This window comes from uncultured Kocuria sp. (assembly GCF_947500125.1).
GTDB lineage: Bacteria > Actinomycetota > Actinomycetes > Actinomycetales > Micrococcaceae > Kocuria.
The window spans coordinates 114,634-165,970 of record NZ_CANMRA010000007.1; the positions used below are offsets into that span (position 1 = coordinate 114,634).

Sequence of the window (51,337 nt, forward strand, 5' to 3'; positions counted from 1 at the left end):
TTGCGCCACCACATTTCCGACCTGCGACTGGAGCCCGTCCGATGACCTCTCCCGCCCCCGCCGAGCGCGCCACTGCCCAGCGCGCCACTGCCGAGCGCGCCACCGCACTGCTGATCGCGCACCGGACCCACCACCTCGCCGACGGGCGGGAGGCCGTGTTCTTCTCCGACCGCGGCACCCTGCCCGTGGAGCACGTCGTGGACCGCCGGCCCCTGGACGCCCGCTCCGGCGGCGGCGAGGTGCGCTTCGACCGGCTGACGGGGGAGTGGGTGGCGGTGGCCGCCCACCGCCAGGCGCGGACCTATCTGCCCCCGGCCGACCAGTGCCCGCTGTGCCCGTCCGTGGGCGGGCGGGAGTCGGAGATCCCGGCGGAGGACTTCGACGTCGTCGTCTTCGAGAACCGCTTCCCCTCCCTGGGCCCGGAGCTCGGCGAGCTCCCGGCACCCGGGCCCACGGAGGAACGGGAGCTGTGGGGCGCACCCGCCCCCGCGTACGGGCGGTGCGAGGTGGTGGTGTTCACGCCCGAGCACCAGGGCTCCTTCGCGTCCCTGCCCCCCGAGCGGGCGCGCACCGTGGTGGAGGCCTGGGCCCAGCGCACCGAAGCGCTCTCGGCGATGCGGGGCGTCCGGCACGTGTTCCCCTTCGAGAACCGGGGCGAGCAGATCGGGGTGACCCTGCACCACCCGCACGGGCAGATCTACGCCTACCCCTACCCCGCTCCGCACGCCGCCCGGCTGGCCGCCCGCTCCAGGGTCCACCTGGCCGCCACGGGGCGGGCCCTGATGGGCGAGGTCCTGGCCGACGAGACCGCCTCCGGGGACCGGATGGTGCTGGCGGGCGAGCACTTCTCCGCCTACGTGCCCTACGCCGCGCGCTGGCCCCTGGAGGTCCACCTCGTCCCGCACCGGCAGGTCCCGGACCTCGCCGCGCTCACGGGGGAGGAGCGGGACGAGCTGGCGGTCCTCTACCGCGATCTGGTGCAACGGGTGGACCGGCTCTACGACACGCCGACCCCCTACATCGCCGCCTGGCACCAGACCCCCGTCACGCCCGCGGACCGGGAGGCCGGCTGGTTGCACCTGCAGCTCACCAGCCCGCGCCGGGCGGAGGACAAGCTGAAGTTCCTGGCCGGCTCCGAGGCCGCCATGGGGGCGTTCATCAACGACGTCACCGCCGAGCAGACCGCCGCACGCCTGAGGGAGGCCGCACGATGACGCGCCGACAGACCGCTCCGCCGCCCGCGCACGACGACGCCGTCCGAGCCGGGCAGCTCGCCCGGCGCTTCGCGGAGGTGTACGGCCACGCCCCCGACGGCGTGTGGCGGGCCCCGGGCCGGGTGAACCTCATCGGGGAGCACACCGACTACAACGACGGCTTCGTGCTCCCGTTCGCCATCGACCGCTCCGCCATGGTCGCCGTCCGGCTGCGCCGCGGCCCCGGGTCGGCGCAGGAGCACGAGCAGGAGCGCGGGCAGGAGCTCGGAGGGGAGAAGGAGCACGCGCAGGAGCCCGGACCGGAGCACGGAGAGGGACAGGAGCCGGCCGCACACGACGTCGTCGACCTGGCGTCCACCTGGGCCCCGGACGGCTCCGGGCTGTCCCGGGCCCGGTTCCGGGTCCCCGACCTGGCCCCGGGGACGGTGCCCGGGTGGGGGGCCTATCCGGCCGGGGTCGTGCACGTGCTCGCCGGCCTCGACGGGGTGCAGGTGCCCGGCTTCGAGCTGCTGCTGGACTCGACCGTCCCGGTGGGTGCGGGCCTGTCCTCCTCCCACGCCGTGGAGGTCGCCACGATCGTGGCGCTCGACGACCTGCTGGGGTTGGGCCTGGACCGCCCTGCGATGGCGCGGCTGACGCAGCGGGCGGAGAACGAGTTCGTCGGGGCCCCGACCGGGATCATGGACCAGTCGGCCTCTCTGCGGGCCCGGGCCGGTGCCGCGCTGTTCCTGGACTGCCGCAGCCAGGAGGCCGAGCTCGTGCCGCTGCCGGTGGCCGAGCACGGGCTCGCGGTGCTGGTGCTCGACACGGGAGTCGCCCACTCCCACGCCGACGGCGGCTACGCCGCGCGCCGCGCCGCCTGCGAACGCGGGGCCGCCGCCCTCGGCGCGGCCTCCCTGCGCGACGTCCCGGAACAGGCCGACCTGACCGGGCTCGACGAGGAGACCGCCCGCCGGGTCCGGCACGTGCTGAGCGAGAACCGCCGGGTGCTGGAGACCGTCGAGCGGCTGCGGGCCGGGGACGTCACCGGCATCGGGGAGCTGCTGACCGCCTCCCACGCCTCGCTGCGGGACGACTACGAGGTGTCCTGCCCGGAGCTGGACCTCGCCGTGGACACCGCGCTGGCCGCGGGGGCCGTGGGCGCGCGGATGACCGGCGGCGGCTTCGGCGGCTCGGCGATCGCCCTCGTCCCCGGGGCGCGGGCGGAGCAGGTCCGGAGCGCCGTCGCGGAGGCCTTCGCGGACGAGGGCCTCCGGGCGCCGGACGTCTTCGCCGTCGTGCCGGGGGAGGGCGCCGGCCGGGTGCGGTGACGGGCTCCGCCCGGAGCCGCCGGTCACGAACATGACACGGGTCACGTCCGCGGAGGCCGCGTGCCAGAATGACCGCATGAGCAACCCCATGAACATCTCCGGGCACAACCCCGACAAGGAGGCCCGGGCGCACCGGCCCCCGGTCACGGAGCTGTCCCCGGAGCAGTGCTGGGAGCACCTCTACAGCGCGCGCTTCGGCCGGATCGCCACCATGGACGGCGACGAGATCGAGATCACCCCGATCAACCTCGTGGCCGACGACGAGAAGATCTACTTCCGCACGGCCAGGGGCACCAAGCTGCTGCACCTGATGCTCAACGAGCACGTCGCCGTGCAGGTCGACCAGGCGCAGGGCGGGGAGGCGTGGTCCGTGATCGTGCGCGGCACGGCCCGTCAGCTGACCGACCCGGAGGAGACCGCCCGGGTGGACGAGCTGCCGCTGCGGCCGTGGGTCGAGACCACCAAGCTCGAGTACGTCGAGGTGGTCCCCCGGAAGGTCACCGGCCGCGTGTTCCATCTGGGCCACTGACCCGGCGCCCCGTGCCGGGGGCCGCACTGGGGCCCGGCGCCGGGGGCCCCGCCGCGCTTGTAGCCTTGACCCGTGGCACAGCACCGGATCGTCCTGCACTACGTCTTCACCCTGCTTCCCGACCCCACGGCCGTGATGCTCTGGCAGCGCGCCCTGTGCGAGGGCCTGGGCCTGCGCGGTCGGATCATCGTCTCCCCGGACGGTCTCAACGCCACCGTGGGCGGTGAGGTCGGGGCGCTCAAGCGCTACGTCCGGAGCACCCGCTCCTACCCCGGTTTCCGGGACACGGTGTTCAAGTGGTCCGACGGCTCGGCCGAGGACTTCCCGCGGCTGTCGGTCAAGGTCCGGGACGAGCTCGTCTCCTTCGGCGCGCCCGGCGAGCTCGAGGTCGACGAGCACGGCGTCGTCGGCGGCGGCACCCGACTGTCCCCCGCCGAGGTGGACGAGCTCGTGGCCCGCCGCGGCGAGGACGTCGTGTTCTTCGACGGCCGCAACGCCCACGAGGCGCGGATCGGGCGCTTCCGCGGGGCCGTGGTCCCGGACGTGGCGCACACCCGCGACTTCGTGGCCGAGCTGGACTCCGGGAAGTACGACCACCTCAGGAGCCGGCCCGTGGTCACCTACTGCACCGGCGGGATCCGCTGCGAGGTGCTCTCCGCTCTGATGCGCAACCGGGGCTTCGAGGAGGTCTACCAGCTCGACGGCGGCATCGCCGAGTACGGCCGCGAGCGCGGGGACCGGGGGCTGTGGGAGGGATCCCTCTACGTCTTCGACCGGCGCATGCACGTGCGGTTCACCCCGGCCGCGGTCACGATCGGGCGCTGCGACCGGTGCGCCGGCCCCGCGAACCGCTTCGTGAACTGCGCGGACGCGTCCTGCCGCGCCCTCGTCCTCGCGTGCCCCGCCTGCCAGGCGGAGCACCCGCAGCTCACGTGTCCCGCGGGGTGCGGGACCGCCCCGGCGTCCGACGACGACGCCCCGGTCGCCTCCCTGCCCGCCCCGGGCCTCATGCCCACGCCGGGGGGCGCAGCGTGAGCCCGCACGGCACCGGTCCCTCCGCGGTCCCGGCCTTCTCCCGGGTCCCGGGAACCCCGGTCTCCGACGACCCGCGGGCGCCGGCGGAGCTGCACGACGCCCTCCGCCGGACGGGCTTCACCCACGACCGCGTGGCGGAGCTGCTGGGCGAGGCCGCGATGGACGCGCTCGCACGGGACCAGGCGGTGCCGGCCCTGCGGGTGCTCGAGCCGGCCCTCCGCACGCCCGGGCACCCGGACCGGGGTCTCGCCGGGATCGTCGCCCTCTTCCTGCTGGGGCGCACCGTCCCCGCGGAGGCGCTCGCCCCCGCCCCGGTGCGCCCGGAGCAGCTCCTGGCCCTGGGCCTCGCCGAGGAGACGGCCGGCGGCCTGCGCTCCACCGTGGACCTGCGCCCCCACGCCTCCGACGACGGGACGGAGCTGTACGTCGCGAGCGACCTCGGCGAGTCCCAGCGGCCCGGCGTGCTGCGCCGCGACCACGTGCTGGGCATCGGGCAGGCGTCCCTGACGCTGGCGCAGACGACCGACCGCCGCCGGGTGGGCCGCGCCCTGGACCTGGGGACCGGCTGCGGCATCCAGACGTTCCACCTGCTCGCCCACGCGGGGCACGTGACCGCGACCGACGTCTCGGACCGGGCGCTGGGCTTCACCCGGTTCAACCTGCTGCTCAACGCCCGGGCCCTGGGCGTCGACCCCGGCCGGCTCGAGGACCGGGTGAGCCTGCGGGCGGGCTCCCTGCTGGACCCCGTGCGCGGCGAGCAGTTCGACCTCGTGGTGTCCAACCCGCCGTTCGTCATCACCCCGCGCCCCGCCGGGGAGAGCCCGCAGGACCGCTACACCTACCGGGACGGCGGACTGGCGGGGGACCGGATCGTGGCCGACCTCGTGCGCGAGCTGCCCGGGGTCATGGCCCCCGGGGCCACCGCCCACCTGCTCGGCAACTGGGAGGTGCTCGCCCCGCGGTCCGGGGACGCGCGGCCGGCCGCCGAGCGCTGGTCGCTGCGGCCCGAGCAGTGGGTCCCCGAGGGCATCGACGCGTGGTTCGTCCAGCGGGAGCTGGCCACTCCGGAGGAGTACGCCGAGACGTGGCTGCGGGACGCGGCAGAGTCCCGCGACCTCGACCGCTACGAACGCGCCTACCGCGCCTATCTCGACGACTTCGCCGCCCGCGGCGTCGAGGCCGTGGGCTTCGGGATGATCCGCCTCCGCCGCCCCGGCCGGACCCGTCCCGGGGACGTGCTCCGCCGCTTCGAGCACGTCCCCCACCCGGTCCAGCAGCCGCTCGCCCCCGCGCTCGCGGCGACGTGGGAGCGGGCCGACTGGCTCGCGGCGCACCCGCAGGACTGGCCGGACACCCGGCTCGTGGCCGCCGAGGACGTCACCGAGGAACGCCACCAGCGCCCCGGTGCGGAGCACCCCGGCGTGATCCTGCTCCGGCAGGGGGCCGGGCTGCGCCGGACCGTGGTGCTCTCGAGCGAGGCCGCGGGCTTCGCCGGGGCCTGCGACGGCGAGCTGAGCGCCCGGCAGATCCTCGGGGCGCTCGCCGCCCTGCTGGACTGGTCGGGCGACGAGCGGCAGCGGCTGACCGAGGAGGTCCGCCACCTCGTGCTCGACGGCTTCCTCGTGCCGCAGGAGCCGGTGCCGTCCCCGGCGTGAGCACCGTCCTGCGCGCAGGACGGGTGCGCAGGACGGGTGCGCGGGACGGGTGCGCAGGACGGCGCGCGGAGGGAGTCGCGCCGTGCGGGGGCGTGGGCCGGGAAGCCCCGGGCCGAGCCGTTGTGGGCGGATGAGCAGGCGGCGCCGCGGCGCCGGGGGTGGAAGGATGGGGGCATGAGCATCGGAGACAACCTGAACCCCATCAAGACCCTGGACAAGGACACCGTCTGGGAGCTCCTCGAGAAGCACCCGTTCGGCCGGCTCGCCGTGGAGGCCGCCGGACTGGTGGACATCTTCCCGGTGAACTACGTGGCCCACCAGCACAAGCTGTACTTCCGCACCGCGCAGGGGTCCAAGCTCTCGAGCCTCATCGTCAACGACCAGGTGGCGTTCGAGATCGACGAGGTCTCGGAGGACGACGTCGTGCGCTCCGTGGTGGTCCACGGGCGGGCCCGCCGGCTCGAGACGCGCGCGGAGGTGGACGCCGCGGAGGAGCTGCCGCTGAAGCCGTGGGCGCCCACGCTCAAGTACAACTTCGTGGTCATCGACGTGGAGACCGCCACCGGCCGCGAGTTCACGATCGGCGAGGAGCCCGAGCGCTACCCCTCCTGAGCCCGGCACCGGCCGCCCGGACCCGCCCGCGCGCCGGGCGACCGGGCGCCCCGCCCGGGGCCGCCGTCGTCCCCGGGGGCACCGCCGCGCGGGGGTTGACGGCGGTGAGGCGTTATGGTGGAGCGCAACGGCGGGCCGACGTCCGCCCGTTCGACCCGACGTCCAGCAGCGCCGCGGCCCGCGGCACCGCGGACCGCAGCAAGGAGTACCGTGCCAACGAAGGCCACCCAGAGCCCGGGAACGGGCAAGAGCCTGCTCATCGTGGAGTCCCCCTCCAAGGTCAAGACCATCGCCGGGTACCTCGGCGACGCCTACGAGGTCGAGTCCTCGATGGGGCACATCCGTGACCTCCCGCAGCCCTCGGAGCTGCCGGCGGAGCTCAAGAAGGGGCCCTACGGCAAGTTCGCGGTGGACGTGGAGCACGGCTTCGAGCCGTACTACGTGGTCAACCCGGACAAGAAGAAGAAGGTCACCGAGCTCCGGCGCAAGCTCAAGGACGCCGACGCCCTCTACCTCGCCACCGACGGCGACCGCGAGGGGGAGGCCATCGCGTGGCACCTCCTGGAGGTGCTCAAGCCCAAGATCCCCGTCTACCGGCTGACCTTCTCCGAGATCACCCGCGAGGCCATCGAGCGGGCCTTCGGGGAGCTGCGCGAGCTGGACCAGGACCTGGTCGACGCGCAGGAGACCCGGCGCATCCTGGACCGGCTCTACGGCTACGAGATCTCCCCGGTGCTGTGGCGCAAGATCGCCTCGGGCCTGTCCGCCGGGCGCGTGCAGTCCGTGGCCACGCGCCTGGTCGTGGAGCGGGAGCGCCAGCGCATGGCGTTCGTGCCCGCCGACTACTGGGACCTCAGCGGGACGTTCGCCCGCACCGACGGCGAGGACGCCGGCACCGCCTTCAGCGCCCGGCTCTCCTCCGTGGACGGCAAGCGGGTGGCCGGGGGCCGCGACTTCGGGGACGACGGCGTGCTCAAGGGCGCCGCCGACAAGCTCGCGCACCTGGACGAGCAGGCGGCCCGCGAGCTGGCCGTCGGCCTCGAGGACGCGGCGTTCGCGGTCCGGTCGCTGGAGACCAAGCCGTACACCCGCCGCCCGGCCGCGCCGTTCACGACCTCCACGCTGCAGCAGGAGGCCGCGCGCAAGCTGCGCTTCACCTCCCGCACCACCATGCAGGTGGCGCAGAAGCTGTACGAGAACGGCTACATCACCTACATGCGCACCGACTCCGTGGCGCTGTCCGACCAGGCGGTCACGGCCGCCCGGCGCCAGGCCACGGAGCTCTACGGCGCCGACTTCGTGCCCGGCTCCCCGCGGCTCTACAGCTCCAAGTCGAAGAACGCCCAGGAGGCGCACGAGGCCGTGCGCCCCGCGGGGGACTCCTTCCGCACCCCGAACCAGGTCCGCGGCGAGCTCTCCGCGGACGCCTACCGGCTCTACGAGCTGATCTGGAAGCGCACCGTGGCCTCCCAGATGGCCGACGCCAAGGGGTCGACGGCGACCGTGCGGCTCGGGGCGACCTCGTCCACGGGCCGGGACGCCGAGTTCTCCGCGTCCGGCACCGTCATCACGTTCCGCGGCTTCCTGGCCGCCTACGAGGAGGGCCGGGACGAGGACCCCGCCACCGACAAGGACGGCGGCAAGGACGGCAAGGACGGCGACAAGCGGCTCCCGCGGATGGCGGAGGGCGACCGCCTGGACGCCACCGACGTCGAGGCCGACGGGCACCGCACCTCGCCCCCGCCGCGCTACACCGAGGCGTCCCTCGTCAAGGTCCTCGACGAGCTCGGCATCGGCCGGCCCTCGACCTACGCGGCCGTCATCTCCACGATCATGGACCGCGGCTACGTCCGGGTGCGCGGCTCCGCGCTGATCCCCTCGTGGACCGCGTTCTCCGTGGTGCGCCTGCTCGAGGAGCACTTCTCCGACTACGTGGACTACGACTTCACGGCGGAGATGGAGGAGGGCCTCGACCGGATCGCCCGCGGTGAGGAGGACAGCACCGACTGGCTGCAGGACTTCTACTTCGGCTCCCAGGGCCACGAGAACGGGCTCAAGCCCATCGTGGACGACCTCGGCGAGATCGACGCCCGCGCCGTGAACTCGATCCCCGTGACCGAGGACATCACCCTGCGGGTCGGCAAGTTCGGCCCCTACCTCGAGATCGCCGGGGCCCTGGACCCGGAGACCGGGGAGCTCACCGACCCGATCCGGGCGAACGTGCCGGAGGACCTCGCCCCCGACGAGCTCACGCCCGACAAGGCCCGCGAGCTCATCGAGACCGGCAAGGCGGACGGCCGGGAGCTCGGCCGCGACCCCGTGACCGGGCGCGCCATCGTGGCCAAGGACGGCCGCTACGGGCCCTACGTCACCGAGGTGATCCCCGAGCCCACCGCCGAGGAGCTCGCGGCCCAGCCCGTCGAGTACTACAAGAACGGCAAGCCCAAGCCCCCGAAGAAGCCGGTCAAGGAGAAGCCCCGCACGGGCTCCCTGCTGTCCACGATGACCCTGCAGGACGTGACCCTCGAGGACGCCCTCAAGATCCTGTCCCTGCCGCGCACGCTGGGCACGGACGCCGAGGGCAACGAGATCACGGTGCAGAACGGCCGGTTCGGCCCCTATCTCAAGAAGGGCAGCGACTCGCGCTCGCTGCAGTCCGAGGAGCAGCTGTTCACGGTCACCCTCGACGAGGCCCTCGCGATCTACGCCCAGCCCAAGCAGCGCGGCCGCGGCAGCGCCAAGCCGCCGCTCGCGGACCTGGGTGCCGACCAGATCACGGAGCGGCCCATGGTGATCAAGGACGGGCGCTTCGGCCCGTACATCACCGACGGGGAGACCAACGTGACGGTCCCGCGCGGTGAGACCGTGGAGCAGATCACCCCGGCGCGCGCCAGCCAGCTGCTCGCGGAGAAGCGGGCCCAGGGCCCGGCGCCGAAGAAGACGGCACGCTCCTCGGCGAGGTCGTCGGCCAAGGGGACGACGAAGAGCAGCACGACGAAGACCAGCACGAAGAAGAGCACGGCCAAGAAGCCCGCGGCGGCCAAGTCCGCCCGCGCCGGGTCCAAGGGCTGAGCCGCCCCGCACGCGCGGGACGGACACGGAACTCGAAGGAGCACCACGGCATGCGTCTCGGAGTCCTCGACGTGGGGTCGAACACCGTCCACCTCCTCCTGCTCGACGTCTACCCGGGCTCCCGGCCCGAGCCGTACGCGTCCCACAAGCTCGCCCTGCGGCTGGTGCAGTACCTCGACGCGGACGGCAACATCTCCGACGCCGGCCGGGACGCCCTCACGGCTTTCGTGGTCGAGGCCCGGGACTTCGCCGTGGACAACCGGGCCGAGGACTTCCTGGCGTTCGCGACCTCCGCGATCCGCGAGGCCGGCAACGGGGCGGAGGTGCTGGACCACGTGCAGTCGCGCTCCGGCGTCACCCTCACGGAGCTGGCCGGGGACCAGGAGGCGGCCGTCACCTTCTTCGCGGTGCGCCGCTGGTTCGGCTGGGGCGCGGGGACCGTCCTGGACCTCGACATCGGCGGCGGGTCCTTCGAGATGGCCCTGGGCGACAACGCGCTGCCCACCGTGGCGACCTCCGTGCCGCTGGGCGCGGGGCGGCTCACCCGCACGTTCATCGCCGGTGACCTCGCGACCCCCAAGGAGATGAAGGCGCTGCGCAAGCACGTGCGCCAGGAGCTCAAGCCCGCGGTCGCCCGGGTCCGGGCTGCGGGGGAGCCCACCTGCGTGGCCGGGACCTCGAAGACCTTCCGCTCCCTGGCCCGGATCTGCGGGGCCGCGCCCTACGCCATGGGGCCCTACGTCCCGCGGACCCTGCACCTGGAGGACCTGCGGCTGTGGACCCGCCGGATGGAGGCGATGACCCCGGACGAGCGCGCCGAGCTGCCCGGGGTCTCGCCCGCCCGGGCCCAGCAGATCCTCGCCGGGGCCGTGGTGGCCGAGTCCGCCATGGACGCCTACGGCGTCGAGTCGATCCGGATCTGCCCGTGGGCGCTGCGCGAGGGACTGATCCTGCGCCGCCTGGACCAGCTGAACAGCCACTCCGACGTCCGCACCGTGGACCCCCGGCACCTGGTGGGTGCGGCATGAGCGAGCAGCCGGGCGCCGCCGCGGAGCCCTACCGACCCCACGTGGCGCTGTCCACCAGCTCCCTCTACCCGCTCGGGGTCCCGGAGACCTTCGAGGCGGCCGTGGAGCTGGGCTACGACAGCGTGGAGGTGCTCGTCACGCACGAGCGGATGAGCCAGCTCACCCACCAGCTGCAGGACCTCGTGCAGCGCCACCAGCTCCCCATTTCGACCATCCACGCCCCCACCCTGCTGCTGACCCAGCAGGTGTGGGGCAAGTCGTGGACCAAGATCCAGATGGCGGCCGCGCTCACCGAGCAGGTGGGGGCGGAGGTCGTCGTGGTCCATCCGCCGTTCCGCTGGCAGCGCCGGTACGCCGCGAACTTCGTGGAGGGCGTGCGGGTGGTCTCCCAGGCCACGGGCGTGAAGATCTCCGTGGAGAACATGTACCCCTGGCGGGTCCGTGGCCGCGACACCGTGGTCTACGCCCCGCACTACAGCCCGCTGGGCTTGGACTACGACTGGGTGACGTGGGACTTCTCCCACGCCGCGACCGCCCGCATGGACTCCCTGGCCGCCATCAAGGAGCTGGGCTCCCGGCTCGGCCACGTGCACCTGACCGACGGCTCGGGCGAGACCACCGCGGACGAGCACCTGCTCCCCGGCCACGGCGTGCAGCCGGTCGCCGAGTCCCTCCAGCACCTCGCCGCCACCCGGTGGCAGGGCATCATCGGGGTCGAGGTCTCAACCCGCCGCTCGAAGAACGCCGAGGAGCGCACCCAGTGGCTCGCGGAGTCCCTCGAGTTCGCCCGCCGGCACACGAGCCGGTCCGCCGGGACCGCCGGCACCGACGACCCCGGCGGCAGCGCCGGGTCCGACGGGACTGCCGGGTCCGACAGCACGACCGGATCCGACAGGACTGCCGGGTCCGACGGCACCGACGATTCCGGCGGCTGACGTCCGCGGGCAGCCGGCCGTCCGGGCCGTGCCCACGCCTCCACGCGCACCACCCCGATCCGCCCGATGCACACCCACCGATCCCTCTGCGCCGATCCATCCGCGCCGATCCATCTGCACCGATCCACTTCCACCGATCCACTTCCACCGATGAGAGGACCTCACCGACCATGACTTCTGTGCTCGCCTTCCTGGGCTGCGGCTCCATGAACGGATCCATCCTGCGGGGGGTGCTGGCCTCCGGCGTGCCCGTCGACCGGGTCCGGGCCACCGTCCGCTCCGAGGAGAGCGCCCGCCGGCTCGAGGACGAGACGGGCGTGCGGCCCTACGTCACCGGGGAGGACCCCGAGGCCAACCGGCGGGCCGCGCGGGAGGCGGACGTCGTGCTGCTCGGCGTGAAGCCCGTCGGCATCCTCGAGCTCGCCCGCGAGATCGCCCCCGCCCTGCGCCCCGGCACGGTCGTGGCGTCGGTGGCCGCGGGGATCTCCGTCGGCGCCCTCGAGCGCGCCCTCCCCGCCGGCCAGCCGGTGGTGCGCACGATGCCGAACACGCCCTCCAGCGTGGGCCGCGGGGTGGTCTCGGTGACCCCGGGGAGCGCCACCACCCCTGAGCAGACGGAGGCCGTGCGCCGGGTCCTCGAGGCCGTGGGCACCGTGGTCGAGGTCCCTGAGGAGCAGGTCGACGCCGTGACCGGCGTCTCCGGCTCCGGACCCGCCTACGTGTTCCTGCTGGCCGAGGCCATGCAGCAGGCGGGGGAGCGGATGGGGCTGTCGGCGGACGTCGCGCGGGTCCTCGCGAAGGAGACCGTCTCCGGCGCCGGGGAGCTGCTGCGCCCGGCGGAGGCCGACCCCGCGGCCCTGCGCAAGGCGGTCACGAGCCCGAAGGGCACCACGGACCGGGCCATCACGACCTTCCAGGAGAACGGTTTCGAGGACCTCGTCGCGTCCGCGGCCCGGGCCTCCGCGGACCGCTCGGCGGAGCTCACCCGCGAGTTCAGCGACTGAGCCGCCGTCGAGGAGGCCCCCCGGGTCAGGGGCGGGCCGCGAAGCGCTCGAGCAGGTCCACGTGCCCCGAGACGATCAGCAGGTCGCGCGAGGTGACCTTGGTGTCGGGGCGGGCGTACGTGAAGTCCTCGCCCGGGGACTTCACGCCCACCACGGTCACGCCGTACTTCGAGCGGACGTTGGAGTCGCCCAGCGTGAAGCCCTGCACCTCCCGCGGCGGGTACATCTTGACGATCGCGAAGTCGTCGTCGAACTCGATGTAGTCCAGCAGCCGGCCGGAGACCAGGTGCGCCGTGCGCCGCCCCGCGTCCGCCTCGGGGAAGATCACGTGGTGGGCCCCGATGCGGGAGAGGATCTTGCCGTGCGAGGGCGTGATGGCCTTCGCCCAGATCCGGCTCACGCCGAGGTCCACGAGGTTCGCCGTGATGAGCACGCTCGACTCTATGGACGTGCCGACGCCCACCACGGCCGAGTCGAACTCGGCCGCCCCCAGCTGGCGCAGGGCGTCGATGTCGGTGGCCTCCGCCTCGACCACGTGGGTGAGCTGCCCGGAGAGCTTCTGGACGAGCTGGGCGTCCCGCTCCACCCCCAGGACCTCCCGGCCCTGGCGGGCCAGCTGGAGCGCGGTGGCCGTGCCGAAGCGGCCGAGGCCGATGACGAGCACGGGGACGCTGTGGGACGAACGGTCAGCCAATGATGGGCCTTTCCTCGGGGTACTTGTACAGGCGCCGGCGCGAGCGCAGCGCCAGGGCGGCGGCCACGGTGGTGATGCCGATGCGTCCGACGAACATGGTCGCCGCGAGCACGTACTTGCCCTCCGGCGGCAGCTCCGCGGACAGGCCCACGCTCAGCCCGCACGTGGCGTAGGCCGAGATCACCTCGAAGAGCACCCGGTCCAGGGGCGCGTCGGAGACGGCCAGCAGGATCCCGCAGCCCACCAGCACGATGGTCGCCCCCATCATGATGACCGAGATCGCGATCCGCAACGCCTCCTCGGGGATGGTCCGGTAGAACGCGATCACGGACCGGTCGCCGCGGGCCTCGGCCAGGACCGCGAGGAACACGACGGCGAGCGTGGTGACCTTGATGCCGCCGGCCGTGGACGCCGAGCCGCCGCCCGCGAACATCATGGCGTCCGTCATCAGCAGGGTCTGCGGCAGCTCGCTGTTGGTGTCCACGAGGGCGAAGCCCCCGGAGCGCATGTTGACCGAGGAGAAGAACCCGTTGAAGATCTTCTCGCCCACGGAGAGGTCCCGCAGCGTCCCCGGGTTGGACCACTCGAACGCGGTGTACATGATCCACGCCAGCACGAGCAGCGCGGTCGTGGTGGTCACGGTGAGCTTGGTGTTGAGGTTCCACCGGGTGAACCTCAGCCCGACCTGCCGCACCACCAGGATGACGGGGAAGCCGAGGGAGCCGATGAACACCCCGAGGGCGATCGGCACGACGATCAGCCACGACGTCGTGTAGGGCCCGAGACCGGCCTCGTTGGGCACGAGTCCGCCGTTGTTGAACGCCGAGATCGCGTAGAACACGCCGTGCCACAGCGACGTCGGGATCGACTCGCCCTCGAGGAGGAACCCCGCGGTGAGGACCACGGCGAGCACCGCCTCGATGCTCACGGACGTCAGCACGATGATCTGCAGCAGCGAGCCGACCTCGCCGAGCCGCCCGATGTTGAGCGCCTCCTGCGTCAGGAGCCGCGACCGGAGGCCGAGCTTGCGGCCCACGGCGAGCGCGAGGATCGACGTCATCGTCAGGGTGCCCAGCCCGCCGATCTGCATCGCGACCATGATGACGAACTGCCCGAAGAACGACCAGTTGGTGCCCGTGGGGACCGTGGTCAGGCCGGTCACGGTGACGGCGGACGTCGCCGTGAACACCGCGTCCTCCAGCGAGGTCTCGACGCCGGGGGCGGAGGAGACGGGCAGCCACAGCAGGAGGGAGAACACGGTGAGCACCACGGCGAAGACGATGAGCGCCAGGCGCGCCGGGGAGGACGCCGCGATCCGGTCCACGAGGTCGCGCAGCGAGGTGAGCAGCCAGAACCGGCCGCGCTCCTCCGGGCGGACCCAGGGCCCGCGCTGCAGGTTGCTCACGGGTCCTCCTCCTGGTGTCCGGGCCGCCGGGCCGCCGGGGCGGGGCGGCGGCGGCGGTCGCCGCGACCGCTGACAGTATCGCACTGCCGGCGGCGCGGGGGCGCGGCGACACATAGGCGGCGACGGGCGGGCCCCGGGACACCGTCCGGCGTCCCGGGTGATCTAATGATCGGTGTGACTCCTGCTACATCCGGGCCCGGCGCCCCGTACCCCACCCGACTGTTCTGGGATCCCGCCCTGCTCGAGTACAACTTCGGGGACCACCACCCCATGCACCCGTCCCGGCTCGAGGCCACGTACAGCCTGGTCCAGGATTTCGGCCTCGACCGGCGGGACAACGTCACGGTGGAGGCCCCCGAGGTGGCCCCGGACGAGGTCCTCAACCTCGTCCACCCGCAGCACTACGTGGACTCGGTCCGGGCCGTCAGCGCCGATCCCTCCGTGGAGATCCCCGAGTGCGGGCTCGGCACCGAGGACACCCCCGCCTACCCGGGGGTGCACGAGGCGAGCGCCCGGCTCGTGGGCGGCACCTACCAGGGCGCCGTGGCCGTGCTGGCGGGGGACGCCGTGCACGCCGTGAACTTCGGGGGCGGGATGCACCACGCCCACGCCGAGAAGGCCAGCGGCTTCTGCATCTACAACGACTGCGCCGTGGCGGTCCAGCACCTGCTCGACCAGGGGGTCCGGAGGGTGGCCTACGTGGACGTCGACGGCCACCACGGCGACGGGACCCAGTCGATCTTCTACGACGACCCCCGCGTCCTCACCATCTCGCTGCACGAGACGGGCCTGACCCTCTTCCCGGGCACGGGCTTCGCCAACGAGACCGGCCGCGGGGAGGCCGAGGGGCACGCCGTGAACGTGGCGATGCCCACGGCCTCCGACGACTCCATGTGGCTGCGCGCGTTCGACGCCGTGGTCCCGCCCCTGCTGCGCCAGTTCCGGCCCGAGGTGATCGTGAGCCAGCACGGCTGCGACTCGCACTTCGCCGACGAGCTCACCCACCTGCGGGTCAGCGTGGACGCGCAGCGGCAGACCGCCGTGGCCGTGGCCGGGCTGGCCCACGAGCTGTGCGAGGGCCGGTGGATCGCCACGGGCGGGGGCGGGTACAACTGCTACGACGTGGTGCCCCGCTCCTGGACGCACCTGGTCGGCGTCGCCGCGGGCCACCCGATCGACGTGCGCACCGCGGTGCCGCAGCCGTGGCGCGAGCACGTGCGCGAACGCTACGGCGCCGACGCGCCGCGGGTCATGGGCGACGAGGTGGACCTGTGGTGGCGGTCCTGGGAGGTGGGCTTCGACCCGAACGACGAGACGGACCGCACCATCATGGCCACCCGCAAGGAGGTCTTCCCCCAGTGGGGGCTGGACCCGTGGTTCGACTGAGCCCGCCGCCCGCGGGCCCCGGCGGACCCGGGAGCGGCCGCGCCGACGGTCCCGGCGGCGCGGACGTGCCGGTGCCCGGAGCCGCGCGGCAACCCGTTTACAGTGTTCGGATGGGCAACAACGACGTGTTCGCGGTGATCGCCGACAAGACCCGGCGGGGGATCCTCACCGTGCTCAAGGACGGCGAACGACCCGTCGGGGACCTCGTGGACGAGCTGGGGGTGTCCCAGCCCACCGTCTCGAAGCATCTGAAGATCCTGCGCGAGGCCGGTATGGTGTCCATGGAGGCACAGGGGCAGCGACGTCTCTACGCCGTGCAGCCGGAGCCGCTGGCCGAGGTCACCGCATGGGTCCACGAGGTCGTGGACGGGGCGGCCCACCAGGCGGCCGTGCCGGCGCGTGCCCCGGGCGACGCCGCGGAGACCGCCGGCACCGGCGTGGCCGTGACCACCGGGACCGACGCGGTCGAGACGACCGGGCGGGACCCGGAGGTGACGCCCGGAACGGGTTCCGCGGACGCCGGGGCGGCGCCCGCGCCGGTCGTGGCGTCCGGCTCGGAGCCGGTCCTCGAGCCCGCTCCGGAGCTGCCCGTCGGCGGCCCGCCCGCACGCCCGAGCAGGGGTGCGGGGGCTCGCGCGGCGGACATCCTGTCCAGCCTCTCCGGCCTGCGCCGCCGCACCAGGAATCCGCGGCGGTGACCGGCCCGGCCCACCCGATCCGAACGAGGAGCACCATGCACGAGGACCTGTACCCGATCCGCCAGGCCGTACTCGCCCGCAACCCCGGAGAGGTGGAGTTCCACCAGGCCGTGGACGAGGTCTTCGACTCCCTGGGCCCCGTGGTCGCGCGCCACCCCGAGCTGCTCGACGCCGCCGTGCTCGAGCGGATCTGCGAGCCGGAGCGGCAGATCATCTTCCGGGTCCCCTGGGCCGACGACCAGGGCCGCGTGCACATCAACCGCGGCTTCCGGGTGGAGTTCAACTCCGCGCTCGGGCCCTACAAGGGCGGCCTGCGCTTCCACCCGTCCGTGTACCTGGGCATCGTGAAGTTCCTGGGCTTCGAGCAGATCTTCAAGAACGCCCTCACGGGCATGCCCATCGGCGGCGGCAAGGGCGGCTCGGACTTCGACCCGAGCGGGCGCTCCGACGCGGAGATCATGCGCTTCTGCCAGTCCTTCATGACCGAGCTCTACCGGCACATCGGCGAGTACACCGACGTCCCCGCCGGCGACATCGGAGTGGGCGGACGCGAGATCGGCTACCTGTTCGGCCAGTACAAGCGCATCACCAACCGCTACGAGTCCAGCGTGCTCACCGGCAAGGGCCTCAGCTGGGGCGGGTCCCTGGTGCGCACCGAGGCCACCGGCTTCGGCACCGTGATGTTCGCCGAGGAGATGCTGCAGACCCGCGGGCAGTCCTTCGACGGGCAGACCGTGCTGGTCTCCGGCTCGGGCAACGTGGCGACCTTCGCGATCCACCGGGCGCAGCAGCTCGGGGCCACCGTGGTCACCGCCTCGGACTCCAGCGGCTACGTGGTGGACCCGGACGGCATCGAGCTGGACCTGCTCCGCCAGGTCAAGGAGATCGAGCGCGGCCGGATCTCCGAGTACGCCGAGCGCCGCGGCGGACGCGCCCGGTTCATCGGGAAGGGCTCGGTGTGGGACGTCCCCGGCACCGTGGCCCTGCCGTGCGCCACCCAGAACGAGCTGGACGGCTCCCACGCCAAGAAGCTGCTCGACCACGGCGTGCTCGCCGTGGCGGAGGGCGCCAACATGCCCACCACGGGCGAGGCCACCCGCCTGTTCCAGGAGGCGGACGTGCTCTTCGGGCCGGGCAAGGCGGCCAACGCCGGCGGCGTGGCCACCTCCGCGCTGGAGATGCAGCAGAACGCCTCCCGCGACTCGTGGACCTTCGAGTACACGGAGGAGCGGCTCGGCCAGATCATGAAGTCGATCCACGACACGTGTGCCGAGACCGCCGAGGACTACGGCATGCCCGGCAACTACGTGGCCGGCGCGAACATCGCCGGGTTCATGAAGGTGGCCGGCGCCATGATGGCGCAGGGCCTCATCTGAGCCCCGGCCGGTCCGGGCCCACGGGGTCCGGACCGGCCGCCGAACGCACTTCCGACACGTCCGGACCCGCGATCACCCCACGGAGGGCCGCGGTGGTCCTACCCTGGAGACTATGGCAACGCATCGGCAGGTCCTGCAGTGGCTGGAGAACGAGCTGTTCGACGGCCATCTCGTGCTGGGCCAACAACTGCCCTCGGACCGCGACCTCGCGGCCATCCACCGCGTGTCCCGCAACACCATGCGGGAGGCGCTCAAGACCCTGGAGGCGCAGGGCATCGTGCGGCTGTTCGACGGGCCGCGCAAGTCGATCCTGCCCATGCTGGTGCGGGAGCCCGCGGCCTCCGCGGGGCCCGCGCTGCAGCTGCACATGGCCACGTCCGACTACCCCCTGCGGGACATCGTGCAGACCCGGGTGCTGCTCGAGACGTGGGCCCTGGAGCGCTCGGACCCGGAGCACCCGGCCATGGCCGAGCTGCGGGCGCTGCTCGAGCAGATGGCCCGGGACGACCTGTCCCTCAAGGAGTTCCACCACCTCGAGGTGAGCTTCCACATCGCCCTGTGCAAGACCGCGGGCAACTCGGTGGTCTCGGCCCTGATGTCCTCCCTGCGGGACTCGATCTACGAGTACACGATGGCCCTCGTGGGCCACGTGCCCCTGTGGAGCACCACCGCGGAGCGGCTGCGCGCGGAGCACCACGCCATCTACTCTGCCGTGGCGGCCGGTGACCGCAGGCTCGCGTCCCGGCTGGTGGCCGAGCACATCGAGTACCAGTACCGCGAGGCCGGCGTGGACCCCGACCAGGAGCAGCGCACCCCCGGTCCCGCGCCGGACGCGCCCGCCGAGCTCAATCCGCCCGGCGCCGCGGCGGAGCCGCCGGACCCCGCCGCGGACGAGCCCGGGGGCGGGCCCGCCCAGGTGCCCCGCAGCGCCTGAGGCGGCCGCGGCCGGACCGAATACAGCAATTTCCCCGTGAGACGGTAGGGTGTCAGTGAACGTTTGCCCGGCCGTCACCGTCCGCAGGCCGGCACCCCGGATTCGCGCCTGTCGCGCGGAGTTACCGGGGAACACCACCGAGACATGAAGATGCGAGGGATCCTATGGGTTCAGTGATCAAGAAGCGCCGCAAGCGGATGTCCAAGAAGAAGCACCGCAAGCTGCTCCGCAAGACCCGTCACCAGCGCCGCAACAAGAAGTGACTCTGCGCTGAGCGCGCCACCGGGGCCGCCGTCCACTCCTGGACGGCGGCCCCGGTGCGTTCCCGGGCCCGTCCGACCCCGTCCGACCCCGTGGACGGGCGCGGTCCGGGACGGGCCGTAGCATGGCCCCATGACCTCCCCGCCACCTCCCGCCGTGACCCTTCTCACCCGGCCCGGGTGCCACCTCTGCGAGGCCGCCCGGGAGTCCGTGGGCCGGGTCACCTCCGCGCTGGGGCTGGGTTGGGTGGAGGTCGACGTCGACGCCGACCCCGAGCTGGCCCGCCGGCACGCGGAGGAGATCCCCGTGGTGCTGGTCGACGGCGTCCCGCGGGACTTCTGGCAGATCGACGAGCGGCGCCTCGCCCGGCTGCTCCGCGAGCGCCTGGCCGGCTGAGCGGCCCACCGTTTTGGGACCGGTGCGCCCGGTCTGGGATCATGGGAGCCATGCCCTCCTCGACGGTCCATCTGCTGCGCCACGGCCAGGTCCTCAACCCGGACCGCATCGTCTACGGGAGGATGCCCAGCTACGGGCTCACCGAGCTGGGCGCCCGGATGGCGGAGGCCGCCGCCGCGGAGCTCGTCCGCCGCGTGAACACCGGCTCGCGCATCGTCCACCTCGTCTCCTCCCCGCTGCAGCGGGCCCGGGAGACGGCCGCGCCCGTGTCCTGGGAGCTGCACCTGCCGGTGCACCCGGACGAGCGCGTCATCGAGGCCCACAACCACTTCGAGGGCCTGCACGTGGACGTCCCCGAGCTGCTGAAGCCCCGGCACTGGCCGCATCTGCTCAATCCCCTGCGCCCGTCCTGGGGCGAGCCCTACCGACAGCAGGTCGCGCGCATGGCGGAGGCCGTGCTGGACGCCGGACGCACCGCCGTGGAGCGCGGCGGCAGTGGCGCCGAGGCCGTGCTGGTGTCCCACCAGCTGCCGATCTGGCTCACCCGGCGCTCCGCCGAGGGGCGTCCCCTGCCGCACGACCCCCGTCGGCGGCAGTGCAACCTCGCCTCCATCACGTCGCTCGTCTTCGACGACCTCGACGCCGGCCGCCCGCCCCGGGTGGTCTACACCGAGCCCGCGGCCGCCCTCTACCCAGGGGTCAACCAGCTTCCCGGTTCATAATGGCCGGGCGCCGCCGCCCTCCCCGTCCCGTCCAGAGCACCAGGTGATTCGCCCGTGACCTCCCGCCCCTCGCCCTCCTCCTGCCCGTCCCGCCGACGCGTGCTCTCGCTCGCGGGCCTCGGCGTCCTCGGGCTCGCCCTCGCCGGGTGCACGGAGGAGGACTCCCTGGCCCAGCAGGCGAACTCGGGGGATCAGAAGGGCTACATCGCCGGGGACGGCACGGTCTCCGAGTACCCGGCCGCCGAGCGGGGGGAGCCGGTGCAGTTCTCCGGCACGCTCTTCGATGGCACGGCCCTCTCCGCCGAGGACCTGCGCGGGAAGCCGGCCCTGCTGAACTTCTGGTACGCCGGGTGCGCCCCGTGCCGGGTCGAGGCCCCCGACCTCCGCGAGCTCGCCGAGCGGTTCGAGGGTCAGGCCGCCTTCTACGGGGTGAACCTGCGCGACGAGCAGGCCACCGCCCGGGCGTTCGAGCGTACCTTCGAGATCCCGTACCCCTCCTTCGAGGACAAGGACGGGGGCGTGCTCATGGCACTGAGCGCCTACGTGCCGCCGCAGGCCGTGCCCACCACCCTCGTGCTCGACGCCCAAGGGCGGGTGGCCGCCCGCATCCTCGGCATCGCGGACCGCTCCGTGCTCGAGACCCTCCTCGAGGACACGGTGGCCGAGGCGGCATGACGGCAGGCAACCCTTTCGCCGAGATCGTGCTCGACGGCTCCCTCCTCGTCGCGCTGCCCGTGGCGCTGCTCGCCGGCCTCGTCTCCTTCGCCTCCCCGTGCGTGCTGCCCCTCGTGCCCGGCTACCTCGGCTACGTCACCGGCCTGACCGGCGCGGACCTGCAGGAGCAGCGGCGCGGCCGCGTGCTCGCGGGGATCACGCTGTTCATCCTCGGTTTCTCCGCCGTGTTCCTGCTGATGTCCGTGCTCCTGGCCCAGCTGGGCGCCTACTCCTGGTTCCTGGGGCAGAACTGGATCACTGTGGTCCTCGGCGCCCTCGTGGTGCTCATGGGCGTCGTGTTCCTCGGCGGGTTCTCCTTCTTCCAGCGGGACCGCAAGATCGAGCGCCGCCCCCCGCCCGGGCTCTGGGGCGCCCCCCTGCTCGGTGTGACGTTCGGCCTCGGCTGGGCGCCGTGCATCGGTCCCACCTTCGCGGCCGTGCAGGCACTCGTCTACGTGGACGGCGCCTCGACCGGCAAGGCGGCCGTCCTCACGGTTGCCTACTGCCTGGGCCTCGGCGTGCCGTTCCTCGTCCTGGCCATGGCCCTGCGCCGGGGCATGGGCGCCATGGGCGTCTTCCGCCGGCACCGCCTGGGCATCCAGCGCGCCGGGGGCGGCCTGCTCGTGCTGGTCGGCCTGCTCATGGTCACAGGCGCCTGGACCGCGTTCGTCTCGTGGGTCCAGGCCGAGCTCGTCACCGACTGGGTGATGCCGATCTGAGCACCTCCGAGCCCCGGCCCCGTCCCGACCGCAGAAAGGCCGGCATGAGCACCACAGCGCCCCCGTCGTCGGGCCCCTCGACTCCGGATCCGTCCGGGGCGCGGAGCCCGGACGTCGAGCTCCCTGCCCTCGGGCCCCTCGGCATGGCCCGGTGGGCCTGGACGCAGCTGACCAAGATGAACACGGCCCTGTTCCTGCTGCTGCTCCTCGCGGTCGCCGCGGTGCCGGGATCGATCTTCCCGCAGCGGATCCAGGATCCGGCGGCGGTCCAGGACTACCTCGACAACAACCCCGTGCTGGGGGAGTGGCTGGACCGGGTGCAGCTGTTCGACGTCTTCTCTTCGGCGTGGTTCTCCGCGATCTACATCCTGCTGTTCGTCTCCCTCGTGGGGTGCGTCCTCCCGCGCGCGGCCAAGCACTGGCGGGCGTGGCGGGCCGAGCCCCCGCGCACCCCGCGGCGGCTCGAGCGGCTGCCCGAGCACCGCTCCCTCGCCCTCGGCGGGCGCGACGGGACCGAGCCGCCGGCTCCGGACGACGTCGTCGCCGACGCCGCCCGGCTGCTCAGGAGGCGGGGCTACCGGGTGGCGGTGCGGGACACCGGGACCGCCGCCCCGTCGGTGGCCGCCGAGCGCGGCATGTGGAAGGAGGTCGGCAACATCGTCTTCCACCTGGCTCTGCTGGGCGTGCTGGTGTCCGTGGCCGTCGGCTCCCTCTTCGGCTACAAGGGTCAGCGGGTGGTCGTGGAGGGCGAGTCCTTCGTCAACACCCTCATCGGCTACGACTCCTTCACCCCCGGCACCAACTACGACGCCGACTGGCTCGAGCCCTTCTCGGTGCGGCTCGACAGCTTCGAGGCCGTGTTCAACCGGGACACCACCGACCCGCGCAACTACGGGGCGCCCCTGGACTTCACCGCGGAGGTCACGGTGCAGGACGAGCCCGGCGCCGAGCCGCGGCAGGAGGTCCTCAAGGTGAACCAGCCGCTGAACGTGGACGGTGTGAAGAGCTATCTCGTGGGCAACGGCTACGCCCCGGTGATCCGGGTGACCGACGGCAATGGGGACGTCGCCTTCGAAGGACCGGTGGTGACCGTCCCCTCCGACGGCGTCTACACGTCCTCGCTCGTGCTCAAGGTCCCGGACGCCCGCCCCGACCAGCTCGGGTTCGTGGGGCTGCTGCTGCCCACCGCCGTGGGCGGGGACGGCGAGATGCCCCGTTCGGTGGACCCGGGCCTCGCCAACCCCCGGCTGATCCTCTCCGCCTACCACGGCGACCTCGGCCTGGACAGCGGCGAGCCCCAGAACGTGTACGTGCTCGACGTCGAGCCGCTCACCGAGCTCAACGCCATGACCAGCGAGAACGGTGCGATCACGCTCGACGCCGCGAACCCCGTGCACGAGCTGCCCGACGGCAAGGGCACGGTGGAATTCCTGGACGTCAAGCGCTACGTGGGCCTGGACATCAACTATGACCCCGGCGAGACGGGCGCTCTCGTCGCCTTCGTCGCCGCGTTCGCCGGACTGCTCATGTCCTTGTTCATCGCCCGCCGCCGCGTCTGGGTGCGTGCGGCCGAGGGCGTCGACGGCGACGGCCGGGCCTGCACGGTGCTGGAGTACGGGCTGCTGGCCCGCGGCGAGGACCCCCGGCTGAGCGCCGAGGCCGAGGGGCTGGACCGGCTGTGGACCGAGCAGTGGCGGGACGCCGGCGTGCGGGACACGGACAGCACGGCGACCGCCACGGCGGTGAGCACAACGACGAGCACGGGAACGAGCACAACAACGAGCACGGGATCGGCCGCGGCGACGACCACGGCGACGACCACGGCGACGACCACGGCGGCCGGCCGCCCGGTGCGGGCCGGCAGCCGGCCGGAGGCCGGGCCCGACGCCCGGTCCGGCCACGAGTGAGAGGATGGGCGGCATGACCGTCGTCAACGAGACCCTGGGCGCCTGGAGCCAGCTGTTCATGCTCCTGGCCGCCCTGACCTATCTGGTGGCCTTCGTGGCCTTCGCGTGGGACGTGGCGTCCCACTCCCGGACCCTGCGCGGGGCCGGGGGAGACGAGGAGCACGAGCTCGTGGGGGCCACGGCGGGCGCCTCCGCGGCGGCCCCGCAGGCGGCCTCGGAGCCCGCCGACGCCCGGGCCGGCCACGGCGCGGGCCACCGCGGGCGCGGCTACCGCACGGGCGCCCGCTCGGCGCTGGCCGGGCACGTGGCGGACGAGGAGATGCGCTACACCGGTGAGCGCCGGCCCGCCGCCCGCGTGGCCGTGGCCGTCATGGTCCTGGGCTTCGCGGTGCACACCGCCGCCGTGCTCAGCCGGGCGTTCGCGGCCGGTCGGGTGCCGTGGGGCAACATGTACGAGTTCTGCACCACGGGCGCCCTGGTCGTCGCCGGCGTGTACCTGCTGTCCATGCTGGCCCGGGACCTGCGCTTCGTGGGCTCCCTCGTGTCCGGTCTCGTGGTGATCATGCTCTGCGCGGCCACCATAGGCTTCCCCACCCCGGTGGGGCCGCTGCAGCCCGCGCTGCAGTCCTGGTGGCTGGTGATCCACGTGTCCATCGCCGTGGCCGCCTCCGGGGTCTTCACCATCACGTTCGCGATGGCCGTCCTGCAGCTGCTGCAGGCGCGGCGGGAGCGGGCCATCCTGGCCGGCGAGGGGCCCGGTTCGGGTTTCCTCGGCATGGTCCCGTCCTCCCAGGCGCTGGAGAATCTGTCCTTCCGGCTCAACGCGGTCGGGTTCGCGTTCTGGACCTTCACCCTCGCCGCCGGCGCGATCTGGGCCGAGCAGGCGTGGGGGCGCTACTGGGGCTGGGACACGAAGGAGGTCTGGACCTTCGTGATCTGGGTGGTCTACGCCGCCTACATGCACGCCCGTGCCACGCGGGGCTGGACCGGCAACCGCTCGGCCTGGCTCTCGATCGTCGGCTACCTCTGCGTCGTCTTCAACTTCGCCGTGGTCAACACGGTCTTCCCCGGCCTGCACTCCTACTCCGGGGTCTGACCGCCGCGGGCCCGGACACGGGCCCCACGGCCAGCCCGAGCCGGGGACGGCACCCGCGACGATGAAACGGCCCGCACCGAGGTGCGGGCCTTTTCGTCGTGCTCCGGCCGTCGTGCTGCGGCCGCCGCGGTCTCTGGCGTGGACTCCTGCCGCGGTCCGTGCGGCGCGGTCCGGTCGCTCTCGTCCGGCCGGCGGCGCCGGGAGCCGCCCGGCAGCACCGGGGCGCAGCGGGTGGCGCAGGGGTCCGCTGTGCGGGGGCGGTCGTGCAGGGCCAGCCGTGCAGGGTCAGTCGTGCGGGGGCCGGCTGCCGGGGGAGCCGTCGGAGGGGCCGTCCGAGCGGCCGGCGGACGAGCCGCCGGAGGGCCCGTCGTCGGGGTGCTCGCCGGGACCGTCGTCCTGCCCGGTGCTCCCGTCCGCTCCCGGTCCACCGTTGCGCCGCAGCTCCTCCTCCCACTGCCGGAGCTTCTCGGCCTTCTCCTGCTGCCGGCGGCGCTCTTCGAGGTTGCGCAGGAACTGGGGGTCGTCGTCGGGCCCCTTGCCGCGCACGGGGCGCGAGGACTCGGCGGTGCCCTTGGGGCGCCCGAGGAACAACCACAGGAGGGCGCCGACGAGCGGGAGGAGGAGGATCACCGCGATCCAGCCGCCCTTGCGGAGACCGCGCATGTCGGTGCTGTCGGTCCGGGCGCACTCGATGAGGGAGTAGACGATGACGCCCACCGCCAGTGCGGCCGCGCCGATGATGAGGATGGCTCTGCCCATGCCGACAATCGTAGGGGAGTTGCCTGGACGCCAGCTCAGCGCCCCGGGGGGTTCTTCCAGGGGACCCCGATAGACTGGGCGCGTGAATTTCCTGAAGTACTCCCTGCTCCGGTTCGCGCTGCTCGTGCTGGCCTTCCTGCTCAGCATGTGGCTGGGCGTGGGCCTGGTCCTGTCCGGGGTCGCGGCGGTGGCCATCTCCTTCGCGGTCTCCTACCTCTTCTTCCCGGGCCTGCACGCCGCCGCGGGGGAGGAGTTCCACCGGTGGTTCGCCCGGGTGCCGAAGCCCCGCAAACGGGTGGCGCTCGAGGACCAGGAGGTCGAGGACGCCTACGTGGACCGGCGGCTGCGCGAGGACGGCCGCGAGGTCTGAGCCTCCCGGCCGCGGATCCCCCGGCGCGGACTCACCCCCACTGCCGCAGCAGCACCGCCAGCAGGAAGAGCACGGCCCAGCCCACGTTGAGCACCCCGCACTGCCGGAGCACGGGGATGAGCCGGCGCCGGTCCTGCACCCGCAGCACGGTGGCGACGGGCGCCCACGCGAGCGGCACGAGCAGCAGCACGAGCAGCATCCAGGGGTTGTCAGGCACCAGGAACAGCACCAGCGCCAGCGCCACGGCGATCTCGGCGGTGAACACCACCCGGGCCAGCGGGTCCCCCAGCCGCACGGCCAGGGTCCGCTTGCCGACCTCCCGGTCCCCGGGCAGATCCCGGATGTTGTTGGCCATCAGCAGCGCGGTGGCGATCAGGCCGGTGGACAGGGCCGCGACGAACGCCTCGAGGTTGAGGGTGCCGGCCTGGGTGAGCGTGGTGCCGAGCACGGCCACGAGCCCGAAGTAGACGAACACGAACAGGTCCCCGAGCCCGCGGTAGCCGTACGGGCTCCGCCCGCCGGTGTACCCCCACGCGGCGAGCACGGCCGAGAGGCCGACGGGGATGAACCACCACTGGCGGCTCAGCACCACGAGGACGGCGCCGGCGAGGGCGGCGAGGCCGAAGCACAGCAGCGCGGCCGCCTTCACCTGCCCCGGGGCGGCGGCCCCCGAGCCGGTGAGGCGCAGGGGACCCACGCGGACGTCGTCGGTGCCGCGGATGCCGTCGGAGTAGTCGTTGGCGTAGTTCACGCCGATCTGCAGGAAGAGCGCGACCAGCAGGGCGAGCAGCGCGCGCACGAGGTCGAAGGAGTGCAGGGCCTGGGCAGCGGCGGAGCCGGCCACCACGGGGGCGAGGGCCATCGGCAGCGTGCGGAGCCGGGCTCCCTCGATCCACTGTGCTGGCGTGGCCACGGGCTACCTCCGTCGAGAACGACCCGCGCGGGGTGCGGGGTGCGGGTTGCGGGCCGCGGTGGGGGGCCGGGGCCGCGGACCATTGTGTCACGGACCCCGTTCCGGCCCCGGACGGGGCCGGGGTCTCAGCCGAGCAGACCGGCCACCGCCGCGCGGTCCGGCTTCCCGGTGGGCAGCAGGGGCAGCTCGTCCGGCCAGGCCCAGCGCCGGGGCACCGCGGCGGCGCCGTGCCGGGCGCGCACCGTCTCCTCGAGCTCGGCGCGCAGGCCCTCCCGGTCGGTGCCGGGGGCCGCGACGACCGCCGCGCCCACCGCCTGCCCCCACTCGGCGTCGGGCACGCCCAGCACCAGGGCCTGGCGCACGGCGGGGTGCTCCGTCAGCACGGCGGTCACGAGTCCCGCGGCGACCTTGACCCCGCCCGTGTTCACGACGTCGTCGATCCTCCCGTGCACCGTGAGCACGCCGTCGGGGGAGAGCTCGCCGAGGTCGTCCGTGCGGTACCAGCGCGTGCCGGCGCTCTGCCGGAAGTGCCGCGCGGTCTGCTCGGGATCCCCGGCGTAGCCGGCGGCGACGACGTCCCCGCCGAGCCAGATCCGGCCCGGCCCGGCCGGGCCGGTGCCCCCGGGGCGCGGGGCGTCGTCGGCGCCCGCCGTCCCGACGTGCACCGAGACGCCGTCCAGGGGCACGCCGTCGTAGACGCAGCCCCCGCACGTCTCGGACATCCCGTAGGTGGCGACCACCCGGACGTCGGCGGCCCGGGCGGCCGCCAGCAGGCGCGGGGGAGCGGCCGAGCCGCCGAGCAGGATCGCGGAGAAGCTCTTCAGCGCGGAGACCGCGTCCCCGTTGCGCACCCCGGACGCCGGTTCGAGGATCCGCTGCAGCTGGGTGGGCACGAGCGAGGTGTAGCGCACGGGGTCCTCGAGCTCCTCGGCCGCCGCCGCGAAGGCCTCCGGGGTGAAGCGGGCCGCCGGGTCGAGGACCACGGGGTCCGTCCCGGCGTAGAGGGAGCGCACGAGCACCTGCACCCCCGCCACGTAGTGGACGGGCAGGGCCAGCAGCCACTGGCCCACCCCGCCGGTGCGCACCGCGGTGGCCATCGAGGACGCCGCGAGCGCGTCCCGCGTGAGGACCGTGCGCTTGGCGCGGCCGGTGGAACCGGACGTGCGCACGACGACGGCGGGGCCCTCCCGTCCCAGCGCGCGGGTCAGCGGGGACAGCAGCCGCAGGGGGTCCCCGGGCACCGGCCCGTCGAGGACCACGGCGTCGCCGGGGACGATCAGCTCGGCCATCGCGGCCCTCCTCCTCGCACCGCCGGCCGGGTCGGGACCCGCGGAACAGGTCCTGGCCCGGCGGCAGGCCGCGATCTAGAAGTAGTAGGGGAAGCCGGACCAGTCCGGGTCGCGCTTGCCCAGGAACGCGTCCCGGCCCTCGACGGCCTCGTCGGTCATGTAGGCCATGCGGGTCGCCTCGCCCGCGAACACCTGCTGGCCGACCATCCCGTCGTCGGGCAGGTTGAAGGCGAACTTCAGCATCCGGATCGCCTGCGGGGACTGGGCGGCCACGTCCCGGGCGGCATCGATCGCCGCGTTCTCCAGCTCCGCGTGCGGGACGACCTCGTTGACCGCGCCCATCTCGTGCATCCGCTGCGCGTCGTACTCCCGGGCCAGGAAGAAGATCTCGCGGGCCGCCTTCTGCCCCACCTGCCGGGCGAGCAGGGCGGAGCCGTAGCCGGCGTCGAAGGAGCCGACGGTGGCGTCCGTCTGCTTGAACTTCCCGTGCTCCCGGGAGGCGATCGTGAGGTCGCAGACCACGTGCAGGGAGTGCCCGCCGCCCGCGGCCCAGCCGGGGACGGCGGCGATGACCACCTTGGGCATGGTGCGGATCAGTCGCTGCACCTCGAGGATGTGCAGCCGCCCGGCGCGGGCCGGGTCGATGCTGTCGGCGGTCTCGCCCTCGGCGTAGCGGTAGCCGTCGCGGCCGCGGATGCGCTGGTCCCCGCCGGAGCAGAAGGCCCAGCCGCCGTCCTTGGCGGAGGGCCCGTTGCCGGTGAGGACCACGGCGCCCACGTCCGAGCTCATCCGCGCGTGGTCGAGCGCGCGGTAGAGCTCGTCGACCGTGCCCGGGCGGAAGGCGTTGCGCACCTCCGGGCGGTCGAAGGCGATCCGCACCCACGGGAGGTCCCGGACGACCGTGCCGTCCGGGGCCCGCTCCACGCCGCGGTGGTAGGTGAGGTCCTGCAGGTCCTGGAAGCCCTCGACCGTCCGCCACTGCGCGGGGTCGAAGAGTTCCGAGACCTGTTCGGGGAGGTCGTTGCCGGGGGCGGGGGTGGAGTCAGTCACGCCCCCGAGTCTACGTGGGGCGCCGGCCGGAGCCGGGAGCCGGCGGCCGCCCGGGGCGGGACCGGCGACGACGGACCGGGGACCGGGATCACGTCTAAGCTCGGAGGATGGCTGACCTCCGCACGAGCACTCTGCACACCACCCCCGTCGGGGACGAGGGCGAGCCCGTCGTCTTCCTGCACGGCCTCTTCGGCCGGGGCAAGAACTTCACCCGGATCGCCAAGGACCTCCAGCCGGACTTCCGGAGCCTGCTGGTGGACCTGCCCAACCACGGCCGCTCCGAGTGGACGGACCGGGTGGACTACGAGCAGATGGCGGACTCCGTGGCCGAGACCCTCCGGGGCGACTTCGCCGCGGAGGGGCCGGTCGCCGTCGTGGGGCACTCCCTCGGCGGCAAGGTGGCCATGGTGCTGGCGCTGCGGCACCCGGATCTCGTCTCCCGGCTCGTCGTGGTGGACATCGCGCCCGCCCGGGCCGGGGGCGGCGAGGGCGAGTTCGCGCACCTGCTGGACAGCCTCGCGGCCGTGGACCTGACGGCCGTCGAGCGCCGCTCGGACGCGGACGAGGCCCTCCGGGAACCCATCCCGTGGGACACCACCCGGAGCTTCCTGCTGCAGAACCTGCGCAGCGGCGAGGAGGGCTTCGCCTGGGAGCCGAACCTCGAGCTGCTGCGGTCGAGCCTGGACACCATCGGAGGCTTCCCGGACACCGGGGACGCCGTGTACGAGGGGCCGGTGCTCTGGATCGCCGGCGGGCGCTCGGACTACGTCCGGGACGAGCACGCCCCGGTCATGCGCACCCTGTTCCCCAGGGCGCACCGGGTGACGATCCGCGAGGCCGGTCACTGGGTCCACTCGCAGGAGCCCGAGAAGTTCGCCGAGGTGCTGCGCGGGTTCCTGGCGCACACCGGGGACTGACCGTCCTCCCCGCGCCGGACACGGCTGCTGCGGACGGTGGCCGGCCGCGACGGCCGGACCGGCGCGACCGGCTCCCTGCGGCGGTGTCAGGCGGCGGTGTCAGACTGGGGACCGTGAGCACCGCACCCTTCGACCTCGCCCGGATCGGCGCCGGACTGCCGGTCGCCGCGGTCCTCGGCGAGCTCCGCGCGGCGCTCGCCGGCGGCGTCGCCGTGGTGCAGGCCCCGCCCGGCAGCGGCAAGACCACCCTGGTGCCCCCACTGGTCGCCGACCTGCTGCACGAGCGCGCGGCCGGCTCCGGGCGGGTGGTCGTCACCCAGCCCCGCCGGGTCGCCGCGCGCTCGGCGGCCCGCCGGCTGGCGCACCTGGCCGGGACCCGGGTGGGCGAGCTCGTCGGCCACACGGTGCGCGGCGACCGGCGCACCGGGGCCCGCACGCTCGTCGAGTTCGTCACCCCCGGTGTGCTCCTGCGCCGGCTGCTGCAGGACCCCGGGCTGCCCGGCGTGGGCGCCGTGGTCCTCGACGAGGTCCACGAGCGCGGTCTCGAGTCCGACCTGCTCGTCGGCCTGCTGGCCGAGGTCCGGCAGCTGCGCGAGGACCTGGTGCTCGTCGCGATGTCCGCGACCCTCGACGCCCCGCGCTTCGCCGGCCTGCTGGGCGAGGACGCCCCGGCCCCGGTGGTCGACTGCCCGGCCGCTCTGCACCCGCTCACGGTCCGGTGGGCTCCGGCGCCCGGCCGGCGCACCGACGAGCGCGGGGTCACCCGCCCGTTCCTCGACCACGTCGCCCGGACGGCGGCCGACGCCCACGCGCAGGCCCTGGCCCGGGACGCCGCCACGGACGCGCTCGTGTTCGTCCCCGGGGCGTGGGAGGTCGCCCAGGTCGCCCGGCGGCTGCGGGAGACCTCCCGCGGGACCGAGGTGCTCGAGCTGCACGGCCGGGTCGGGGCCGCCGAGCAGGACCGGGCGACGTCGGGCCGCCGCCCAGGGGACCCGCCCCGCCTGGTCGTCTCCACGTCCCTGGCCGAGTCCTCCCTGACGGTGCCGGGGGTGCGCTTGGTGGTCGACTCCGGTCTGTCCCGGGAGCCGCGGCGCGACGCCGGCCGCGGCATGACGGGCCTGGTCACGGTCGCGGCCTCCCGGGCCTCGGCCGAGCAGCGGGCGGGCCGCGCCGCCCGGCTCGGCCCCGGGGAGGCCGTGCGCTGCTACGACGAGCGCACCTGGGCCGCGATGCCCCGCCACCTGACCCCCGAGCTCGCGGCCGCCGACCTCACGGGCGCCGCCCTGCTGCTCGCCTGCTGGGGCGCCCCCGGCGGACGGGGCCTGGCCCTGCCGGACCCGCTGCCTGCACCGGCCCTGGCCGACGCCCTCGCGGTGCTGCGCGGGCTCGGCGCGCTCGACGACGAGGGCCGTGCCACCGCCACCGGCCGGCTGCTCGCGGCGGTGCCCGTGGACCCCCGCCTGGCGCGCGGTCTGCTCGACGGCGCCCGCGCCGTGGGCCCCCGGCCGGCGGCCGAGGTGGTCGCGATGGTCTCGGACGACCACCGCCCGCCCGGCGGGGACCTGTCCCGCCTGCTCGCCGAGCTGCGCTCCGGACGGGCCCCGGACGCCCGCCGCTGGGCGGAGGAGGCCCGCCGCCTGGAGCGCATCGCCACGGACCCGCCGCTCTCCGCGGCGCCCGGGCCGCCGGCGCCCGCGCCGCCGGCGGTCGGGGCGGTCCCGGCCGAGCTCGTGACCGGGGCCGTCGTGGCGCTGGCGCTGCCGGAGCGGGTGGCCCGCAAGGTGGGGGACACGTATCTGCTCGCCTCCGGGACCCGTGCGGGACTGGCCCCGGGGAGCGGTCTGGCGGGCCACGAGTGGCTCGCCGTCGCCGACGTCACCCGCGCGGCCGGACAGGCCGCCGCCGGGACGGGTGCGGTCGTGCGGGCCGCGGCGGCGCTCGACCGTCCGCTCGCCGAGCGGTGCGCCGAGCACCTGCTCACCGACGAGGTGCGCACCCGGTTCGAGAACGGGCGGGCGAGCGCCCGCCGGGTCCGCGCGCTCGGGGCGATCGAGCTGTCCTCGACCCCCGTGCGGCCCGCCCCGGAGGCCGCCCGCGAGGCCGTGCGCGCGGCCCTGGCCGAGGAGGGCCTCGGCCTGCTCGGCTGGTCGGACGGCGCCGACCGGCTCCGGCGCCGGCTCGCGCTGCTCCACCACCGGCTCGGACACCCGTGGCCCGACGTGGCCGACGCCGCGCTGCTCGACCGCCTCGACGAGTGGCTCGCCCCCGAGCTCGACACCCTCGCCGGCGGTGCCCGCGTCGACCTCGCCGCGCCCCTGCGGAGGCTGCTCCCGTGGCCCGAGGCGGCCCGCCTCGACGAGGTCGCGCCCGAGCGGCTGGCCGTGGCCAGCGGGTCCCGGGTCCGGATCGACTACCCGGCCGCGGACGACCCCGCCGGACGGCCGGTGGTCAGCGTGAAGCTCCAGGAGTGCTTCGGGTGGGCGGCGTCCCCGACGGTGGCCGACGGCCGGGTCCCGGTCCTCTTCCACCTGCTCTCCCCCGCGGGGCGGCCGCTGGCCGTGACCGACGACCTCGCCTCGTTCTGGTCCGGGCCCTACGCCCAGGTGCGCGCCGAGATGCGCGGCCGCTACCCGAAGCACCCGTGGCCCGAGGACCCCTGGACGGCGCCCGCGACCGCCCGCACCGCGCGTCGTTCCTGAGCCGCGCGGGTGGCGCCCGCGTGTGATCTGCGTTACGGTGGGGTTACCGCACCTGCCGAGCGCGTTGATCCAGCGCGCACGGACCGGCTCGCCCACCTCGCGATCCCCGGCCCGAGGCACGCACCGGCCGGACCCCCGCGACGCGATCGTTCCCGCGGGCCCGGCACCGGTCACGGTTCCGCCGGGCAGCACCTGCCCTCCCAGCACGGGTGCCCCGGCACATCTGTCACACCGCAGCTCGCTGCACCTCACGGAGAACGGGTACGCCCTCATGACTGCCACCTCGATCGAGACCTCGTCGACGACCCCGACCACCTCGTCCCTGCCGCTGGTCCCCCAGGCCGCCGGTCCCGCGGTCGGCCCGGAGCTCGCCCGCTCCTGGCTGCTCGTCAACGGCGCCCAGGCCGAGCGGTTCCCGGCGGCCCGGGCGAGCGCGGCCGACGTCGTCGTCCTGGACATCGAGGACTCCGTGGCGCCCAAGGACAAGGAGCGGGCCCGCCGCAACGTCATCAGCTGGCTGGACGCCCAGGACGAGCACGGCGAGCAGCACCACGCGTGGGTGCGGGTCAACGGCTTCGGCACCCAGTGGTGGGAGGAGGACCTCCGGGCCCTCGCCGGCGTCCGCGGCCTCGACGGCGTCATGCTCGCCATGGTCGAGTCCCCCGAGCACGTCACCCGCACCGCGGAGCTGCTCAAGGACACGAAGATCGTCGCGCTCGTCGAGACGGCCCGCGGCGTGCAGCACCTGCAGGCCATCGCCGGCGCCCGCTCCACGTACCGCCTCGGCTTCGGCCTGGGCGACTTCCGGCGCGACACGGGCTTCGGCGAGAACCCCATGACGCTGGCCTACACGCGCTCGCAGTTCACCATCGCCTCCCGGGCGGCCAACCTGCCCGGGCCCATCGACGGGCCCGCCGTCGGGGCGCTCGGCCCGAAGCTCGCCGAGGCCACGTCCGTGACCCTGGAGTTCGGCATGACGGGCAAGCTGTGCCTGATGCCGGAGCAGACCGCCACGGTCAACGAGGGTCTGAGCCCGTCCCTGTCCGAGCTGTCCTGGGCCACCGAGTTCCTCCAGGAGTTCGACGCCGACGGCGGGGAGATCCGCAACGGCTCCGACCTGCCGCGCCTCGCCCGCGCCAAGAAGATCCTGGGCCTGGCCGGCGCCTTCGGCCTGAGCATCCCCGAGGGCTACGACGTCCACTTCGAGGCGCCGACCGACACGTACCACTGCTGACCCGGTGGTGAGGGGCCGGCTCCCGGCCCCGTTGCGCGCGGGCGGCGCACCCCCCGCCCGCGCGTCCGAGGGACCGGTGGGCGCCGTGCAGACACGGCGCCCACCGGTCCCTCCGCTCTGCACGGACCCCCGGCCCCGGCCGCCCGCCGGGCGTCCCCCGTCGGTGTCCGTGTCCGCCGGCGACGTGCGGTTCGGGACCTGACGGGACCGCCCCGCTAGATTGGGCGGGTGCAGACCTTCCCGTCCTCTCCCGCCCGACCCGTTGCGCAGCGCCCGGGCCCGGCCGGCATCCGGGCGGCGGCCGTCTCGCTCGCGCTGAGCGCCGGGCTCCTGGCGACCGGCTGCTCGGTGCTCGCCCCGGACGACGGGCGCGAGACCGCCGAACGGGTCGCCGCGGCCCTGAGCGCGGGGAGCGTCGAGGAGCTGGACTTCGGCGACGTCGGGGGTCCGCTCGCCCAGCAGCAGTACGAGGAGGCCACCTCGCGGCTCGGCGAGGCCGCCGCGGCCGTGGAGGTCTCCGCGGTGGCGGACACCGGGCAGGAGGACCGCCGGGACGCCACCCTGGCCTGGTCCTGGGACCTCCCGGGCGTGGAGCAGGACTGGACGTACGACTCGAGCCTGCCCCTGGTGCGCTCCGCGAGCGGGGAGTGGCTCCCCGCATGGTCCGCGAGCGTGGTGCAGCCGGGGCTGGAGGAGGGCGAGGCCCTCCGCGCCCGGACCGTGGCCGCGGACCGCGGGGACGTCCTCGGCGCGGACGGCGAGGTCCTGGTGACGGAGCGGCCGATCCGCCGGGTCGGGATCGACCGGTCGCGGCTCGACGGGGCGGACCCGGGCGCGGCGGCCCGCCGGCTCGCCGCCGCCGTGGACATCGACGCCGACGCCTACGCCGAGGCCGTCGAGCAGGCCGGGCCCGAGGCGTTCGTCGAGGCCCTGCCGCTGCGGCTCGAGGATTTCCGGGAGCTGGACGCGCAGCAGATGGAGGCGGTCCCGGGCCTGCTCGTGGTCGAGGACGAGCTGCCGCTGGCGCCCTCCCGCGGCTTCGCCGCCGATCTGCTGGGTGGCGTGTCCCCGGCGACCGTCGAGGACGTGCAGGCCTCCGGCGGCGACCTGGCGGCCGATGCGCTGGTCGGCCGCGGGGGCGTCCAGGAGCGCTTCGACGACCGGCTGCGCGGCACGCCCGGGGTGGTGGTCGAGGAGGTCGTGCCGGACGGCGACGGTGCGGGGGCGTCCGCCGGCGAGCCGCTGTTCGAGGTCCCGGCGGAGCCCGGCGAGCCGGTCGCGGTGAGCCTGGACCGGGAGCTCCAGGCCACCGCCGAGGAGCTGCTGGCCGGGATCGAGTCCCCGTCCGCCATCGTGGCGGTCCGCCCCTCCACGGGCGAGCTCGTCGTCTCGGCCAACGGGCCGGGCTCCGAGGGCTACTCCACCGCGCTGCTGGGCCAGTACGCGCCCGGGTCCACCTTCAAGGTGGTCACGGCCCTGGGCATGCTCCGCGAGGGGGACACCCCCGGGTCGGTCGTGCCGTGCCCGCCGTCGACCACCGTGGAGGGCGTGCGGATCAACAACGTGGAGTCCTATCCCGCGGAGTTCACCGGCTCGATCACCCTCACCGAGGCGATCGCCCACTCGTGCAACACCGCCTTCGTCGACCAGCACGACCGGATCAGCCAGCCCGAGCTGGCCGGCGCGGCCGCGGCCCTGGGCATCGGCGCGGAGACCGACCTCGGGGTGCCGGTGTTCACCGGCTCCGTCCCGGAGGAGGAGGAACCGGCCCAGCACGCCGCCGCGCTGTTCGGCCAGGGGCGCACGCTCGTGTCCCCCCTGGCCATGGCGAACCTGACGGCCTCGGTCGCCGCCGGGGAGCTCGTGACCCCCCGGCTGGTCACCACCGAGGGCCTGCTGGAGGACGACGCGACGGCCGGACCCGGCCCGGAGCGGCCCCTGACCGCCGAGGAGGCCGAGCAGCTGCGCACCATGATGCGGGCCGTCGTCTCGTCCGGGCACCTGGGCGTGCTCCAGGAGCTCGAGCCGGACACCGCGATCGGCAAGACCGGCACGGCCGAGTTCGGCGACGAGGACCCGCCCCGGACCCACTCCTGGGTGATCGCCGAGCACGAGGACCTCGCCGTGGCGGTCTTCGTGGAGGACGGCGACCTCGGGTCGATCACCGGGGGCCCGCTCGTGCGCGAGTTCCTGGCGGCGGCCTCCGAGGCCCCCGTCGGCTGACGCTCCGCCCCGGCCGACGGCCCGCGGGAGCCGGACACGCCCGCGGGGGCGGCCCTTCCGGCCCGGGCCCCGCTGGCGGAGGATGGAGGCGGACGTCCCGTCCGCCTCCGCAGACCGCCGAACCCGTCAGGAGCTCACCGTGCCCGAGACCGTTCCCACCACTTCCGCGCGCACCAAGATCGGGGTGGTCGGCGCCGGCTCCGTCGGCTCGTCCCTCGCCTACGCGGCGCTGATCAAGGGCGTCGCGCAGGAGGTCGCCCTCTACGACCTGGCCGGGGACCGGGTCCGCGCCGAGGGCCTGGACCTGGCCCACGGGGCTATGTTCACCCCCAGCTCGCGGGTGACCGGCTCCGACGACGTCGCCGTGCTGGCCGGCTCGGACGTCGTCTTCGTGACCGCCGGGGCCAAGCAGCGTCCCGGCCAGACCCGGATGGAGCTGGCGGGCGCCAACGCGGCGATCCTCGAGTCGCTGATGCCGCGCCTGGTGGAACAGGCGCCCGAGGCCGTGTACGTGCTGGTGACCAATCCGTGCGACGTGCTCACCGTGATCGCGCAGAAGCTCACCGGGCTCCCCTCGGAGCGGGTGATGTCCTCCGGGACCGTGCTGGACACCTCCCGGCTGCGGTGGCTGCTGGCCGAGGAGGGCGGGGTGTCCACCACGAGCGTGCACGCCACGATCGTCGGCGAGCACGGGGACACCGAGTTCCCCCTGTGGTCGAACGCGAACATCGGGCAGATCCCGCTGCGCGAGTGGACGGTCGAGGGGCGCCGGCCCTTCACCGACGACCGGCTGGACGAGATCACGCACCGGACGATCAACGCGGCGTACACGGTGATCCAGGGCAAGGGCGCCACCAACTACGCGATCGGCCTGGCCGGGGCGCGCGTGGCCGAGGCCGTGCTGCGGGACGAGCACGCCGTGCTGCCCGTGTCCACCGTCCTCGAGGACTACCGGGGGATCAGCGGGGTCGCCCTGTCCGTGCCGTCGATCGTCGCGCGGCGGGGCGTCGTCGAGCGCCTGGTCGTGCCCATGGACGAGCAGGAGCTGGCCATGCTGCACCGCTCCGCCGAGGCGATCCGGGCCACCCTGGCCTCGATCGGGTACTGACCGTCCACGGCACGGGGCCCGTTCCGACGTGCGGAACGGGCCCCGGTGCTGCGGTGCGAGAGGTCAGCGAGCGGCCATCTCGTCCTGCGCCGCGTGGGCGAGGCGCACGGCGTCGTCGAACTCGCGCTCGACCTCCTCGTCGCGCCGGTACGTGGCCTTCGAGACCAGCATGGCGGACACGAGGCTGACGACGAAGCCGGGGATGATCTCGTAGAGGTCGGCCCACGGGGTCACGGTCCACACGAACACGGTGACCGCGCCGAGGACCATGCCCGTGATCGCGCCCAGGTTGGTGAGCTTGCGCCAGAACAGGGAGAGGATCACGATCGGTCCGAACGAGGCGCCGAAGCCGGCCCACGCGAAGGCCACGAGGCCGAGGATCGTGTTGTTCTGCTCCCAGGCCAGGAACGTGGCCACGAGGGCGACGGCGGCCACGCCCGCGCGGCCCATCCACACCTGCTTGCGCTCGGACGGGGACCGCTTGACGGTCAGCTTGTACAGGTCCTCCACCAGCGCGGAGGAGGAGACGATGAGCTGCGAGGAGACCGTGGACATGATCGCCGCGAGCACGGCCGCGAGGACGAAGCCCGCGACGACCGGGTGGAAGAAGACCTGCGCGAGGTCCAGGAACACGGACTCGGGGTCGGTCGGGCTCTCCTCCGGGCGGTTGCCGTAGTAGGCGAGGCCCACCAGGGCGGTGGAGATCGCCCCGATGACGCTCAGCACCATCCAGGTCAGCCCGATCCGGCGGCCGGTCTTGGCGTCGGAGGGGGAGCGCATGGCCATGAAGCGGACGATGATGTGGGGCTGGCCGAAGTAGCCGAGGCCCCACGCCAGGGCCGAGATGACGCCGATCACGGTGGCGCCGCGCACGAGCGAGAGGGCGTCCGGGTCCACCGCGGTGATGTTCTCCGCCATCTGCCCGAAGCCGCCGACGTTGATGATCCCGACGACCGGGACCATGATCAGGGCGATGAACATGAGCACGCCCTGGGCCACGTCGGTGTAGGTCGCGCCCAGGAAGCCGCCGAAGAGCGTGTAGGCGATGGTCACGCCCACGACCAGGAGCAGACCCGCGTGGTACGTGGAGCCGAAGGAGGACTGGAAGAACAGCCCGCCGGCGACCATGCCGGAGGAGACGTAGAACGTGAAGAACACCAGGATGATCAGCCCGGAGACGATGCGCAGCAGCCGGGTCCCGCCCTTGAGCCGGTTGTCCAGGAAGGACGGGATCGTGATCGAGTTGTGCGAGACCTCGGTGTAGGAGCGCAGCCGGGGCGCGATGAACTTCCAGTTGACCCACGCGCCGATGATCAGCCCGATGGCGATCCACGCCTCGACCAGCCCGGAGAGGAAGACCGCGCCCGGCAGGCCGAGGAGCAGCCAGCCGGACATGTCGGAGGCCCCGGCGCTGAGCGCGGCGACGCCCGGCTTGAGGTTGCGCCCGCCGAGCATGTAGTCGTCGAGGTTCTTCGTCCTGCTGTTGGCGTACAGGCCGATCCCGATCATGGCGGCGAAATAGATGACGATCGCGATCGTCTGGGATATCTCTTGGGTCATGGTGTCCTTTCCGCCCGGAGCCGGCCCGGTGGAGCGCAGCGTCCAGGGGGGATGGGTGGAACAAAGGTCCCACAGGACTTTACGCCCGCTCCGGGGCAGTGGCCAGCCACTACCTGTATAGGCACCGGGCGCCGACGCCCCGGGCGGCCCGCTCAGGCGTCGTCGTGCGCCTGCAGGAACTCGTAGACCTCGCGCTCGTCGACCCCCGGGAACGCCCCCTCCGGCAGGGCCGCCAGCACGTGCGAGTGCGCCCGGGTGTTGGGCCACGCGTGGCCGGCCCAGACCCGGCTGAGCTCCTCGGGCGGGCGCCGGCAGCACGAGGGGTCCGGGCACGTCGACACGGTGCGGTGCGGGGTGTCCCGGCCGCGGAACCAGCGGGCGTCGGTGAACGCGACGCCCACGCCGATCGAGAACACGCCCTGGCTCGAGAGCTCCGTGCGCGTGGAGCACCAGTACGTCCCGGAGGGGGTGTCCGTGTACTGGGCGAACGCCGTGAACTGGTTGGGCTGGTCGAAGACGGTGCGCCCGGACCACTTGCGGCACGAGATCTGGCCCTCGATCGCCCCGGTGTGGTCCGTGGGGAACGCCAGGCCGTTGTTCTCGTAGGCCTTGTGGATCACCCCGGACGAGTGCACCTTGTGGAAGTGGGTGCGGATGCCCAGGTGGCGGGTCGCGAGGTTCGTGAACCGGTGCCCCGCCGTCTCGTGCGAGACGGCGAAGCGGTCCTTGAGGTCCTCGAGGAACAGATCCCGGTTCCGCTTCGCCTCGAGCAGGAACGGGACGGTCTTGTCCTCCGGCAGCATCACCGCGGCCGCGAAGTAGTTGGTCTGCACCCGCTGGGCGAGGAACTCGGCGTAGTCCTTCGGCGGCTCGTGGCCCAGCACCTGGTGGCCCACCGCCTGGAGCAGCACCGCGCGCGGATCGTGGTCCGCCCGCGGGCTCTGCACCAGGTAGATCCGCCGGTTGAGCAGATCGGTCACCGAGCGGGTCGAGTGCGGCAGGTCGGTGACGTGGTGGATGCTGTAGCCGAGCTTGCCCACCATCTCGGAGATCACGGAGTTGGACACGGGGCCCGAGGAGTAGCCGCCCAGGGTCAGCAGCTCCTTGGCGGCCTGCTCCAGGTCCGGGAAGTAGTTGTCCTGCTCCCGCATGAGCCGACGCAGCTGCACGTTGGCGCGGCGGGCCTCCTCCGGGGTGGCCGAGTTCTTCTCGAGGGCCTCGGCCAGCCGCTCCTGCAGGCCCACGAGCGCCTCGAGCACCTCGGTGGACAGGGCGGAGCTGACCCGGACGGCCGGCAGCCCCAGCTGCTCGTAGAACGGGGAGCGCTGGGCGCGCTCGAGCTGGATCTCGAGCGCCTCGCGACGGTTGCCGGGCTCGGCCCCGAGCAGGGCGTCGACGCTCGTGCCCAGCACCTCGGCGAGGCGCTGCAGCAGGCTCAGCCGGGGCTCGCGCCGCCCGTTCTCGATCACCGACAGCTGCGACGTGGCGGTGCCCGCCCGGTCCGCGAGCTCCGCGAGCGTCAGCCCCCGGTCCTTGCGCAGCGATCGGATGCGCCGGCCGAGACCGATGAGATCGGTGCTGCCGGACTGCTCGGTGGACGTCGGTTCCTCATAGCCCCAGGCGCTGGTGGTCATTTCTTCACCATAAGCGAAAAAGCGTGAAAGTTCACGAGGACATGTGGGGTTCATCCGGTCCGAACTGGGGCAAAGTGGGATGTGTCACCAGGGGAGAGCGAACTTCCCGGTGACCCCGAAGCCGACGAGCACCTGCCCCCGGACCACTCAACGAGGAGCCGACATGTCCTACCCCAACGCCCCCAAGACCGCCGACGAGATCCGCCAGGAGTGGGACGCCGATCCCCGCTGGGCGCAGATCACCCGCGAGTACACGGCGGAGGAGGTCGTCCGCCTGCGCGGCTCGGTGCAGGAGGAGATGACCCTGGCCCGCCGCGGCGCGGAGCAGCTGTGGGAGAAGCTGCACACCGAGGACTTCGTGAACTCCCTCGGCGCCCTGACCGGCAACCAGGCGGTCCAGCAGGTGAAGGCCGGCCTCAAGGCCATCTACCTCTCCGGCTGGCAGGTCGCCGGCGACGCGAACCTCGCGGGCCAGACCTACCCCGACCAGTCGATCTACCCCGCGAACTCCGTCCCGGCGGTCGTGCGGCGGATCAACAACGCGCTGATGCGCGCCGACCAGATCGAGCACTCCGAGGGCACGAGCACCGTCGACGACTGGCTGGTCCCGATCGTGGCCGACGCCGAGGCCGGCTTCGGCGGCCCGCTCAACGCCTACGAGCTGATGAAGTCCATGATCGCCGCCGGCGCGGCCGGTGTGCACTGGGAGGACCAGCTGGCCTCCGAGAAGAAGTGCGGCCACCTGGGCGGCAAGGTGCTCATCCCCACCCAGCAGCACGTCCGCACCCTCAGCGCGGCCCGGCTCGCGGCCGACGTCGCGGACGTCCCCTCGCTGATCATCGCCCGCACCGACGCGGAGGCGGCCACCCTGATCACCTCCGACGTCGACGACCGGGACAAGCCGTTCGTCACCGGCGAGCGCACCGCGGAGGGCTACTACAAGGTCCGCAACGGCCTCGAGGCCTGCATCGCCCGCGGCAACGCGTACGCCCCGTACGCCGACCTGCTGTGGATGGAGACCGGCACCCCGGACCTCGAGCTGGCCAAGAAGTTCGCCGAGGGCATCCACGCGGAGCACCCGGACCAGATGCTCGCCTACAACTGCTCGCCGTCCTTCAACTGGAAGAAGCACCTGGACGACGCCACGATCGCCAAGTTCCAGCGCGAGCTGGGCGCGATGGGCTTCAAGTTCCAGTTCATCACCCTGGCCGGCTTCCACGCCCTGAACTACTCGATGTTCGACCTCGCCCACGGCTACGCCCGCAACCAGATGACGGCCTACGTGGAGCTGCAGGAGCGGGAGTTCGCGGCCGAGGAGCGCGGCTACACCGCCACCCGGCACCAGCGCGAGGTCGGCACCGGCTACTTCGACCTGGTCTCCACCGTCCTCAACCCGGAGTCCTCCACCACGGCGCTGGCCGGGTCCACCGAGACCGCCCAGTTCTGAGCCGAGGGAGCGCGACCGGCCGGGGGCCCGACGGGCCCCCGGCCGCACCGCATCCGACCACGACCCGCTCCGGCCCGCGCCGGAGCCGCCCCACCCGATCTTCCGCAGGACACACTGCAGGCGAGGAACCAGCCATGATGACCATGACCAGCAACCCCGTGACGATCAACGGCGTGACCCTCACGGGTCACCACGTGCCCCGGCAGAACAGTGTGCTCACCCCCGACGCGCTGGGCTTCCTGGCGGCGCTGCACCGCGAGTTCGAGCCCCGCCGGCGCGAGCTGCTGGCCGCCCGCGAGGAGCGGCGCAAGGCGATCGCCCGCGGCACCGACCCCGCCTTCCTGCCGGAGACCCGGAAGATCCGCGAGGACGACTCCTGGCGCGTGCCGCCGCCCCCGCCCGGGCTCGAGGACCGCCGCGTGGAGATCACCGGCCCCACCGAGCGGAAGATGACCATCAACGCGCTCAACTCCGGGGCGAAGGTGTGGCTCGCGGACATGGAGGACGCCAACACCCCGCACTGGACCAACGTGGTCACCAACCAGCTCAACCTCATCGACGCGCTCGAGGGGACCATCGAGTTCACCAACCCGGACGGCAAGAAGTACGCCCTGAAGAACCAGGACGCCCGGACCAACCCGACCATCGTGGTGCGGCCGCGCGGCTGGCACTTCGAGGAGAAGCACCTGTCCGTGCGGGACGAGCCCATCGCGGGCGCCATCGTGGACTTCGGGCTGTACTTCTTCCACAACGCGCGCCGGCTCAAGAAGCTCGGCCTGGGCCCCTACTTCTACCTGCCCAAGACCGAGTCCCACCAGGAGGCGCGGCTGTGGCACGACATCTTCAGCCGCGCGGAGTCCATGCTCGGGACGGACCGCGGCACCATCCGCGCCACCGTCCTGATCGAGACGATCACCGCGGCCTTCGAGATGGAGGAGATCCTCTACGAGCTCGGCGAGCACGCGGCTGGGCTCAACGCCGGGCGCTGGGACTACATCTTCTCGATCATCAAGAACTTCCGGACCCGCGGGCCCCGCTTCATCCTCCCGGACCGCAACGCCGTGACCATGACCCAGCCGTTCATGCGGGCCTACACCGAGCAGCTCGTGCGGGCCTGCCACCGCCGCGGGGCGATGGCCATCGGCGGGATGGCCGCGTTCATCCCCTCCCGCAAGGACGAGGAGGTCAACCGCACCGCGATCGAGAAGGTGCAGGCGGACAAGACCCGTGAGGCGAACGACGGCTTCGACGGGTCCTGGGTGGCCCACCCCGACCTGGTCCCGGTGTGCCGCGAGGTCTTCGACGCGGTGCTCGGGGACAAGCCCAACCAGCTGGACCGGCTCCGCGAGGACGTGGTGCCCGACGACAAGGCGCTCATCGACATCGCCTCCGCCTCGGGGAAGATCACCGAGGAGGGCATCCGCAACAACATCGAGGTGGGGATCCGCTACATCGAGGCGTGGCTGCGCGGCAACGGCGCGGTGGGCATCCACAACCTGATGGAGGACGCCGCGACCGCGGAGATCTCCCGCTCGCAGATCTGGCAGTGGGTGAACACCCGGGCCATCACCGACGAGGGCGAGGAGATCACCCGGGACTGGGCCCAGGAGCTGATGGAGGAGGAGTTCGCGAAGATCGAGCGCGCCGAGGGCGACCGCTTCGACGACGCCCGCTCCATCTTCGAGGAGGTGGCCCTGGGCGACGACTACCCGGCATTCCTGACCACCCCCGCCTACGAGCGGTTCCTGGCCGAGCCCGAGGACCCGCACGCCCCGGAGGAGGCCGGGACCCCCGCGTCCGCGCGCTCCTGAGCGGCCCACCGGGAGGGGTCCACGACCCAGGGCTCCCGGGGCAGGACGTCCTCGTCGAAGACGGCGAGGACGTCCTGCGCCGTCCGGACCCGGCCGGGCAGACCCAGTGACGCCGCCGTCCAGCCGAGCACCTCCTCGACGCCGTGCCCCGCCGCCGCGAGCTCGGCGAGGGTCACGGCGCCGTCGCGCTTGGCGAGGCGCTGTCCGTGCGTGTTGAGCACCAGCGGGACGTGCACCCACTCCGGCTCGGCCAGCCCGAGCACCGCGGCCAGGTACGCCTGCCGGGGGGTGGAGGGCAGCAGGTCGTCGCCCCGGACCACCTGGTCCACGCCCTGGTGGGCGTCGTCGAGGACCACCGCGAGGTTGTAGGCGGGGCGGCCGTCGGTGCGCAGCAGCACGAAGTCGTCGACGAGCCCCGTGTACGCCCCGGCCCAGCGGTCCACGACCGTGCGGGAGCGCACGTCCGCGCGCAGCCGTACCGCGGGGGGCCGCTCGCGCCGGCGCCGCGCCCGCTCGGCGTCGCCGAGGTCCCGGCACGTGCCCGGGTAGGCGCCCGGCGCCCCGTGCGGCGCGCTCGCGGCCGCCTGGATCTCGCGGCGCGTGCAGAAGCACTCGTAGGTGCGCCCCGCCGCGGTGAGACGCTCCACCACGGCCCGGTGCTCGGCCTCCCTCGAGGACTGCAGCAGGGGCGGGCCGTCCCAGTCGAGGCCCAGCCGGGCGAGGTCCGCGAGCTGCCGCTCCGCCGCCCCCGGCCGCACCCGGTCGATGTCCTCGACGCGCAGGACGAAGCGCCGGCCCGTCGAGCGCGCGAGGGCCCACGCGAGCAGCGCCGTGCGGAGATTGCCGAGGTGGAGGTCCCCCGAGGGGGACGGAGCATAGCGGCCGGCGCCTCCGACCGCACGGTCCGGGGCCGAAGTGGTCATGGTTGCCAGGATAGCCAGCGGCGGTCGGTACCCTGGTCGGGTGGCGCGCATCAACGAAATCCGCGACGGCGTCTTCGCCGTGAGCACGGACAACTGGAGGCTGAACTCCGGTGTCGTGCTCGGGACCCGTCGCGCCCTCGTGATCGACACGGGCGCGGGCCCGCGCCAGGCCCGGGAGATCCTGGAGGCCGTCCGCTCGCTCACGGGCCTGCCGCTGACGGTCGTGAACACCCACGCCCACTACGACCACTTCCTGGGCAACGCCGTGTTCCAGCGCGCCGGGGCCGAGGACTTCTGGGCCCACCGCGGCTGCGCGGCGGCGATCGAGGCGCACGGCGACTTCCAGCGCTCGTTCGTGGGCATCCACGAGCCCGAGATGGCTGCCGCCGAGGGACCGGACACCCGTCTCGTCGTGCCCAACCGGCACCTGCCGGGCACGGGCCGGCGTCCCGCCCTGACCCGGGTGGGCCTCGGGGAGCGCGCGGCGGTGCTCTTCTCCTTCGGCCCGGGACACACCGACAACGACCTCTGCGTGGGCGTCGACGACGTCGTCTTCACCGGGGACCTCGTGGAGCAGGGCGCCGACCCCAGCTTCGACGACTCCTATCCGCGGGGCTGGGCCACGGCCCTCGAGAACCTGGCCGCCCTCGAGCGGTACCAGGTCTTCGTTCCCGGCCACGGCAACCCCGTGGAGCGCGGCTACGTGCTCCAGCAGGCCCGGCTCATGCGCACGGCGATCGAACGGGTGGACGCGAGCGAGGTCGCCGCGGCGCAGCCCGACGGCATGCGCCCCGTGACGGCCTCGATGTTCCGCCTGCCCTACAACCCCGGGGCGGCGCGGATCCTGCTGGACCGGCTGGAGCGGATCAGGGCCGAGGACGCCGAGACCGAGGAGCTTGCAGCGCTGTCAGTGCCGCTGCCGCCAGCAGACTGACGCCGAGGATCGCCGCGCACGCCGCGACCGCCGCCCAGCCGCCGCCCGGAACGCGCAGCGCCGCCCACAGCGGCAGCAGACCGACCAGGATCGACCCCGCGCCGAAGACGGCCAGCAGGGCGGTCAGGCCCCCGCCGGGCGCGGGACGCTCCACGGGCCCGGTCAGGCGCAGCACCAGACCGCCCAGGGCCGCCCAGCCCGACACGACCAGCAGGGCCGCCACGACGTCCGAGGGCCGGTGCCAGCCGTTCAGCAGCGTGGCCACCCCGGTCGCGGTCATGGCCCCCGCCCCGAGCAGCGCGACGAACGGCCGGGACGGGGCGGGCGCCGCGAGCAGCACCACCGCCACGGCGGCGGCCGCGGCGGCCGTGTGCCCGGACGGGAAGGAGTTGACGGCGGCCTCCTGGATCCCGAGGTCGGGCTTCTCCAGCAGCACCCGCTTGAGCAGCTGGACCGTCAGGTTGGACAGCACGACCACCGCGGCCCCGACCACCGCCGGGGCGAGGCGCCGGGAGCGCACGGCGAGGACCGCGAGGCACAGCGCCGAGACGGCTCCCACCGCCCAGGGCACCGCGTCGAGCAGCTGGCCGACGCGGGCGGACAGGTCCGGGAAGGCGTTGTTCGCCTGGCGCAGGGCCAGCTCGTCGAGCCACTGCCCGGTCGCGGTGGTCAGGGCCACGACCCCGACCGCTGCCGCCGTCGCCCACAGGGCGGCGGCGCCGAGCAGGTGGCCCAGGACCTGCAGGACGGTGGGGACGGGGCGGCGGGCGGTCGTGGTCATCGAGCTCCTGGGCGGTGGGGCGGATCGTCGGGGTGCCGGCACGGCCGCGGCCGTGCCGGCACCCGCGGAGCCCTCATCATTCCACGCACGCATCGGAGCACCCTGAGAGGCGCCCCCTAGGCTGGGGGGCATGCTCCCCGCCGCGGCCCTGCCCCCGCTCGACGACCTGCTCGCGCACGCGCACGTCGTCGCCCTGCCGATGCGCGTGCGCTTCCGCGGCATCGACGTGCGCGAGACGGTGCTCCTGCGCGGCCCCGCGGGATGGGGGGAGTTCGGCCCGTTCCCCGAGTACGGGGACGCCGAGGCCGGCGCGTGGCTGCGCGCCGCCGTCGACGCCGCGTGGCACGGCTTCCCGGCGCCCCGGCGCACGCGCATCCCCGTCAACGCGACCGTGCCCGCCGTGCCGGCGTCCCGTGTCCCGGACGTGCTCGCCGGCTTCGGGGGCGGTGTGCGCGCCGTCAAGATCAAGGTCGCCGAGCCCGGCCAGGGCCCGGAGGACGACGACGCCCGGGTCGCGGCCGTGCGGGCCCTGCTGCCGGAGGCCGAGCTGCGGGTGGACGCCAACGGCGGCTGGGACGTGCCCACGGCGCTCGCCGCCCTGGAGCGGCTCGGACGGCACGGCCTCGCGTACGCGGAGCAGCCCGTGCCCACGATCGCGGGCCTCGCCGCCGTCCGGGAGGGCCTCGCCGACCGGGGTGTGCCGGTGCTGGTGGCCGCGGACGAGTCCGTGCGCAAGGAGAGCGATCCGCTCGCGGTGGCCCGGGCGGGCGCCGCCGACCTGCTCGTGGTCAAGGCGGCCCCGCTCGGCGGAGTGCGCCGCGCCCTGGACGTCGTCGCGCGGGCCGGGCTGCCTGCGGTGGTCAGCTCCGCCCTGGACTCCTCGGTGGGCATCCGGGCCGGTCTCGCGCTCGCCGCCGCCCTGCCCGAACTCCCGTACGCCTGCGGGCTCGGAACCGTGTCCCTCCTGCGGGTGGACGTCCTGCGCGAGCCGCTGCGGCCGGTGGGCGGGATGCTCGAGCTGCGGGACGCGGTCCCGGACCCCGCGCTGCTGGAGCGCCACGCCGTGGCCGCGGACCGGCGCCGGTGGTGGCTGGAGCGGCTGCGCCGCGTGCACGCCCTGGCCGGGGCGTCGCCTCAGCACTGAGCGGCGTCCCCCAGGACCTCCGCCCGGAGCCGGTCCAGGTCCACGGGCTCGCCCTCGTGCAGCCCGTGGCTGCGGACCCACGCCCGGGCGGCGCGCCAGATGTCGTCGCAGCCGAGCTCCACGTCGGGGTGGGCGGCGCCGATGCGCGTCTGGGCCGTGTGCTCGGGGTCGTCGCCCGTGAACGAGAAGACCGCCACGGGGCTGCAGGCGAGGCCCACCACCCCGCGGACGGAGGCGATGACGCGTCCGTGCAGGCAGTCCCCCGGGTGCAGGTCCCAGGCGCGGTGCATGTGCAGGCAGTCCACGGCCGCGCGCCGGTGCCCGCGCGCGCCGCGCTCGTGCGGACCGGGCCCGCCGGGGTCCTGCTGGGGGAGAAGCCCCACCTCTGGTTCCGGGTGCATCGCGCGCCTCCTACGCCGGTGTCCGGGCCGGCTCCGCCGCCGCGGCGGCACGGCCCGTGGGCGGATCGAGCAGAAGGAGGGGGGTCTTCCGGACGGTCCCCGGTCACGGTCCGGGGCGCTGGACGGATGGGACGGCCTGACGGCACGAGCATCCCAGAACCGGGGCGGGGGCGGAATCGGCCGGCCCAATGTTTCTTCGAGTGAACACGCACCGCTCCCGGGTGCTCGGTGCTCGGGGCTCGCCGCGGGCCGGCCGCCGCCGGCCGCCGTCGGCCGTCACCTGCGGGCGGCCCCGGAGCCGAGCGGCGCGCCACACTCCCCGCCCGGTCACCGCCCGTTAACGTGTGCTTCACCTCGGCGCCCCCCGGGCCCCACACGGCGGTGGTGCAGTGGACTCGCATCCGACACCTGCGGCCGCGGACGCCCGCGGCCCCGACCCTCCCTGGGGGAGCCATGACCGACACCGCCAAGCGCACCTTCCTCCCGCTGCTGGGCCACACCCGTGGCAAGCGCAGCCCCCTCACCTGTCAGCTGAAGTGCGGCAGCGCCTGCGCCGGCCCGGAGTGCAACACCTCCGGCAACGGCTACTTCCGCGACATCGCGAGCGCCGCCCTGACCCGCCGGTCCGCCCTGGGCCTGGGCGCCGCGGCGGCCGTGACCGTCGGCGTCGTCGGGGCCGCCCCCGAGGCCGCCCAGGCCCACGGCCGCGGCCGCTCCGGGCTGTCCTTCGCTCCGATCGCCCCCGTGCCGAACACCGTGGACGACCTCACGGTCCCCGAGGGCTTCGACTGGTCCCCGATCATCCGCTGGGGCGACCCGCTGTTCGCCGATTCCCCCGAGTTCGACCCCTCTGCGCAGACGCCCGAGGCCCAGGCGCGCCAGTTCGGCTACAACTGCGACTACCTCGACATCCTCCGCGACCGGGGCGGGCGCACGGCCGTGCTCGTGAGCAACCACGAGTACACCAACGAGAACCTCATGTTCCCGGCCGGGCAGCAGGACGACCTCCAGCGCGTGGCCGGGGTGGCCCTGGCCGCGCACGGCATGTCCGTGGTCGACCTGACCCGCGCCGGAGCGGGAAAGCCCTGGTCCTACGTCCGCGGCGGCGCCCGGAACCGGCGCATCACGATGAGCACCCCCTTCCGGGTGGACGGGCCCGCGGCGGGCTCCGACCTGCTGAGGACCCAGGCCGACCCCACCGGGGAGCTGGTGCTGGGCACCCTCAACAACTGCGCCGGTGGCACCACCCCGTGGGGCACGGTCCTGTCCGGCGAGGAGAACTTCAACCAGTACTTCAAGGGCAACGGGTCGCCCGAGCAGCAGCGCTACGGGATCTCCGCCGAGGCCCCGAGCCGCCGCTGGCACGAGGTCGACCCCCGCTTCGACTCGACCCTGCCGGGCTACGAGAACGAGCCGCACCGCTTCGGCTGGATCGTGGAGATCGACCCCCAGGACCCGGCCTCCACCCCCGTCAAGCACACGGCCCTGGGCCGCTTCAAGCACGAGGGCGCCAACGTGCGCGTGGCCGAGGACGGGACCGTGGTGGCCTACTCCGGCGACGACGAGCGCTTCGACTACCTCTACAAGTTCGTCTCGGCCCAGAAGTACGTCGAGGGCGACCGCGCCCACAACATGACGCTGCTCTCCGAGGGCAACCTCTACGTCGCGCAGTTCACCGGGGACACGGAGGCCGAGATCGACGGCTCCGGGCGGCTGCCCTCCGACGGCGCGTTCGACGGCTCCGGGCGGTGGCTGCCGCTCCTCGTCGACGGGGAGTCGGCCGTGGACGGCATGTCCGTCGAGGAGGTCCTGGTGTTCACCCGGCTGGCCGCGGACCGGGCCGGCGCCACCAAGATGGACCGCCCGGAGGACGTCGAGCCCTCCCCGCACACCGGCAAGCTCTACGTGGCGCTGACCAACAACACCGACCGCGGCACTCCGGGCAAGGCCGGCCCGGACGAGGCCAACCCCCGCACCCAGAACCGGGACGGCCACGTGCTCGAGCTCACCGAGCGGAACAACCGCGCCGCCGCCCTGGAGTTCGACTGGAACCTGCTGATCGTGGCCGGGGACCCCTCGAAGAACGCCTCGGCGTACTTCTCCGGGTTCCCCGCGGACCAGGTGTCCCCGATCTCCTGCCCGGACAACCTGGCCTTCGACTCCGCGGGCAACCTGTGGGTCTCCACCGACGGCGCCCCGGGGACCATCGGCTACAACGACGGGCTGTTCAGGGTGGGCCTGTCCGGACGCGAGCGCGGCAACGTCCAGCAGTTCCTGGCCGTGCCCCAGGACGCGGAGACCTGCGGCCCGGTCATCCACGACGACGACCGGATGGTCTACGTCAACGTCCAGCACCCGGGGGAGGACGGCTCCTTCGAGGAGCCCCGCTCCTACTTCCCGGACTACGTCGTGGAGACCCGCCAGGGCGAGGGCGAGTGGTCCCTGCCGCGGCCGTCCGTGGCCCAGGTCTTCGCCGCGGGCCGGGACGGGGACCCCGAGTTCCCCGGGGCGATCCACGACAAGCCGGGCCGGGGCCGCAACCAGCACAAGCGCCGCAAGAACGGCGAGCGCGGACCCCGCTACCGCGGCTACCGGGGCAAGGCCACGCCGGAGACGATGAGGGCGGCGCGGACCGCGGCACGCTCCTACTGAGTCCTGCCTCCGGGGTCCTGCCTCCTGTTGCTTCCCGCCTCCTCGGCCCGTCCTCCGGACGCGCCCGGAGTCCACCGGTCCCCGGTCCGCCCTGCGGCGTGCCGGGGACCGGCGCGTTCCCGGACTACCCTGGTCTCCTGTGACCACACCGTCCCTCGACACCGCCCGCGCCGTCCTGGAGGAACTCGTCGTCGCCGGGATGCGGCACCTCGTCGTCGCCCCCGGCTCCCGGTCCGCGCCGCTGGCCTACGCCGCGGCGGCCGCCCAGGCCGCCGGGGCCCTCGAGGTCCACGTGCGGGTGGACGAGCGGGGCGCGGCGTTCACCGCCCTCGGCATCGCCCGGGCCACCGGCCGGCCCGCCGGGGTGCTGACCACCTCGGGCACGGCCGTGGGCAACCTGCTGCCCGCGGTGCTGGAGGCCGACCACGCCGAGGTGCCCCTCGTCGTGCTCTCCGCGGACCGCCCGCCGGAGCTGCGGGGCACCGGCGCCAACCAGACCACCCGCCAGCCGGGGATCTTCGGGGACCACGTGCGCGCCGCTGTGGACCTCCTCCCGGACGACGACGTGCCCGCCCGCCTCTCGGGGGCCCTCGCCGCCCTGGTCGGGCGTGGGCCGGACGGACCCCGGCCGGCAGGACCGGTCCAGCTCAACGTGGCCCTGCGCGAACCGCTGCACCCCGCGCCGGAGGACGGCCCGGTGCTCGCGGCCCGGGCACGGCGGCTGGCCTCCCGCGAGGGCGCACGGCCGGACCCGGGTCCGGCCGCGGTGGCGGCCGGACCCGTCCG

45 protein-coding genes (1 of these 45 cut by a window edge) are annotated in these 51,337 nt (G+C 74.0%); 34 read left to right on the top strand and 11 right to left on the bottom strand.

Translation table 11 applies throughout. The annotated features are described in order from the left end of the window. The 11 genes from Q0817_RS06970 to proC form a co-directional block, all read left to right on the top strand. Positions 1–45, top strand: the 3' end of a protein-coding gene (locus tag Q0817_RS06970) for a DeoR/GlpR family DNA-binding transcription regulator (RefSeq protein WP_298585434.1). 741 nt of this gene lie to the left of the window's left edge; 45 of the gene's 786 nt are visible here — the last part of the coding sequence; its start codon lies beyond the left edge, outside the window; its stop codon occupies positions 43–45. After that, positions 42–1,214 (top strand): galactose-1-phosphate uridylyltransferase, encoded by a 1,173-nt coding sequence (gene galT, locus Q0817_RS06975; RefSeq protein WP_298585435.1) that lies wholly within the window; start codon positions 42–44, stop codon positions 1,212–1,214. Before Q0817_RS06970 ends, galT begins: the two co-directional genes overlap by 4 nt. Beyond that, on the top strand, positions 1,211–2,524 hold the full coding sequence (locus Q0817_RS06980) for a galactokinase family protein (protein ID WP_298585436.1): 1,314 nt from the start codon (positions 1,211–1,213) through the stop codon (positions 2,522–2,524). The genes galT and Q0817_RS06980 overlap by 4 nt, the downstream gene beginning before the upstream one ends. 76 nt (positions 2,525–2,600) lie before the next feature. Then, a complete protein-coding gene (locus Q0817_RS06985) occupies positions 2,601–3,053 on the top strand; it encodes a pyridoxamine 5'-phosphate oxidase family protein (RefSeq protein ID WP_298585437.1) in 453 nt (150 codons plus the stop codon). 72 nt (positions 3,054–3,125) lie between these two features. After that, positions 3,126–4,088, top strand: a complete 963-nt coding sequence (locus tag Q0817_RS06990; RefSeq protein WP_298585438.1) for a rhodanese-related sulfurtransferase — start codon at positions 3,126–3,128, stop codon at positions 4,086–4,088. Further along, positions 4,085–5,743, top strand: a complete 1,659-nt coding sequence (locus Q0817_RS06995) for a methyltransferase (protein WP_298585439.1) — start codon at positions 4,085–4,087, stop codon at positions 5,741–5,743. The genes Q0817_RS06990 and Q0817_RS06995 overlap by 4 nt, the downstream gene beginning before the upstream one ends. A gap of 174 nt (positions 5,744–5,917) precedes the next feature. After that, positions 5,918–6,355 carry a pyridoxamine 5'-phosphate oxidase family protein gene (locus tag Q0817_RS07000; RefSeq protein WP_298585440.1) on the top strand — a complete coding sequence of 146 codons (438 nt, stop codon included), beginning with the start codon at positions 5,918–5,920 and terminating at the stop codon, positions 6,353–6,355. A gap of 210 nt (positions 6,356–6,565) precedes the next feature. After that, a complete protein-coding gene (gene topA, locus Q0817_RS07005) occupies positions 6,566–9,427 on the top strand; it encodes a type I DNA topoisomerase (RefSeq protein WP_298585441.1) in 2,862 nt (953 codons plus the stop codon). A gap of 50 nt (positions 9,428–9,477) precedes the next feature. Next, positions 9,478–10,455: a Ppx/GppA phosphatase family protein gene (locus tag Q0817_RS07010; RefSeq protein ID WP_298585442.1), complete on the top strand. Its 978-nt coding sequence runs from the start codon at positions 9,478–9,480 to the stop codon at positions 10,453–10,455. After that, on the top strand, positions 10,452–11,390 hold the full coding sequence (locus Q0817_RS07015; RefSeq protein WP_298585443.1) for a sugar phosphate isomerase/epimerase: 939 nt from the start codon (positions 10,452–10,454) through the stop codon (positions 11,388–11,390). The genes Q0817_RS07010 and Q0817_RS07015 overlap by 4 nt, the downstream gene beginning before the upstream one ends. Before the next feature lie 170 nt (positions 11,391–11,560). Continuing rightward, a complete protein-coding gene (gene proC, locus Q0817_RS07020) occupies positions 11,561–12,394 on the top strand; it encodes a pyrroline-5-carboxylate reductase (protein ID WP_298585444.1) in 834 nt (277 codons plus the stop codon). A 25-nt stretch (positions 12,395–12,419) separates the two neighbouring features. Here the strand turns inward: proC and Q0817_RS07025 are convergent, their stop codons facing one another. Both Q0817_RS07025 and Q0817_RS07030 read right to left on the bottom strand, forming a co-directional pair. Continuing rightward, positions 12,420–13,088 (bottom strand): TrkA family potassium uptake protein, encoded by a 669-nt coding sequence (locus Q0817_RS07025; protein ID WP_017832491.1) that lies wholly within the window; start codon positions 13,086–13,088, stop codon positions 12,420–12,422. Beyond that, positions 13,081–14,484, bottom strand: coding sequence for a TrkH family potassium uptake protein (locus tag Q0817_RS07030; protein ID WP_298585480.1), 1,404 nt, complete (start codon positions 14,482–14,484; stop codon positions 13,081–13,083). The genes Q0817_RS07025 and Q0817_RS07030 overlap by 8 nt, the downstream gene beginning before the upstream one ends. 174 nt (positions 14,485–14,658) lie before the next feature. Between Q0817_RS07030 and Q0817_RS07035 the strand changes: the two genes are divergently transcribed. The 11 genes from Q0817_RS07035 to ccsB all read left to right on the top strand — a co-directional run bounded on the left by Q0817_RS07035 (position 14,659) and on the right by ccsB (position 24,702). Then, a complete protein-coding gene (locus tag Q0817_RS07035) occupies positions 14,659–15,879 on the top strand; it encodes an acetoin utilization protein AcuC (RefSeq protein WP_298585445.1) in 1,221 nt (406 codons plus the stop codon). 110 nt (positions 15,880–15,989) lie between these two features. Continuing rightward, positions 15,990–16,577 (top strand): helix-turn-helix transcriptional regulator, encoded by a 588-nt coding sequence (locus Q0817_RS07040; RefSeq protein ID WP_298585446.1) that lies wholly within the window; start codon positions 15,990–15,992, stop codon positions 16,575–16,577. A 35-nt stretch (positions 16,578–16,612) separates the two neighbouring features. Next, the gene (gene gdhA / locus Q0817_RS07045) at positions 16,613–17,953 is read left to right on the top strand and encodes an NADP-specific glutamate dehydrogenase (protein ID WP_298585447.1); all 1,341 of its coding nucleotides are present in this window, start codon (positions 16,613–16,615) and stop codon (positions 17,951–17,953) included. Positions 17,954–18,065: 112 nt separating this feature from the next. After that, positions 18,066–18,887, top strand: a complete 822-nt coding sequence (locus Q0817_RS07050) for a FadR/GntR family transcriptional regulator (RefSeq protein ID WP_298585448.1) — start codon at positions 18,066–18,068, stop codon at positions 18,885–18,887. A 164-nt stretch (positions 18,888–19,051) separates the two neighbouring features. Then, on the top strand, positions 19,052–19,150 hold the full coding sequence (locus Q0817_RS07055) for a 30S ribosomal protein bS22 (RefSeq protein ID WP_005504750.1): 99 nt from the start codon (positions 19,052–19,054) through the stop codon (positions 19,148–19,150). 130 nt (positions 19,151–19,280) lie between these two features. Next, positions 19,281–19,544: a glutaredoxin family protein gene (locus Q0817_RS07060; RefSeq protein WP_298585449.1), complete on the top strand. Its 264-nt coding sequence runs from the start codon at positions 19,281–19,283 to the stop codon at positions 19,542–19,544. Between the two features lie 50 nt (positions 19,545–19,594). Beyond that, positions 19,595–20,266 carry a histidine phosphatase family protein gene (locus tag Q0817_RS07065; RefSeq protein WP_298585450.1) on the top strand — a complete coding sequence of 224 codons (672 nt, stop codon included), beginning with the start codon at positions 19,595–19,597 and terminating at the stop codon, positions 20,264–20,266. Positions 20,267–20,320: 54 nt separating this feature from the next. Beyond that, complete coding sequence (locus Q0817_RS07070) at positions 20,321–20,941, top strand: TlpA disulfide reductase family protein (protein WP_298585451.1); 621 nt, start codon at positions 20,321–20,323, stop codon at positions 20,939–20,941. Next, complete coding sequence (locus Q0817_RS07075) at positions 20,938–21,699, top strand: cytochrome c biogenesis CcdA family protein (RefSeq protein WP_298585452.1); 762 nt, start codon at positions 20,938–20,940, stop codon at positions 21,697–21,699. Before Q0817_RS07070 ends, Q0817_RS07075 begins: the two co-directional genes overlap by 4 nt. Positions 21,700–21,743: 44 nt before the next feature. After that, complete coding sequence (locus Q0817_RS07080) at positions 21,744–23,606, top strand: cytochrome c biogenesis protein ResB (protein WP_298585453.1); 1,863 nt, start codon at positions 21,744–21,746, stop codon at positions 23,604–23,606. Between the two features lie 13 nt (positions 23,607–23,619). Next, entirely contained in the window at positions 23,620–24,702 is a 1,083-nt protein-coding gene (gene ccsB / locus Q0817_RS07085; protein WP_298585454.1) for a c-type cytochrome biogenesis protein CcsB, read from the top strand. 285 nt (positions 24,703–24,987) lie between these two features. Here ccsB and Q0817_RS07090 read toward each other — a convergent pair whose 3' ends face one another. Next, positions 24,988–25,461 (bottom strand): PLDc N-terminal domain-containing protein, encoded by a 474-nt coding sequence (locus Q0817_RS07090; RefSeq protein ID WP_298585455.1) that lies wholly within the window; start codon positions 25,459–25,461, stop codon positions 24,988–24,990. Positions 25,462–25,543: 82 nt separating this feature from the next. On the opposite strand from Q0817_RS07090, the gene Q0817_RS07095 reads away from it, so the two are divergent. Continuing rightward, on the top strand, positions 25,544–25,831 hold the full coding sequence (locus Q0817_RS07095) for a DUF4229 domain-containing protein (protein ID WP_298585456.1): 288 nt from the start codon (positions 25,544–25,546) through the stop codon (positions 25,829–25,831). Positions 25,832–25,862: 31 nt separating this feature from the next. Here the strand turns inward: Q0817_RS07095 and Q0817_RS07100 are convergent, their stop codons facing one another. The 3 genes from Q0817_RS07100 to Q0817_RS07110 form a co-directional block, all read right to left on the bottom strand. Beyond that, positions 25,863–26,744: a 1,4-dihydroxy-2-naphthoate polyprenyltransferase gene (locus Q0817_RS07100; RefSeq protein WP_298585457.1), complete on the bottom strand. Its 882-nt coding sequence runs from the start codon at positions 26,742–26,744 to the stop codon at positions 25,863–25,865. A 125-nt stretch (positions 26,745–26,869) separates the two neighbouring features. Next, positions 26,870–28,033, bottom strand: coding sequence for an AMP-binding protein (locus tag Q0817_RS07105; protein WP_298585458.1), 1,164 nt, complete (start codon positions 28,031–28,033; stop codon positions 26,870–26,872). 75 nt (positions 28,034–28,108) lie between these two features. Next, a complete protein-coding gene (locus tag Q0817_RS07110; RefSeq protein WP_298585459.1) occupies positions 28,109–29,083 on the bottom strand; it encodes a 1,4-dihydroxy-2-naphthoyl-CoA synthase in 975 nt (324 codons plus the stop codon). Positions 29,084–29,190: 107 nt separating this feature from the next. On the opposite strand from Q0817_RS07110, the gene Q0817_RS07115 reads away from it, so the two are divergent. The 5 genes from Q0817_RS07115 (at position 29,191) to Q0817_RS07135 (ending at position 37,264) form a co-directional block, all read left to right on the top strand. Further along, positions 29,191–30,000, top strand: coding sequence for an alpha/beta fold hydrolase (locus tag Q0817_RS07115; protein WP_298585460.1), 810 nt, complete (start codon positions 29,191–29,193; stop codon positions 29,998–30,000). 113 nt (positions 30,001–30,113) lie between these two features. Beyond that, entirely contained in the window at positions 30,114–32,699 is a 2,586-nt protein-coding gene (hrpB, locus tag Q0817_RS07120; protein ID WP_298585461.1) for an ATP-dependent helicase HrpB, read from the top strand. Positions 32,700–32,970: 271 nt separating this feature from the next. Next, entirely contained in the window at positions 32,971–33,933 is a 963-nt protein-coding gene (locus tag Q0817_RS07125; RefSeq protein ID WP_298585462.1) for a CoA ester lyase, read from the top strand. Positions 33,934–34,161: 228 nt separating this feature from the next. Beyond that, positions 34,162–36,156 carry a penicillin-binding transpeptidase domain-containing protein gene (locus Q0817_RS07130; RefSeq protein ID WP_298585463.1) on the top strand — a complete coding sequence of 665 codons (1,995 nt, stop codon included), beginning with the start codon at positions 34,162–34,164 and terminating at the stop codon, positions 36,154–36,156. Between the two features lie 139 nt (positions 36,157–36,295). After that, a complete protein-coding gene (locus Q0817_RS07135; RefSeq protein ID WP_298585464.1) occupies positions 36,296–37,264 on the top strand; it encodes an L-lactate dehydrogenase in 969 nt (322 codons plus the stop codon). Positions 37,265–37,327: 63 nt separating this feature from the next. Here Q0817_RS07135 and putP read toward each other — a convergent pair whose 3' ends face one another. Both putP and Q0817_RS07145 read right to left on the bottom strand, forming a co-directional pair. Beyond that, positions 37,328–38,824, bottom strand: coding sequence for a sodium/proline symporter PutP (gene putP, locus Q0817_RS07140; RefSeq protein WP_298585465.1), 1,497 nt, complete (start codon positions 38,822–38,824; stop codon positions 37,328–37,330). 152 nt (positions 38,825–38,976) lie between these two features. Beyond that, the gene (locus tag Q0817_RS07145; protein ID WP_298585466.1) at positions 38,977–40,458 is read right to left on the bottom strand and encodes a helix-turn-helix domain-containing protein; all 1,482 of its coding nucleotides are present in this window, start codon (positions 40,456–40,458) and stop codon (positions 38,977–38,979) included. Positions 40,459–40,621: 163 nt separating this feature from the next. Here Q0817_RS07145 and aceA point away from each other — a divergent pair, with 163 nt between their 5' ends. Both aceA and aceB read left to right on the top strand, forming a co-directional pair. Further along, the gene (gene aceA / locus Q0817_RS07150; protein ID WP_298585467.1) at positions 40,622–41,905 is read left to right on the top strand and encodes an isocitrate lyase; all 1,284 of its coding nucleotides are present in this window, start codon (positions 40,622–40,624) and stop codon (positions 41,903–41,905) included. A gap of 134 nt (positions 41,906–42,039) precedes the next feature. Beyond that, positions 42,040–43,716 (top strand): malate synthase A, encoded by a 1,677-nt coding sequence (aceB, locus tag Q0817_RS07155; RefSeq protein WP_298585468.1) that lies wholly within the window; start codon positions 42,040–42,042, stop codon positions 43,714–43,716. Here aceB and gluQRS read toward each other — a convergent pair. Beyond that, complete coding sequence (gluQRS, locus tag Q0817_RS07160) at positions 43,638–44,639, bottom strand: tRNA glutamyl-Q(34) synthetase GluQRS (RefSeq protein ID WP_298585469.1); 1,002 nt, start codon at positions 44,637–44,639, stop codon at positions 43,638–43,640. The genes aceB and gluQRS overlap by 79 nt on opposite strands. A 40-nt stretch (positions 44,640–44,679) precedes the next feature. Between gluQRS and Q0817_RS07165 the strand changes: the two genes are divergently transcribed. Beyond that, entirely contained in the window at positions 44,680–45,573 is an 894-nt protein-coding gene (locus Q0817_RS07165) for an MBL fold metallo-hydrolase (RefSeq protein ID WP_298585470.1), read from the top strand. Here Q0817_RS07165 and Q0817_RS07170 read toward each other — a convergent pair. Further along, positions 45,506–46,354, bottom strand: a complete 849-nt coding sequence (locus Q0817_RS07170; RefSeq protein ID WP_298585471.1) for a phosphatase PAP2 family protein — start codon at positions 46,352–46,354, stop codon at positions 45,506–45,508. The two genes, Q0817_RS07165 and Q0817_RS07170, sit on opposite strands and share 68 nt — an antisense overlap. Before the next feature lie 130 nt (positions 46,355–46,484). On the opposite strand from Q0817_RS07170, the gene Q0817_RS07175 reads away from it, so the two are divergent. Next, on the top strand, positions 46,485–47,498 hold the full coding sequence (locus Q0817_RS07175; protein WP_298585472.1) for an o-succinylbenzoate synthase: 1,014 nt from the start codon (positions 46,485–46,487) through the stop codon (positions 47,496–47,498). Here Q0817_RS07175 and Q0817_RS07180 read toward each other — a convergent pair. Beyond that, positions 47,489–47,899 carry a hypothetical protein gene (locus tag Q0817_RS07180; protein ID WP_298585473.1) on the bottom strand — a complete coding sequence of 137 codons (411 nt, stop codon included), beginning with the start codon at positions 47,897–47,899 and terminating at the stop codon, positions 47,489–47,491. The two genes, Q0817_RS07175 and Q0817_RS07180, sit on opposite strands and share 10 nt — an antisense overlap. A gap of 453 nt (positions 47,900–48,352) precedes the next feature. On the opposite strand from Q0817_RS07180, the gene Q0817_RS07185 reads away from it, so the two are divergent. Further along, positions 48,353–50,551, top strand: coding sequence for a PhoX family phosphatase (locus Q0817_RS07185; RefSeq protein ID WP_298585474.1), 2,199 nt, complete (start codon positions 48,353–48,355; stop codon positions 50,549–50,551). 139 nt (positions 50,552–50,690) lie between these two features. After that, positions 50,691–51,337 (top strand): thiamine pyrophosphate-binding protein (locus tag Q0817_RS07190; protein WP_298585475.1); only part of this gene is annotated, 647 nt, incomplete at its 3' end.

What these genes read in the sequence shown, in the direction of transcription:
- Q0817_RS07060 (WP_298585449.1), top strand. Translation starts at nt 19,281, where the DNA reads ATGACCTCCCCGCCACCTCCCGCCGTGACCCTTCTCACCCGGCCCGGG.
- Q0817_RS07185 (WP_298585474.1), top strand. Translation starts at nt 48,353, where the DNA reads ATGACCGACACCGCCAAGCGCACCTTCCTCCCGCTGCTGGGCCACACC.
- Q0817_RS07115 (WP_298585460.1), top strand. Translation starts at nt 29,191, where the DNA reads ATGGCTGACCTCCGCACGAGCACTCTGCACACCACCCCCGTCGGGGAC.
- Q0817_RS06985 (WP_298585437.1), top strand. Translation starts at nt 2,601, where the DNA reads ATGAGCAACCCCATGAACATCTCCGGGCACAACCCCGACAAGGAGGCC.
- Q0817_RS07105 (WP_298585458.1), bottom strand. Translation starts at nt 28,033, where the DNA reads ATGGCCGAGCTGATCGTCCCCGGCGACGCCGTGGTCCTCGACGGGCCG.
- Q0817_RS07125 (WP_298585462.1), top strand. Translation starts at nt 32,971, where the DNA reads ATGACTGCCACCTCGATCGAGACCTCGTCGACGACCCCGACCACCTCG.
- Q0817_RS06980 (WP_298585436.1), top strand. Translation starts at nt 1,211, where the DNA reads ATGACGCGCCGACAGACCGCTCCGCCGCCCGCGCACGACGACGCCGTC.
- gdhA (WP_298585447.1), top strand. Translation starts at nt 16,613, where the DNA reads ATGCACGAGGACCTGTACCCGATCCGCCAGGCCGTACTCGCCCGCAAC.
- Q0817_RS07170 (WP_298585471.1), bottom strand. Translation starts at nt 46,354, where the DNA reads ATGACCACGACCGCCCGCCGCCCCGTCCCCACCGTCCTGCAGGTCCTG.
- gluQRS (WP_298585469.1), bottom strand. Translation starts at nt 44,639, where the DNA reads ATGACCACTTCGGCCCCGGACCGTGCGGTCGGAGGCGCCGGCCGCTAT.
- ccsB (WP_298585454.1), top strand. Translation starts at nt 23,620, where the DNA reads ATGACCGTCGTCAACGAGACCCTGGGCGCCTGGAGCCAGCTGTTCATG.
- Q0817_RS07175 (WP_298585472.1), top strand. Translation starts at nt 46,485, where the DNA reads ATGCTCCCCGCCGCGGCCCTGCCCCCGCTCGACGACCTGCTCGCGCAC.
- Q0817_RS07080 (WP_298585453.1), top strand. Translation starts at nt 21,744, where the DNA reads ATGAGCACCACAGCGCCCCCGTCGTCGGGCCCCTCGACTCCGGATCCG.
- Q0817_RS07040 (WP_298585446.1), top strand. Translation starts at nt 15,990, where the DNA reads ATGGGCAACAACGACGTGTTCGCGGTGATCGCCGACAAGACCCGGCGG.
- Q0817_RS07145 (WP_298585466.1), bottom strand. Translation starts at nt 40,458, where the DNA reads ATGACCACCAGCGCCTGGGGCTATGAGGAACCGACGTCCACCGAGCAG.
- aceB (WP_298585468.1), top strand. Translation starts at nt 42,040, where the DNA reads ATGATGACCATGACCAGCAACCCCGTGACGATCAACGGCGTGACCCTC.
- aceA (WP_298585467.1), top strand. Translation starts at nt 40,622, where the DNA reads ATGTCCTACCCCAACGCCCCCAAGACCGCCGACGAGATCCGCCAGGAG.
- Q0817_RS07090 (WP_298585455.1), bottom strand. Translation starts at nt 25,461, where the DNA reads ATGGGCAGAGCCATCCTCATCATCGGCGCGGCCGCACTGGCGGTGGGC.
- galT (WP_298585435.1), top strand. Translation starts at nt 42, where the DNA reads ATGACCTCTCCCGCCCCCGCCGAGCGCGCCACTGCCCAGCGCGCCACT.
- Q0817_RS07075 (WP_298585452.1), top strand. Translation starts at nt 20,938, where the DNA reads ATGACGGCAGGCAACCCTTTCGCCGAGATCGTGCTCGACGGCTCCCTC.
- proC (WP_298585444.1), top strand. Translation starts at nt 11,561, where the DNA reads ATGACTTCTGTGCTCGCCTTCCTGGGCTGCGGCTCCATGAACGGATCC.
- Q0817_RS07010 (WP_298585442.1), top strand. Translation starts at nt 9,478, where the DNA reads ATGCGTCTCGGAGTCCTCGACGTGGGGTCGAACACCGTCCACCTCCTC.
- Q0817_RS07055 (WP_005504750.1), top strand. Translation starts at nt 19,052, where the DNA reads ATGGGTTCAGTGATCAAGAAGCGCCGCAAGCGGATGTCCAAGAAGAAG.
- Q0817_RS07035 (WP_298585445.1), top strand. Translation starts at nt 14,659, where the DNA reads ATGATCGGTGTGACTCCTGCTACATCCGGGCCCGGCGCCCCGTACCCC.
- Q0817_RS07050 (WP_298585448.1), top strand. Translation starts at nt 18,066, where the DNA reads ATGGCAACGCATCGGCAGGTCCTGCAGTGGCTGGAGAACGAGCTGTTC.
- Q0817_RS07000 (WP_298585440.1), top strand. Translation starts at nt 5,918, where the DNA reads ATGAGCATCGGAGACAACCTGAACCCCATCAAGACCCTGGACAAGGAC.
- Q0817_RS07180 (WP_298585473.1), bottom strand. Translation starts at nt 47,899, where the DNA reads ATGCACCCGGAACCAGAGGTGGGGCTTCTCCCCCAGCAGGACCCCGGC.
- Q0817_RS07065 (WP_298585450.1), top strand. Translation starts at nt 19,595, where the DNA reads ATGCCCTCCTCGACGGTCCATCTGCTGCGCCACGGCCAGGTCCTCAAC.
- Q0817_RS07015 (WP_298585443.1), top strand. Translation starts at nt 10,452, where the DNA reads ATGAGCGAGCAGCCGGGCGCCGCCGCGGAGCCCTACCGACCCCACGTG.
- putP (WP_298585465.1), bottom strand. Translation starts at nt 38,824, where the DNA reads ATGACCCAAGAGATATCCCAGACGATCGCGATCGTCATCTATTTCGCC.